The sequence below is a fragment of the Bacillus sp. FSL R5-0512 genome, from assembly GCF_038593295.1.
Taxonomy (GTDB): Bacteria; Bacillota; Bacilli; order Bacillales; family Bacillaceae; genus Bacillus; species Bacillus safensis.
In genome coordinates this window covers 229,357-287,027 of record NZ_CP151982.1, presented here as the reverse complement: position 1 = coordinate 287,027, position 57,671 = coordinate 229,357, and the positions used below count along the sequence as shown (strand labels likewise).

The window sequence follows — 57,671 nt, the reverse complement described above, 5'->3', positions numbered from 1 at the left end:
TTTTTCGATCCCTTAGCGCATCTGTCATTTCTTTTAAAAAGACGGTTTTCCACATTATGAAATCCCCCTAGCGAGCTTCGACATAAAGATATAGTTCAAGTCTTCACTTTGTTCCTGTGCATATAATTCTGGAAGTGTCCCTTTGTACACAAGCTCTCCTTGATGAATCATCATGACACTGTCGCAAAGCTGGCTGACTTCTTCCATGATGTGGCTTGAAAAGAGGATCGTTTTATTTTGCTGCTTGAGCTGATGGATAAAATCTCTGAAAATATTACTCGATGTGATATCTAAGCCTGTTGTCGGCTCATCAAATAAGATAATGTCAGGATCATGAATTAACGTTCTGGCAATCGCCACCTTTTGTTTCATTCCTCTTGAGAATCCTTTCACCTTGCGATCCATATATTGTCTCATTCCAAAACGCTTTGCCAAATCCTCTATTCTTGCTTTGATTGCATGCTGATCTAAGCCATACAATTTACCAAAGTATTCAAGGTTTTCTCGTGCCGTCAAACGATCGTAAAGCCCCGTCTCTCCGCCAAACAAGACACCAATTCGTTTTTTCACTTCTGTTGCTTCTTTCACTGTATCAAAGCCTGCGACAGTGACTGTTCCGTGTGTAGGCTCTAATAATGTGGCTACAGCGCGCAATAATGTCGTTTTTCCTGCACCATTTTCTCCAAGGATGCCAACGACTTCCCCTTCCTTCACGGAGAACGTCATATGTTTCATCGCTTTTACGACCTTTTTCTTATCTTTAAACCAGCAGCTGCAATCGCTGAGAGTAATCATTTGGTTCGCCCCTTTCAACTTTCTAAGTCTATGATAGAAAAAATAACGCTTGCCTGATATAAAAATGTCGCGAAACGTCCTTTTTCTGTCTTGAAATGATCTATTTCAAAAAAACAAATGGTAAAATAGACAAATAATAAGAATAGTCATAGGTGATTTTTATGATAAAAGTAGGTCTCGTCGACGATTACCGAGTAGATTTAGAAAAGCTGCACGCCATTGTAGGCAGGATGGAGGCTGTGGACATTGTCTTTGTCACGCAGTCAGCAGAGGATGCATATGAGAAGGTCAAAAAAGGAGACATTGATCTGTTGTTCGCTGACATTGAAATGCCTGGAATGTCCGGCTATGAACTAGCGGACCTCATTCACTCTCACGCACTGAATGTCGATGTGGTCTTTGTGACAGGAAACAGTGGATATGCGGTCCATGCGTTTGATTTGAATGTACATGATTATATTATGAAGCCCTACCAAGCTGATCGAATTGCCAAATGCTTAGAGCGTTATATGTCCACCAAGCAGGAGAAAAGCATTCATGGACGGCTTCTCATTAAACAGCAGTCAGATATTCATGTGCTGCAGAAAAAGGATGTCATTTTTGTTGAACGAACGGGCCGCTCAACAACTATCGTGACAACGACAGGAGATATTCAGACCTATCAGACATTAAACGAGTTAAAGGGCGATCTGGCTGAAAAGGATTTTATCCGCTCCCACCGATCGTTTATCATCAATATTCATTACATTAAGAATTTCTCGGCGTATGCTAAAAATTCGTATATCGTGTCTTTTGAAGGTACAGATAAAAAAGCCATGATGACCAAGCAGCAATTAGAATTCTTTAAGAAATACTATTTTTAAGGAGAACGAACGTGAACGCTTTCTATCTTGGATTTCGCATTTATGCCCTCATATGGTTAGGTCTTGCGTTTCATGCAGCTGCTGAAGCCTTTCTGCCGTTACCATCCATTGTGTTGTGGCTTCTTACCTTTTGCGCGATGTGTGTTTATACATTTTTCATGTACAAAAGATTTTTGCCTCATACGAGTGGTGATGTGATATTAGGCGCTTTTCTACTCATCACCTGCGCAGGTCTTTTGCTGTTTGTAACGCAACCGAATGGGCTGACCTATCTTTTGGCGCTCATCATGATGGTGACAGTTGATATCCTCTCATTGAAGGTGATGCAGACAGAAAAACAGTTAAATGGACGGCTTCAAGAGCTCATAAAAGCAGAATCAAGAACCAACGAATTACTTCTTGAGATGCGCAGTAAACATCATGAAACAGCCAGACATTTAAATGCCTTTTCCTCGTCGAACGACGAGCGTGAGATCAAAGATTTGATTCAGCAATACGTCAAACATTTCCCATGGATGAAAGGCGAAAATGCTTATTTGGCCTCTACCCTACACTCCTTTTTGGAGCGGGCTGAGAAAGAGGACATTGCACTTTCACTAGACCTTCAAGCACCCTTTTCATCGCTTCCCTTTTCAAAGGCGGATCAGGTTAGTTTTACTGGCAACCTGCTTGATAATGCCCTAGATGCAGCGATTGAAGCGAAGCAAGCCGGAAAAGAGGGCAGCATCTCGGTCACGACCTCTATTCGGAGCGGATTATTTTTAATCCATTGTGAAAACAGCACAAAAGGTATGGAAAAACACGTGCTAGATCATTTATTCAAAACTTTTGGACGTTCGACAAAAGGCGGCGATCATCAAGGCATGGGGACGTATATCATTCAACAGCTTGTTGAAAAGGCAGACGGTACACTTGATTTCACTTACCGTTCTCCAAATTTGCGGCTCGTCATCAAAATCCCTCTCACCATGTCATAAAAAAAAGGTGCATAGCTGCACCTTTTTTTAGTGTTAAGAGAAGATTTTATCAATTTGATTGATTTCCTCTTCTGTTAATTGAACATCGTTTGTTTTTAGGTTTTGCAGCACTTGGTCTGCTCGTTTTGCCCCTGGAATAATAGCATCAATGCCATCCTGCGCTAAGAGCCAAGCGAGTGCGACGTGTGCTGTTTCTGCATTCTTTGATTGGGCAATGGCTTTCAGCTTGTCTACTTTTTCGAGATTTGAAAGGAATGCATCGCCTTGGAAAAGCGGGTCCTTTGCTCGAATATCATCAAATGTCGCATCCTTTGTAAATTTCCCGGTCAACAAGCCTGATGCCAATGGGAAATAAGGAATAAAGGAGATCCCATGCTCGACGCAGTATGGAAGAAGATCCTGCTCTGCCTGACGTTTCAGCAGAGAATACTCCGATTGAAGCACGTCTAAGTAGCCATCTCGGTTAAAGGCTTGAAGCTGTTCAAAATCAAGGTTTGATGCACCGATTGCCCTGATTTTCCCTTCATCCTTCAATTCCTTTAATGTGCCTGCTACTTCTTCGAGCGGCGTGCGTCCGTCCGGGAAATGCATATAGTACAAGTCAATATAATCAGTTTGCAGCCGTTTCAGGCTATTTTCGACCTGCCCTCTTAAGAAATCACGGCTGTTATCAAGTTCAATTTGGCCGTTTACTTCCTTATGAGCCCCTTTTGTCGCAAGGACAAGCTTTTCTCTGCCGCCTCTTTTGGCAATGATCTCACCGATTAATTCCTCTGAACGGCCCAGCCCATAAATAAAAGCAGAATCTAGGAAATTGACACCTTGATCAAGAGCCGTCTCCACAAGCTCCCGTCCAGCATCCTCACTTAGATTCGGGAATAAATTATGCCCGCCTACTGCATTCGTACCAAGCCCTATCGGATTTACCTGCAAATCAGTTCGTCCAAGCGTTACCTTTTTCAAAAGCTCATCTCCCTTATCTACATAATCATCCTTATTTTCCCACGAATCATTTCCAACATTCAAGTATACCGCTCTCTAAAAATCAACCTGCAGGTGGACGCTGCGAAAATAGAAGATGCGTATGATGAAGATAGACTAAAACGAAAAGGAGATCTTCTCATGACCATTCAAATTGTCATCATTATAATTATTCTGCTTTTAAGAACAGGCAAGGAAAAAGAAATCCGCCCCATCAGGCTTCTCATAGGACCACTCATTTTATTAGGCACACTCTCTTATTCCTTTACCCAGCATATTGAAATTACGGCGATGAACCTGCTTGCAATGATTGTCTTTGCACTCACAGGTTTTGCAATCGGGCTATGGAGAGGTAAACTATACAAAGTAACATATGATCAACAGTCGGGGCGTATCACCGCCGCCAGCTCACTCTATGGAACACTTTTTTTCATTGGAATCATCCTTATCCGGATGACAGTAGGTTCAATTGTACAGGATGGCGGTCATTCCCTGATTATTTTCGCAAATGGCCTGACATTCCTTCCAATCGGCAGTATGATCGGATTACGTTTTATTCTTTTAAAAAAATATATGAACATCAAGGCAGCTGCTGCTATTAACTGACAGACAGGAGTTTTTGATATGAACCTTCAGCAGCCACTCAAGCTTTTAGGTCAAATAAGGCGAAAATTCGTATTAGGCCTTGTATTGATCTATATGTATATTCAAATGTATGAGCCCCTTTCAATAGGCGAATTGGTGTTTCGAACCTTCGTCTATTTGGTGTTTCTCCTTTGTCTTTTTCCAAAAAGCAAGCTGTCACCTAAAAAGCAATTTTCTATGCTCTTCTTAATGTGGATTCTGACACATCTCTTGTGGCTGGTGACAGGTCAGATTCAAGACAGTATTGGGCTGACCTTTTTTATGATCGGCTTTATCGCTTTTCGTTTTTCAGAGGCGCATCATCCCTATCTATTTGCTATCATCTTTTTCACTAGTGGAATCAGCTATTATGTAAACGATTTTTCTTGGAACATGGTGATCACTCTCCCGCTATTCCAGCTGCTTGTGTATACACTTGTTTTGATTTCTAGAATGCGGCGGCGTGAACAGGAATTAAAGGAAGAACACTTCGGAGAATTGCAATTGGTTCACAAGGAATTATCAGAAGCCCATGAACAATTGAAAAAGGCGCATATGGAGCTTGAAGAAGCGACCGTTCAATCTCTCCAATTTGCAGTGCTGGAGGAGCGAAGCAGAATTGCACGTGACCTGCATGACAGCATCGGACACCAATTAACCTCGATGATTGTCCAGCTGCAGTCTTTGCCCTACCGTTTAAAGCAGGAAGAACCAGAGCAGATGGAGCAGACGTTTCAGGAGCTGATCAATATTTCCAAAAATTGTCTCACCGAGGTTCGTTCTGTGGTTCATCATATGGCGTCAGATGATGCAGGTCTCGGACTTGCCGGACTTCGCAGCCTCATCAAGCAAGGGGAGATATCGGGTGAGCTTGACATTCACTTTCATACAGAGCAGCTTACGTATAAAAAATGGCCGCTCTCCGTATCTGAACTGCTTTACCGCATTTTACAAGAAGCCATCACCAATACAATTCGCCATGCCAAGGCGACCGCGATGACCATTACACTATATAACCACCAGCATGAGCTGATGATGAACATTGAAGACGATGGATATTTGACCAGCGAAAAAGATCTTTCATTTGGCTTTGGGCTGTCAGGCATGAAAGCACGGTGTGACGCAGCAGGCGGTTCCCTCAAGACGTCCATACGCGACCCGCACGGCTTCTGTATTCATATTCAAATTCCTATCAAGGAGGACTCCAAGGCATGACAAACCCTATTAAAATTGGCATTATTGATGATCAGCCGCTGATCCGCCAAGGATTTCGTTATATTGCAAGCGCTCAAGAGGATATTAACGTCATATGGGAGGCGTCAGACGGTCAGGAGGCAGTTACGCTTTGCTCGACCAACACTCCAGACGTACTGCTGATGGATGTACAAATGCCTGGAATGGATGGCATCACAGCAACAGAGCACATTTTAAAAAAGCATCCAGATGTAAAAGTTGTGATTCTCACGACCTTTGATACGGAAGAATACGTCTTTGACGGAATTCGTGCAGGGGCAGTCGGTTATTTGCTGAAGGATACAATGCCTGAAGAATTAATTGAGGCCATCCGCACCGCCTTTGCTGGTGAATCTGTCTTTCGAACGGCAGCCTCTGAGCACATGATGGCACGAGCTCTTCAGCAGGCAAATGATACACATCACACTCATCTGCTTCACGAATCATTCACAGAACGTGAACGCGATGTATTACAGCAAATGGCCTATGGCTTAAAGAATGAAGACATTGCTGATCAATTATTTATCAGCAAAAGTACGGTAAAAACGCATGTGCACCGTATTTTACAAAAGCTCAATGCACAAGACCGTACACAGGCTGTCGTCTTCGCCATCCGGCACCGCCTCGTGAAATAAAAACTACCTTCACTTCAAGATTTTTATACAAAAAACATTTAAAACCTAAAATAAATCTATAAATCAATACTTATTAACTAGTATATTGTGCTTATTTAATTCCTTATTTTATAGGTGATTGTGTTAAAAATGATCAAAAATAGGGACTAAAACCTATTCCTCATCATGAATGAATTTCGATAGAATGAATAGTGCAAATCGTCATTAGGATATTTTCCCCTTTAACACCCGAATATACCATTCTATCTGTTTCTTTTTTCTTAGTCAGATAGCGGGAATGAAATGACGAAAGAAAAGCAAAGGAGCATCAACTGTGAATCTTAAAAAAATAAGTGCACTCCTCATGATTTCATTCGTGATGATCATCTCTGCAGCCTGCCAGGGCTCAGCCAAATCAACCGACGCTGATCAAAAGTCAACGAAAACAGCAGAGGTAAAAGTTAATAGCTACGAATATACGTTACCAGAAGACTCAACAACTACCCTGAGAGACAATGAATTGGTACTAAAAGTCAATCTGACGATCACAAATAAAGGTGACAAAGCCCTTTCATTATATAACTCTGACTTCTCCCTTTATCAGGACGATGCCAAAGTATCTGATTTAAAATTCTACGGCAGCAAAGACCGTCTTGACCTTGGTTCATTGAACAAAGGCAAGTCACTTTCAGGAGCTCTTTATTTCCTAGTAGACAAAGGGAAAAAATATCAGTTTGTCTATCAGGACAGCATCAAGAAAAACAGTGATTCCATCCAAATCGACCTAGATGGAAACAAAATACTCGATTCAGCAAAAAAGCTGGATAACCCAGCAAAAGCGTTATCCGCTTATACCGATATTATTGTTTTTGATAAAAAGAACGATGAATTCGCAGATTTAACGGGTGACAACCAATCGGATGTCGTCAATAAATACCATGAGATGTTTGTAAAGGACTTCAAAAGAAGTGCAGGAATATACGGAAATGAAGTGAGTGACCGAGATATTCTGTCGATGTACAAACGCATTCAAAACACCATGAAGGATAAAGCGAAAGTAGAAACAAGTGTGAAAACCATCTCTGATGACGAAGCAAAGGTTGTCGCTCAAGTAACAGGCATTGATGCTTCTAACTTAAAAGACAAGCTAGACAAGCAAAGAGACGAGTTTTACAACGGGAAAATCCGTTCTAAAGAAGAATTGTATAAAAAAAGCTTAAACATGTACGCATCTGAATTCGAAAAACTTCCTCCCGTTTCAAGCCCAGCTGAATATGAAGTGAAAATGAAACGTAATGGGGAGGGTCAATGGAAAATTGACCTCAATGATTATAATACAGAGCAGTACATGAGTGGTTTTATTAAAACGAGATAATATAAAAAAGACGCTGGCCTCTGAAGGTGCCGCGTCTTTTTTATATTATACTGTCGCCTCTTGCTCTTCTTTCACCGCTTTTTCGATATCTTTAAAACGGCTCGATACAGTCGACGCACTAATACCATACTTTTTCGCTACTTGTGCTTGAGATAGCGGGGCATCGCTTGCAAGTGAATGAATGTAGTATTCGATTCCGGCAGCAAATGACGCTGCTTTACGGATCACAGGTGATTTCTGATCACAGTAGGCTTTCCAAACCGTTAAAGCACCATCTGTCAGGCTTTGGTCACCGTGCTCCTTCATTCCGTCTTCAATCAGCTTAGCTGTTTCCAGCTGGACGTCACTTGCCCAGTCCATACGATCTGCTGATAGACCTGCATCGCCTTCTGTTTGAGCAGGTGTCTCTGATTCCTCTACTTCTTGCTTCGCAAACATACACTTCAGCACATCAGGAAATGATTCTCTCATAAATGTGCTGCGCGCTCCTCCATTTGCTTCATATGCGTCAACAAGCTGGCGGACCTGAAGAAGAAGAGTATCTGTAAACTCTTTCGCAAACATCGTATATTGAATGAAAAACTCTGCCTTTTCTTCAAATTGAACAGGAAAACCAAGCACGAGACTTCCCTTTTCAGGCAGTACCGTTTGATCAGGTTTTACATCTACTTCAACCTTCTCCGCTGTTATCATATTCTCAAAGTAAAGAGACTCGTCCGTTTTTTCATTTAATAAAAGCAATGATGGCTCCATGTCTGTCCAAGACTGGACCACTTGTCTTGTTTTCGGACGGGTAATATCCTCTGCCTTCTTCGTCAGGAATTCTTGGAAAATGGTCTCTTTCTGATCAGTTAATGGACGGAAGAAGATGCCCCATACACTCAAATGGAAAACTGAGATTTGTTGCGTTTCTTTATCCATATCTGCAAGGAAAGAAAACTCATTAATGAATTGATTGATCGCTCTTTGATGCTTAGAAAAAGCATAATTCATTAAATCCTTTTGGACTTGTACAGCTTCCTTAAACACAAGCTCAGACGTTTGTTCTCCGCCTGATTTTTGACCACAGCAATGTTTATATTTTTTTCCGCTTCCGCAAGGGCAGAGCGCATTTCGTTTAATTTTTCCCAAAATAAAACCTCCGACATTCTAGTCTAACCTCACTATTTTAACAAACGATTGCACAGGAGGGTTTCATTTTCAAGAAAAAAGAAAAATCAGAATGATCAGTTAAATTATAAAAACACCTGAAGATCACGATAGATCATAGGAAAGACAGACTTCCTCTGTTTATTTTCTCCAATCATACCAACAGATTTTCCTCAGCTCATTCCTTCGAATAACTGCTTTGCCTCAAAATAAAAGATTTGTACGAATTTCTTTGTATTGACTCTGCCCGTCGATCCTGCGGGAGAAGATGTCTTCTGCATTTCTTTCATTCTTTGGCTGACATCGGTAAAATCGAAAAACTTCGACGCGTAGTGCTCAAACTTAGGATTTGAGAAATCTGTTAATCCTAGTGAGGCAAAATGATTCAAGGAATGATGAATAGCTCGTCTAATCCGCTGTTCCGCCGCTTTCACTTCCCGCATCACCTCTACATCGGTTGCATCATGAGCCAGTTTTCTTTCTGCTGTTTTGATAAACAGCTGCTTTAGCGGCGGGAAATTGACCTCATGAGAATTGGCGGACTGTGTTTCATGTAAGTAGATGAGTATCTCCAGTAAATCCTTAGAGCCGCTCTCGCCGACAATTCCCAGCTCAGATAAGAGGAATTCCCCAGCTTCTTTCATCGTCCTTCTCTTCGCCTCAGCGCCCGCACCTTGAGAAATCACAGGCTCTAATGGCAGCACGTGGCGAAGAGAAGCTTGTATATCGTAAATCGATTTTTCCAGCTTGATACGCTCCATGACTTTTCGAATCACACTGACGATTTCAATGCGATTGACAGGCTTATGGATATAATATTCAATCCCTAGTTCATAGGCTTCTGCCATCATCTCTTTCGCCTCTACTTGGGAAATCATAATGACCTTGCCTTTGAATTCAGGGTGGATATGGCGGATGGTTTGAATGCCATCTCTAGCAGGCATTAAAAGATCAATCAAAAGGATGTCTACTTTCTTGAGGTTCAGTGAATGTGCCTCTAATCCAACTCCGTCACCCGCTTCATCTACGACCTCTCCCAAATCCTCATCCTCTATGATTTGACCTAAAATCGAGCGTATTGCACGATCATCATCTGCAATGAAGAATCGCATACACTCACCCTCTCTGTATTAAATTTTGTATAGGAAGGACAAGCAGAAATGCTGTACCTTTTGTTTCTTTTGGTTCGATTTGAATATGACCGCCAAGCTCTTGTACCAGCTCTCTCACATAGGATAAGCCAATCCCAGTAGACGGTGTTCCAAATGCATCAAATTTGGAGGTATACCCTGGATCAAACACAATCTCTCTCATTTTTTTAGGAATCCCTGGTCCATCATCTTCAATCCGAATCTCTATTTTATCATGACTTCCTTTCAATTCGAGTGAGATCATCCCGGTATCTTTTATTGCTTCGACTGCATTGGCCATTAAATTATTAATCAGCGATAAGAAAATAAACACATGATAATCATGCAGATGAATGCCCTTTATATCAGATGTAAAGGAGATGTTTTTCCCAAGAGATAGAGCATACTTCTCTTGAATGCGGATCACAATTTGAACGAGCTCTTCCGCCTTCATATAGTCTTGCATATTTTCCTTCGAAATCAGCTTTGAAAGCCCAGCATAAATACGCTGATTATCCTTTTTCACTTCATGAATTTCTCCTGCAAGCTTTAACAGCTCCTGACTCAATTTTTTCCCTGCTTCGTGTTCATGCAGCAGACGGTAAAGCCGGTATGATTCCTGTGTAATATGCTCTGTATGTTTTAACGTTTTCTTTAAATGCACCGTTTCTTCGTATAAATTCGATATGACCATCATCATATGCTCATTTTGTTTCATGATCTGCTTTTCTCTTGATTGCGCCTCATACAGCTTCATCATATTAAAAAAACTGATCACCACAAAGCTGTGAGCAAACGCAATGAGGAACATATCGCTCAGCTTTGATAAGGTCATCGTTGTATCAAACACTAAAAATTGTACAAACAGCTCGACAAAATCAGCAACTAATTCGATCATCAAACCGATGATCCCAATGAAAATAGAGCGCTGTTTAAAGCGTCCTGTACGGACAGCAAAAAACAGGAAAGCATAAGTGAAATAGAAAAAGAAGCTTGGGAATTGCTGATAAAATGAAGAAGCTAGATCAGCATTCTGCTGAATCAAATCTAAGCCTACCCGAAAAAGCACAATAGCTGCGCCTGTTAAAAATCCCGGCAATAGCGGTCTAGATTTTCTTAAGAGTAATAAGCAAAAGAAAAACGCAGGTGCGCCAAAGCTGATGCGAAACGTCTCATTCACAGGATAAAACTTCAGCTCTCCTGCAAGCGGCACAATGACCATCATAAAAATTAAAATGAATGCGTCCTTTTTGACAAGCTGATTTAAACTCAAATGACTGACATCCCTTCCCCTGTTTGCATAGCCACAGTATACAAGGAGTCTCTTTTCTCCACAATGTACAAAAAAATAATTTTCACTGCTCCTTTTATCCTCAAAACCCTTTTTTATGACTATTCTCCGGGGCAGCAAGGTGACCTTTCAGCTATTCAGTGTTTTGAGCATTGACGACAATAATCGACAGACTGATTTTTATTTGTAAGTTTTTCTGTAGATTTACGTCAGATTGTGTAGTTTCCAAGATAAATTGAATGAACAATTTTAGTGAAACTATATGTAAGCGTTTTCTGAATTTTCACTAAAAACCCTTTTTGTTTTTCCGCCGACAATGCCTTCATTTGTACATATATTTAGGTGTAAAGGAGTGGTGCAAGCAGCGCATGACAAGTTCTTTGAAGATGTGTAACATGTTTTCGTGCCTATTTGATCGCATTTTTTGTCATCCGCCAATTCAATAGGGTACTTTTTGATTTTTGATTGGAGGAATCGTATGAAAACAGCAATTTCTAACAATACACAACACGCATGCCAGTCTTCTGTTGATCAATGGGCAGAAGAAATACGTCCGTATTACACAAACGGGCAGAATGCTGGCTACATTCCAGCACTTGGAAAAGTGAATTCCTCTCAACTTGGTATCAGCGTGATAGGCCCAGATGGATCATCTGTACGATATGGTGATTGGGACGTTCCCTTTACCCTGCAAAGTATCTCAAAAGTCATCAGCTTTATAGCTGCCTGTTTAGGAAGAGGCGTACCTTACGTCTTGGATCGGGTAGATGTAGAGCCAACTGGTGATGCATTTAATTCCATCTACCGTCTTGAGATGCACAAACCAGGGAAGCCCTTTAATCCAATGATTAATGCTGGAGCTATTACCGTATCCTCCATCCTTCCCGGAAAGACTTCTACAGAAAAGCTAGCATATATTTTCGATTTAATCGAAAACTTAATAGGTAAGCGTCCTTCTGTTAATGAAGAGGTTTATCAATCAGAATGGGCAACTGCACATCGAAATCGGGCACTTGCTTATTATTTAAAGGAAACCAATTATTTAGAATCGGATGTCGAGGACACGTTAGAAGTGTATTTAAAGCAATGTTCCATCGAGGTCACAACAGAGGACATCGCCTTGATTGGACTGATTATATCAAGTGATGGCTACCATCCCTTTAAACAAGTCCAAGTCATCCCAAAGGATATCGCCAGACTAACAAAGGCATTGATGCTGACATGCGGCATGTATAATGCGTCTGGGAATTTTGCTGCTTTCGTAGGCGTTCCAGCCAAAAGTGGTGTGTCTGGAGGCATTATGGCTTGCGTTCCGCCAAGCGCAAGAAGAGAGTTCCCGTTTCAGACAGGCTGTGGAATTGGCATTTACGGTCCCGCCATTGACGATTGCGGAAATAGTATTACCGGTGTCATGATGCTGAAAAAGCTCGCCAAAGAGTGGGATCTCAGTATTTTTTAAAAAGAACAGTGATGAATTCGAAGAGGTGATGTTATGAACGAAAAAGCTTTGCTATCTTATTTAACACATACAAATGATTTTATTTGGACTTATATTGTGATTGCTCTGTTACTTGGTGTTGGGGTGTACTTCACATATAGAACACGCTTCCTGCAAGTAAGAATGATCAAAGAAATGTTGCGTGTCCTGAAGGAAGGAAGAAAAGAAAAAGAGGGAATATCACCGTTCCAAGCATTTGCCATCAGTATGGCAGCACGTGTAGGGACAGGGAATATCACAGGGATTGCTATCGCTATTGCCATTGGCGGCCCTGGCGCAATTTTTTGGATGTGGATCGTAGCCATTATTGGATCTGCCTCAAGTTTCGTTGAAAGTACACTAGCTCAAGTATATAAAGTAAAAGACAAAACAGGCTTCCGCGGTGGACCTGCTTATTACATGGAAAAAGGGTTAAACAAGCGCTGGATGGGGATTTTATTTGCGATCCTGATTACGATTTCTTTTGGAATCGTCTTTAATGCGGTTCAATCAAATACGATCACTGTCGCTTTTAAAAACTCCTTTGGTTTAGACCGTTTAACCGTCGGTATTGTGATGGCTGTCATTTTTGCAGCGATCATTTTCAAAGGAATCCAAGCGATCGCAAAGGCTTCTGAATACATTGTCGTTGTGCTTGCGGTTGCTTATATCGGAATTGCGTTCTTTGTCATTGTCACAAATATCACGGAACTTCCTGGTGTCATCAGCACGATTGTGAAACACGCCTTCGGTTTTGAACAGTTCGCTGGCGGTACGCTAGGCGGTGCCTTATTACAAGGAATTAAACGCGGTCTTTTCTCGAATGAAGCCGGTATGGGTAGTGCACCTAACGCAGCAGCAACAGCTGTCACCAGCCACCCTGTTAAACAAGGATTAATCCAAGCATTCGGCGTGTTAACAGATACGTTAATTATTTGTACAAGCACTGCCTTCCTTGTTCTGTTTTCTGATGCGTATAAAACAACAAACCTGCAAGGAATTGAATTAACGCAGGCTTCTCTTAGTCAGCACATTGGACCATGGGCCTCTGGCTTCCTTGCCATCATGATTTTCCTATTCGCGTTCAGTACATTGATCGGTAACTATTACTATGGGGAAACGAACATTGAATTCCTTGGAGCGAATAAAATTTGGCTGAACATCTATCGAATTGCTGTTATTGGAATGGTTCTGTTCGGTGCGGTTGCCACTGTTCCTCTCGTTTGGGGTCTAGCCGATCTCTTCATGGGACTCATGGTCATCGTCAACCTCATCGCCATTACCATGCTGTCTAAGGTCGCCTTCGCAGCACTGAAGGACTACACGAGACAGAAAAAAGAAGGCAAAGATCCTGTTTTCTATAAAAATGCCGTTCCAAACAATGAGAAAATTGAATGCTGGGACGACGAACCTGCTACATTGAAAAAGAATCAAATCGGATAAAGAAACAAAGCTCTGGTCAACTGATCAGAGCTTTGTTTCTTTATGTCAAAAATTCAAGTATAAGTTTGTTGACGACCTCTGGTTTCTCATGATTGATCCAATGAGAGGCATCATCGACAAAGATCAGCTGGCCATTTGGACAGATCTTGATCGTTTCCTTCGCCAGCTTTCTGCTTAAAAATTTGTCCTCCATCCCCCAGATCATGCGAACAGGGACGAGAATTCGTTTGGAAATCGGCTTTTCAAAGCCGCCTTTTTTGATGGCTCGATACCAATTCAGCATTGAGGTCAAGGCGCCTGGCTGCGTCCAAGCGAGCTTGTAGCTTGAGACATCTTCCTTCGTGAACAAATGCGGTCTTGCCGTCAGCCCAATGGCTTCATCCAGCTTTTGAAAGTGATTTTCTTGAAGTGCTGCCTCTGGAACATTCGGAAGCTGAAAAAAAGCGATATAGGAGCTTTTCTTCCACTGCGGCGGATAAAAAGGAAGAACCTTCATCATCACCCGCGGATGCGGCATATTGACAATGATTAATTTCTCGACATATTGAGAACGGGTTGAAGCCAAATGCCAAGCAACAGCTCCGCCCCAGTCATGTCCGCCGACAATCGCCTTTTGGTTCGGGCTCAGCGTCTTGATCAAACCCACAATATCATCTCTCAGTTTATCTAATACGTAGGATTCGACTCCTTCTGGCTTGTCACTTAGATGGTAGCCTCTTTGATCAGGAACAACAACACGATAGCCTGCCTCAGCCAAGGGGATGATTTGATTTTTCCAGCCGTACCAAAACTCAGGAAACCCGTGGAGCAGCACAAGCAGCGGGCCATTTTCCGGTCCAGCCATTGCTGTATGAAGTGTTACACCATTTGTTTGGATTGATTGAAACTCAATTTGTTCCATTCCTTTGCCACCCTTCTCCTTGTCCTTTTATTCTTCCAACATAGCATATTTTCCATTTTTCAGAAAATAAAAACACTCACAAAAAAACCTTCACACTCGTGAAGGTACAGATTGTTGACAAAGGGCTAAAATGATCTTGATTTTAGCCCTTTGTCTTCTTTTCAGCGTGATAGAAAACCTTTGCAGTCTAGGAAGGGCGAGTACCGGAGCGGAGCGAATTGGACATTCGTGAGCACCGGAGCGCAGACCTGACACCGAATGCGAGGGTTTGTCTACACGCTGAAACTTCACACTCGTGAAGGTCTTCGTCTATTTCATATAATTCAGCACCCAGATCAACCCATTTTTCCGGTCCTGTACTTGTCCGTGAAGTGCGCCAAAGAAGGTATCCTGTAATTCGACCAGTACATCTCCATCAGCTTCCAGCGCTTCATAGACAGCCTTTAGTTCTTCTTCATTGTCGAACTGCATGATCAATCTGAGATTCTCTGGCTTTGGCGTGCGTCCAAATGTATCTGAAAAATGAAGCAGTGATTCCCCAAGATGCAATTCAGCATGCAGGACACGGTCCTGATGTTCATTTAAGATCTGAATATCCCCACCAAAAATCCCTTGATAATATTGAAGAGATTCTTTCACATCTTCTACAACAATATAAGGACTAACACTTATCATATCCCTCATCCTCCTCTTGTTCCGTCCATCATCTCTTTTATAGCTTATCCCAAATCGTATGAAAAAAGGCACAAATCGTCAACGGATTTGCACCTTTTTCTCATGAAGATTTCGCTAATTCACTGTGTTTGTTTGAATACGCTGCATACATGACGACACCGATTAACAGCCAAACCCCAAAGTAAAGCCATGTCCGGCCTGGTAAGTTGAGCATAAGGAACAAGCAGCAGCCCATTGATATAATCGGCAAAACCGGCACAAAAGGAACCCTGAAGCCCCTCTCAAGCTGCTGATGTGTCTTTCTCAAAATAAGCACAGATAAACTGACCATGGCAAACGTTAATAACGCACCGATATTCGCTAAGTTGGACAGATCCTTCAAATCAATAAAGCCTGAAATAACAGCTGTCATTCCGCCAATCATCCATATGCTAGCAACAGGCGTATCACTTTTGTTTGTTTTTGAAAACACTTTAGGCAAAAGTCCGTCTCGGCCCATCGCATAGGCAATTCGAGTTGCCGCATAATTATTGGCGAAAATCACAGCCATCAATCCAATGACCGCACCAACCGAAATAATACCAGCCACACTATTTTGATGTACACTTTGCAGAACATATGACATAGCCTCTGTGACATTCAGCTGTGTATAGTGCACCATGCCTGTCATGACCAAACAAACGACAATGTAAATGATCGTACAAATAAGTAATGAACCTATGATCCCAATTGGCAGGTTTCGCTGCGGATTTTTCACCTCTTCTGCTGAAGCAGAAATTGCATCAAACCCTAAAAAGGCAAAAAACACAGCAGCAGCACCGGCAATGACACCTTCTGCGCCAAACGGCATAAACGGCTGCCAATTGGATGGCTGTACATAAAAGCCGCCTACTACAATGAAAAGAACAATAATACCGAGTTTCACAAACACCATGATATTATTAAATTTTTTACTTTCCTTCGTTCCTCTAGATAAGATCCACGCAATCAGTAAAGCAATGATAATCGCCGGCAGATTCATATATCCGCCTTGCTCCGGCCCCGCTAAAAATTGATGCGGAATCGAAATTCCAAATCCCTCGAGCAGGCTGTTGAAATAACTCGACCAGCCGCTGGCAACAGCTGAAGCAGTCAGCATATAGACAGATAATAAGGTCCATCCCATTAAATGGCCTACAAGCTCGCCCATGGTCGTATATGAATAAATGTATGCACTGCCGAATACAGGAAGCGCTGAAGCCATTTCTGCATAACAAAGTGCTGCCAAACTGCACACAATGGCTGCAATCGCAAAGGAGAAAATGACAGCCGGTCCTGCATCTTTAGCCGCTGTAATACCAGTTAACACCATAACCCCTGTACCAATCACTGCCCCTATACCAAGAAGCGTGAGATCGAGCCCGCCCAGCGTTTTCTTTACCTTTTGCTGTCTGCTCTGTTCCAACAAATCGTGAATGTGTTTCTTACGAAGAATATGTCGCAAACCCTTTCCCTCCAAAACGTTAGAAAAACAAAAAATCATTCAAATTTCATTATAGCAGAATAGGTACTAAGCATTCACAACCAATTCACGTAAATCTTTCTTCATGATTTTACCAAGCTTGTTTTTTGGCAGCTCACTGATGAAATGAATGGATGGCACTTTGTAATCTGCCAAACGTTCCTGACAATAGTTCACCACATCTTCTTCGCAGAAATCGGCGGATTCGTCTTTTACGATATATGCACTTGGCACTTCACCATACAATTCGTCCGGCACCCCGATGACAGCTGATTCAATCACACCTGGAATTTGTTCAATGACTTCTTCTACTTGATCAGGATAGATATTATCCCCACCGTATAAAATCACATCTTTGTATCTGCCTGTGATAAATAGAAACCCGTCTTTATCTAGATAGCCTGCATCTCCCATATGGAACCAGCCATCTTTGAGCACCTTCGCAGTAGCATCAGGCTGATGATAATAGCCTAAGAAATAAAATGGGCTTCTCATGACGACTTCGCCAATTTCTCCAGCTGGCAGTGTTTCCTCAGTCTCAGGATGAACGATTTTCACTTCTACATCTGGATCCACTTTACCAGCAGAGCCCATTTTATCCTCGCCCATCGCAGGGTGCCACGCACTGACAACCCATGCTTCCGTGCTTCCGTAGCCATGCATCATCTGAATGCCTGCTTCTTTGTAGTCCTTAATCAAACGGACCGGCACCTTCGTACCGCCAGAAATCGCAATTTCAAAGGATGAAAGGTCATACGAACCGCGTTTCATTTCTTCCAGCATGTACGTATAAGCTGATGGGAAAGCCATCATGAACGTTATTCTTTCTTTTTCGATCGTTTCTAAAATGCGCTTCGGTGTTGCATCATGTAAGAAAACTAGCGTATACCCCTCAATGGCAGCGGCGATCAGATGATTAATTGAACTCATATGATAGAGAGGGTGACTCGCCAAGTACCGTTTCCCTTTCAAGTCAAATCCTCGATTCCCGCGTCTTGTTAAAAATTGATAGATTCGTCCATGTCCGACCATACAGCCTTTTGGATTCCCCGTTGTCCCAGAGGTAAATAAGATCATCGCTAAATCCTCTTCTGTTACCTCTTCCGCAAGATCACTGCCATCATTTGAAGCCAATATGTCTTCAAACAGCTGCGTTGTTTTCGCATTTACACCAGATTCCACCATGAGACAGTTGTCTAAAGACACATTCACCGCAGCAATCATGTCACGGAATTCTCGGTCAAAAAATAAAGCCTTTGGCTCTGCTTTTTTCAAAATACCTTCCAGCTCAAAAGAAGTAAGCTGCCAGCTAAGCGGAACTGCGACTGCACCTGCTTTAATGGCTGCCAGCATAATCGTTGAAAAGTGATGATGGTTTTGACAAATAAAGCAAACGCGGTCACCTTTTCGAATTCCTTTTTGATGTAAGTAATGAGCAAGCTGGTCGATGCGTTTTGCATATTCTGCAAATGTATAAGACACCCCTCCGCCAGTTACCGCCTCAATTTGTGAAGAGCGTTCCATTCTGTCGTTGAGTAATGCCTGTAAAGTATTCAATATCTTCATCTCCAAACGTTTGATTTCCAATAGCCAATTTCCAGCGAATTGGGTTGGCAGATTTTATCTCATTCACATTCTAAAATAAAAACAGCTGAAAGTAAAATCATTTCATTTTGGAATTGTTCTTTATATTAATTGATAATATAGGTAATTTTATAGCCGTCTTCCATTTTGGTTTAAATCATGTTGGTTATTATGATAAGATAGACCTAGTAATTGATCGGAAATGCGAATGCAATAGGAAAAGAGGTATGGAGAATGCAACATTTCGAGCTAGAGGCAAGTTTGTTAGACCATGCACTGACAAAGTATTTAAAAGCGACGAAACAAATAGATGAAGAAAATATTCCGAAAAACGTCACGAATGTTAAAGGGTTTATTTTACGTATCATCTACCGCCATCAATCATGTACTGTGAAAAATATTCTGCAGGAAGTTTCATTATCTCCCTCTGCAACAACAACCGCTCTCAATCACTTAGAAGACGAAGGGCTGATCATCCGCTCTCGAAATAATAATGACCGCCGTACTGTGTGGATTGAACTCTCTGAATCGGGTGAACAAATTGCTAAACAAATGATCGACAATCGCCAGCTGCTTGTGAATCAATTGTTCAACCACCTTTCAGAGGAAGATAAAAAAACATTTTTTGAATTAATCGAAAAAATGATGGACGAGCACACATTAAAGGCTTAGGAATATTCCTAAGCCTTTTTTTATGGCTTTAAAACGACCTTTATACAATCATCCTGTTTGTCATTGAAGATGTGGTACGCATGAGCAGCTTCATCTAATGGCAATTTGTGAGTAATAATCGCTCTAGGATCAATTTCACCGCTTGTCACTTTTTGATAGAGCTTTGACATGTATCCTCTCGCCGGGGCTTGGCCCATTTTCAGGGTGACGTTTCTTGCGAAAAAAGCGCCTAATGGAAACATGTTGTACAGGCCGCCGTACACACCCGTCATCTGCACTGTTCCACATTTGCGAACGGCTTTTGTGGCAATTTGAATGGGTCCGATCGTTCCGCCTTGCAGCTTGAGTTTTTGCTCAATTTTTTCAAGCGGCGACTTCTTTCCATCCATTCCCACACAATCAATCACAACATCGGCTCCGCCCTTGGTGAGCTCCTTTAACGTTTCTCCCATGTCGGGATCTTCTGTAAAATCAAAGACCTCCACGCCGCTCATTCGTTTTGCATGCCGCAGGCGGTAATCAATGTAATCGACAGCAATCACACGTTCTGCCCCTTTTTGCCAAGCAAATTGCTGCGCCATTAACCCAACAGGACCACAGCCTAGCACGATGACCGTATCGCCTTTTTTCACACCTGCGTGCTCTACGCTCCAATAGGCGGTTGGCAGGACATCTGATAAGAAGAGCAATTGTTCATCCTCCAGCTCACAATCCTCTGGAATCTTAAACGGGGTGTAGTTGCCAAAAGGTACACGTAAATACTCTGCCTGTCCTCCGGGATAGTTCCCATATTTCTCACTATAGCCAAAAAGCCCACCCGAATCGTAGTGCGGGTTTGAGTTGTCACATTGGCTTTCTAAGTGATGATCGCAATATTGGCATTTACCACATGCAACTGTAAATGGAATGACGACACGGTCTCCCTTTTTTACGGCTGTGACATCCGGGCCAACTTCCTCCACAATCCCCATTGGTTCATGCCCAATTACATAGCCGATTGGAAGCGGGAAATTCCCCTGATACAAATGTAAATCTGATCCACAAATTGCTGTTGATGTAATACGTATGATCACATCTTCCCGATCTTGAATCGACGGTGCATCTACTTTCTTCACTGCAATGCTATTTTTCCCTTGATAAGTAACAGCTCTCACATGCACTTCCTCCTTTAGCTCAAATCATCTTTACATAGCTTCACCTTGAATGAATGGTTCATTCATCAAATGAGCAATTTAAGTGGAGGAGGCAAAAAACAAAAAAAGCCTGTCGATTGTTTCGACAGACTCATGACGTTGTGTAACGCGTTACACACTTATTCCTTTTCGACAAAAAACAAATCATATTGAGTTGAAGTCTCCCGATCGAACATGAAGTTCCCTTCTTGAATAAAATAAGGACATATACTTGGGCTTGGAGATTCCTCAAACTGTTCATACACCTGCTCAATTTCTCCTGGAAGCAGCAAAACCAACATTTTATTTGAATGAGACACAAATTCATAAGAGTGAATCGTATCCGGCGGGATATAGGCAAAGTCACCCGGCATCAAGCAAATATCCTCTCCGTTCAAATGAAGGTTCATCTTCCCTTCAACACAATAGATTGCTTCTGTATGAACTTGATGATAATGCGGCGGGAAATATTTCTCCTTCGCTCCTTCAACCACAAAATGACTGAATCCGCCTCCTGTTGTTTCTACTGTTGCAATCAGCTCATGAATCTGGCCATCAATGATGTATTGCTTCCCTTCACCAGCCTCTAATACATAAGGCTGTACCTCGTGAGGAAGCTGACTATGAAATAAAACGGAGGGCCTCGTTGTATTAGACAGTTCTCTGATTCCATGCATCAGGATGATATCGCTTTCTTTTTCAGCCTGCTGAAAACTGGCTGCATCAAAAGCATGATGAGTCATAGACCATTCATTCTGAAAAAGCCTCTTTCCAATTTGCTGATAGACATCTGTCATTTTTCCGCCCAGCGTATATGAAATAAATCTTGTTTTATGACTATGCATTCTGTAGCCATGAATCGTTTTGGGCGGGATATGAATATAATCAAAGGCTGTGGCCATGTATTTTTTACCGTCCAGCATCACTTCAAGCTTTCCTTCCAGCACAAAAATAGTTTCAAATAAGTGCTCATGACAGTGCAGCGGGAAATAAGCTCCTTTCCCCCCTGTGATTAAGGCAAGCTCAAACAGCTGATTCGTTTGATTTGCTTCTGCCAGCATATGAACAAGCTGATTCTCCAGCCCATACAGCTTTCCGGAACCAGACACGGTATAAAAAGAGGTACCTTCGGATTGCTTCATCGATTGCGGTTGCTCCGACATCCCATCACTCCTCGTGACAAATTGACTATCTATATTATATAGACCAATTGATATAATAGATAGACAATATGCGAGAGATTTTACTCATCTCGCATAAATAAATGTCTAAGGTAACTTTTTACGTGTTCTAAAGGGGTCGTTTGTTTGAGTGCAATGGTCATCGATAAACCCCCGATGACCATTGAGTGAAGGAGAGAAGCCAGCTCATCCGCTTTGTTTTCTTCATACCCGCTGTTCATTAGCTTTTCTTTTACAAGCTCCTGCCAGCGGATCATTTCTTGTTTGCATGCAGCATGAAGCTGCGCGTTTTCAGGCTTGGACTCTGCCGCCAGCAAGACAATTGGAATCCCTCTTTCACTTTCGTTCTCCATAAATCCTCGAATGATCTTTGTCATATAATGATCGATGGCGATATATGGGTCATCCGAATAGGCAAAGCCTTCTTCAATTTGATTAATGACCTTTTGACTAATGTGTTCAACAGATGCAATAGCCAGCTCTTCTTTTCCATTTGGAAAGTAATAATAAAGAGAGCCTTTAGGTGTGCCGCTCTCTCTGATAATTTGATTCAATCCTGTCGCATGGTATCCCTGTTTACGTAAAAGAAGTGCTGCCGTTTGAATGATTTTGTCCTTCGTACTCACGTGTGACATTCTTTTCCCTCCATAGACCAAAGTCGCTGATCATGCGTTATCGATTTAATTGACTAGTTCCTTTCCAAATCGAGGATGTCTCCATTTCCGCCGCAAGCCTGAGCAGCCAGTCCTCTTTTCCTTTAGGTGCTGTCACCTGTACCCCTAAAGGCATGCCCGCGCTAGTCAGATGAACAGGAACACTCATTGATGGCTGACCTGTTAAGTTGGCAAGCTGTGTAAATGGGGTGTAGGTCAAGCTCTTGAGGAACATGTCATAAATAAGATCCTGCTGTGCTTGCATTGAAAGGGATGACACACGTAAAAGTGCGGCTGTTTCCTGATCTGAATGCATAAGCTCACCTACCTTTGGAGCTGAATAGGCAGTAGCTGGTGTCACATAGAGATCGTAGGTTTGATGAAATGATGCCATTTGTGCAGCAGCCCGATCCCACGCATCAAGACTTTCTGTATAAGCAGCAGCGGTCACATTCTTGCCAGCCTCCGCCAGCACCCATGCCACGATGTCCGTTTCCTCCGGCTTTACTGGACGCCCTAACGAACGAGCCAAGGAAGTGAATAACGCAGACATTTCTCCGCTGTTCATCACGTAATATTGCTGCATGAGATGAACCCCATCAATTTCTGGCTTGGCTTCTTCTACTTGATGACCCTGCTCACTCAGCCATTTCACTGTTTGCTGAACCGCCCGCTTCGCCTCCTCACTGACCTTCGTGCCAACTGGAGATTCTACGCTGTAAGCAATTCGCATAGAAGATGTACGTTTCGCCAGATCCTCTTGGTAACTGCCATCGTATAACGGAGTTTGGAAAGCAGCTTCAGGTTGAATGACTTGAAGTAGATCAAGAAGGGCTGCACTGTCCCGTACTGTTTTTGTGAGTGTAAAGTCGATGGAAGCCCCTTGCCACTGCCTTCCTGCGCCTGGGCCTACCGGCGTTCTTCCCCGCGTGGGCTTAAGGCCGAACAAACCGGTAAAGGATGCTGGAATCCGGATGGAACCACCGCCATCACTTGCTCCGCCAGCAGGTACAATGCCGCTTGCAACAGCTGCTGCTGTCCCGCCGCTTGAGCCGCCCGGAGAATAGTCCGTATTCCAAGGATTTCTCGTTGGACCATGTAAAGCAGGCTCTGTCACATTTCTTAAACCGAATTCCGGTGTATTTGTATGTCCGATCATGAGAAAACCAGCCTGCTTCAACCGATCAACAAAGTGCGAATCCGAATTTGCTTTTACATCCTTTAACAGCAAAGCTCCTGCTGTCAGCGGTTCATTTTTAATCCCGTGCGATATATTTTTCAGCACAAACGGAACACCAGCAAATGGCTGATACTCATGTAACTCCTTGATGTCTTTTAAAACTTGTTCTTGTCTCGTCCGTATCACAGCGTTTAGTTCTGGATTGACCTCATTCAATCTATCAAATGCAGCCTGCATAAGCTCCTCGGGCTTTACCTGCTTATTCTGCACAAGTGCTGCCAAGCCAGCCGCATCATACGTCATATACTCTTTTACGTTCATCAGCATGTCCTTCTTTCTCTTATCATGATGTCTCTATTGTCTACTAGAATTCTATGAATTTCAATTTCAGGTTACTTGTAAAAATAACTTTCTGAACAAGACGACAATTCTACTATCCCATCCCTCTGCTTTCTCCGATATAATAGAGAAAAAAAGACCGAGATCATCGGATGAGAGGAGCCACGCATTGAAAAGGAAATTACTTATCGTCATTGCGTTTCTTCTTGCGTTGACAACTGCTTTGCCCTTCCATTCGCAGGCAGCTGCACCGCCAAAAGAAACAGATGTCATCATCGTCTATAAAAATCAAAAAGGAAAACAAACAGCGATTGAGGAAAGTGAGAAAGTGAACGCACAGTACATACATCTTCCCGCTGTCGCTGTGACAGCAGATGAACAAGCGGTCACCTCACTCAAAAAAGACCCAAACATCGCTTACGTCTCAAAAAACGTAAAGGTTAAACTCGCGGCTTCTACTGTGAAGAAAACAGCCGCTGCTACTAATCAGGATGCATTGGTACAAAAATCTTACAATCTGCAAAAACTAAATATCAAGCAAGCAATAAAAGAAGGCGTCACTGGTAAAAATGTAAAAGTAGCCGTTTTAGATACTGGCATTTTCTCACACGAGGATTTAAAGGTATCCGGCGGTAAATCATTCGTGAACTACACATCCTCTTATAAAGATGATGAAGGACATGGCACACATGTCGCCGGCACGATTGGTGCGCTTAATAACGATTATGGAACAGTCGGCGTCGCTTCCGGTGTGAAGCTGTATGCTGTGAAGGTGTTAGATAAAAAGGGAGAAGGCGACCTGTATAGTCTGCTTCGAGGCATCGATTGGGCGATTACCAACAAGATGGACATTATTAATTTAAGTTTAGGCTTTGAAGACAATATCCCCATCTTGCGTTCAGCAGTAGATGAAGCCTCTAAAAAAGGACTGCTCGTGGTTGCTGCAAGCGGAAATGATGGAAAAAAGAATCATATTAGCTACCCTGCCGCTTACAATAGTGTCATTGCCGTATCTGCAACGACTGACAAAGACAAACTTGCGTCTATCTCGAATACAGGGAAAGGGATTGAATTTTCTGCCCCTGGCGAGAACGTCATCAGTACCTATTTGAAAAATGAATATTGGTATGCAACGGGGACATCACAAGCTGCACCGCATGTCACAGGAATGCTGGCACTGTTAAAGCAGCTTCATCCGAAGAAAACAAATGCACAGCTTCGCACTTTATTGCGCAGCTATACAGTGGATCTTGGTGCAAAAGGGAAGGATCCGCAATTCGGCTATGGCCGCGTGCAATATGTGCCGCAATCCACCTTTTTAAAGGCTGCGGCAAGTGCTGTCAAAAAAGCCGAAACATCTAAAAAGCAGGCAGATGTCAATCAAGCCAAAACGAGAATTGGCCGGCTCACTGCAAGCAAGCAAAAAACAGCACTCACAGAACGGGTGAAGAAAGTCCAAGCAGCCATTGATATCCGCTCGGCACGTGCAAAGGTCAAAGCAGCCGAAAAGAACAAAACACAGAGCGCTATTAAAAGTGCTCAAACGGCCATCAAAAAACTAAACAAAGGCAAAGAAAAAACAAGCCTGCAAAACCGGCTTGACAAAGTAAAAAAACAAGTCGCTTATCAAAAGAAAGTGACAGATGCTAAACAAAAGGTCAAAAAAGCGGAAGCCAAACGAACAAAGAAAACAAAAGCAGCGGCTCAAAGCGCTGTCAAACAGCTAAAAGCCTCCAAAACAAAAACCAATTTACAAAAACGATTAAACCGTATTAAGGTTTAACAGAAAAAACGATTCCTTTCAGCGAGGAATCGTTTTTTCTATTTCAACATTGGCTCAAACAAGCTGTGATGATATTTCCCTTCGGCATCTGCCCTCACTTGATCGAGAATGCTTTCTAACGAAGCCGTCACGCCTTCTAATGCCCGCCGTACTGCGCCGTTCTCAAAATCCGTTAAACTCTCCGGCAATTCATCTTCATCCAGCACAAAGACATCACCATTCGGAAGAACGAGAAGATCAATAATGAGGTCTTCAAACATGACCAGCTGGGCGTTGAACTGTGTATCTCCCACCATATTCAAATAAGATCCTAGTTCCTTCCCTTGATCATCTCTCCAGAAATATATGTTATAAGGACGATCCTTCCAATAATAGGCGGTCGTATAGCTCCCTTTTGGAATGGTCAGAAAACCAGCACCTGCCCTCATCGTAAATGGGTCTTCAATCTTGTGAAACAGCACAGCCTGCTGTCCCTGTGCATCTAACAGCTGACAGGTATGTTCCACAACTTTCTGATCGTATTTGATTTTTCTCTCGATGACTTCATCCCAACGATCCGCATGCAGCGAAAACAACATGTCACAACTCCCTCTAAACATCTCGTTTCTTTCCAGTATACACCGATTTTTTCTGAAGAAATAAAGGATTGCCGTATTTACTTATGGAAGACCTATGATGAGGTGAAAGAAATGAACGGAATCACGATTCTTGAAAACTTTACACAGCTTGGACAAATCATCCTCATGATTTGCGGCTATGTCCTTTATTGGCAGCTGGTGAAAACGAAGAGAGAACGAAAGCTGTCTCCTTATGAGCGCATGTTAAAATTCTTTGTCATGTTCGGTTTAATATCCTGGGGGGTATCATATTGGGCGCTGGCACTGTGGGCGTAAATTGAAAAAAGGAAGAGCTGCCCGTGCAGGACTTGCTCTTCCTTTTATTACGCGTGATTTGATGAACCTGCCGGCTGTTCTTTCTTGATCACATATTGATAGCTCTTGACATGTGTCCCATTTTGGTTCACAAATTCTTTATCAAGCGCACGCTCAAAGCCCATTCGTTCATATAAGCGAATGGCGGCCTGCATTTTATCAGATGTATGAAGATACAGGACATTTTCGCCCCATGATTGCGTCAGTTCAATACTTTTACGCAGCAATGACTCTGCAATGCCTTTTCCCCTCACATCGGGATCTACTCCTAAAAACCGGACGATGGCTGATGTAATGCCCATTTCGGGTTTATCATACGCTTGCTCTGATGAGCGGAACATTTGAAGCGTCCCTACGACTTTGCCGCCAAGCTCCGCCACAAGCATCAGCTCCATGTTCGGATTATCTACAGCTGCTGCAAGCGCGGCAGAATAATTTTGCCAGCCTTCCTCTGTAAATTGAGGTTCATACTGTGCATAGGATTTGATCAGCACGTGTGTGATAGCCTCATGATCTTCTTTGACTGCTTGACGAATGATCAGCTCTTGCTGCTTCATGTCAGCACCTCCTGCTCTCTATTAGTGGATATACGTATCATGCAATCACTGCATTCGATCACCTTACTCTTTTCTCTACTCATTCAATGTAAAGAGTCTCATTCGAAAGATCAATCATTTTGCACGAAATCATCTTTGAAAAATTTTCATTGAAAAGGAACGCTTGATTCATTATGCTGTGTTGAGGAAGTATACGAGGAGTGTTGTCATCATATGAGTTCTTTATCTTATCCCCAAGAATCGAAAAAAAATCGATTTCTCCTTGCCGCATTGCTCGGATCTTTAACCGCCCTTGCTCCGCTGGCAATGGATATGTATTTACCTGCTTTACCTAATATCGCCCGTGACTTTGAAGCAAGCACGGCGTTGTCTCAATTCAGTCTGATGGCTTGTCTCATTGGACTGGCGCTTGGCCAGCTGATTGCAGGCCCGATCAGCGATACGATCGGCAGAAGAAAACCGCTGATGATTGGCTTGACCATCTTTATTGCGGCATCCCTTCTTTGTACAGTGGTCACATCGATTTGGACGTTCATTCTTCTTAGATTGATTCAAGGACTTGCTGGATCAGCAGGCATTGTCATTGCACGAGCCATCGTACGAGATCATTATGAAGGATCAGAAATGACGAAATTCTTTGCATTGCTGATGTTAGTCAATGGGGTTGCTCCGGCAGCGGCACCTATCGTGGGCGGACAAATGTTACGGTTCACGACGTGGCAGGGTGTGTTTGTTCTTCTAGGAATCCTCGGAGCGCTAATGCTCCTAAGATCAATGTTTTCATTGAAAGAAAGCTTACCTGCGGAACGCAGACAGACTGGGGGCTTCAAACAGATCCTAGGTGCGATGAAAATTCTAGCGAGCGATCGTCTCTTTGTTGGATATGCCCTATCACAAGGTCTAGTCTTCGCAGCGATGTTTGCCTATATTTCTGGTTCACCGTTTGTGCTTCAAGATATTTTCAACCTTTCTCCACAAGGATTTAGTGCGGCCTTTGCGGTAAATAGTCTTGGGATCATCACGGCTGGACAAGTATTTGCCCGAGTTGCTGCGAAAATTGGTGAAGAGAAAGTCCTTCGCATTGGATTGCTGACAGCTGCATTAGGGGGAGTCACTTTATTTTTCATGATCTCAATTGATGCAGGATTGTACGGTATTCTGATTCCGCTGTTTTTTGTTGTCTCAAGCGTTGGAATTGTCGGCACCTCTGCCCCGTCTCTTGCGATGCAGCATCACGGAGCGCATGCAGGAAGTGCAGCTGCACTGATCGGTGTGGCGCAAATGCTGCTAGGCGCTTGCATGACACCTCTTGTCGGACTAGCCGGAAGCCAAACAGCCTTTCCAATGGGTCTGATCATTATGCTTTGTGATCTAGGCGCACTTTGCTGTTATTTCTTCTTTGTGGCCCGAGCGAAAAAAAGACCCGCATAAGCGGGCTTTTTCATTTATTATGGCTTGCTCCAATTGATGGTGCGGAACACGTTACTCTGGTCATTGTTGTAATATGCATCTAAATCAAAGCCTGATAGTCCAAAACCAATTGTCATGACAATTCCTCCGGCAACGGTGAAGATGATTCCCCATTTGATGCATTGCTTTTTTAAATCATTCACGTTCATACTCTCACGACCTTCTTTTTAAACATTCCCATGAATGCCTTAGTGGTTTGAATAGTCATTTGCACAAATAGCTTTGTCAAATACGCCGTGGCTATGCCGCTTAATAATCCGACACCTAATAGAAGAATACCAACGCCAATCTGCGTCACCACCACATGCAAACCGTCCTGAAAAATAAATGGAGAACCAATGATGCTCCAAAAACCGCCGAGCAGACCAGTAAGCGTCAATGCACCTGTCACGAGTGGAATGCACCAAATCACCATATACACAGAAAGAATCAGCAGGAAGACTGTTGCTAGAATACTGCCCCATAACGGAAAGCCTAAAATGAGAATGGAGAGTCTCGTCGCTTTTTCTCCAAACGTCGGCACCTGAACGGTTTTTATACCTTGTTCCTTCATAATCCCTTCAGCGATCATAGCAGGCTGTCCGACTTGCTGAACCGCTTCCTGTTCACTATAGCCATCTTCCTGATAATCCTCAATCATTTCATCGTAGTATTCGATAAACCGATCACTGTCTTTTTCGCCTAGAAGATGCAGATGCTTCTTTAGGCTGCTCAAAAATTCTTTTTTATTCATTGCCCTGTCCTCCAGAAATAAAGTCGTAAATCGCCATCACCTGATCCCATTCCTCTAAAAACTGCGCCATATGCTCCCGCCCGCTTTCTGTCATGCGGTAGTATTTTCTTAATCGACTGTTATGTTCCTGGGAATAGGTCTCCACATAATTGTTTTGCTCTAAACGTTTTAAAATCGGATATAATGTCGATTCTGAAATCTCAATACAATGGGACATATCTTTAATGATTTGATAACCATAGGAATCGCCTTTCTTTAATACCGCCAGTACACAAAATTCCAGTAATCCTTTTTTTAATTGTGCATTCATGTTTACAACTCCTAACTATTCATACTATACATTACATAGTATTGTGTGACAAGAGGTATAGAGAATAAAAAAAAGACCCTTTTTCGGGTCTTTTCATTTTTATATATTCACAAATCCTTCTCCGAACACATCGCGTACGTCATGGACAACAACGAATGCGTCTCGATCTATTTTCTTAATAATTTTCTTAAGGCGCATGAGCTCCTGCTTTTGAATGACCGCGTAAAGAATTTCCTTCGATTCCTTTGAATAATGACCGCGTCCGTTTAAAATCGTTACGCCTCGATCTAAGGTGTGATTGATTTCTTCCGCAATATCATCTTTGCATGAAGAAATAATCGTCACTGCCTTTTTCGTGTTAAGTCCTTCTATCACGAAGTCCATCACCTTTGTCGCCACGTACAGCATCACAATGGTAAACATTAATTTTTCCGCACCAATAATAAAATAGGAAGCAAATACAACGATCAGATCAAAGAACAAGATGGCATAGCTCACGTTCCAGTCTAAATACTTGTTGGCAATTCTTCCGAGAATGGCAGAACCCGCCGTTGTTCCACCTGCTCTGAGCACAAGACCAATCCCAATTCCGATGATAATTCCTGCAAAAATCGCTCCAATGATCAATTCATGAACATTCACGACCCATGTTGTGGTCAGGTGCAAAAATAGAGAGTTACTTGCGACGGCAACCACAGTATAAATCGTGGTCTTCTTGTCTAAATACTTATAGCCGACAAGCAGTAAGATGGCATTAAACACAAGGTTCGTCAGCCAAGGTGCAATCTCAAACAAATAATAAAAAATAATGGACAGCCCTGTTACGCCGCCTTCACCAAATTCAAGCGGAATGACAAACATGTTCACTGCTGCGGCAAATAAAAAAGAACCAACTAGAATCATCGCTATATCTTTTACACATTTTTTCAATTTCTTCTTTCCTCCTTTTTTAAGCATATAAAAAACCCTCTTTCTGCACGAAAGAAGACAGTCGTTGGACAACATAAAAATCAAAAGACGGCGCCTTTTGATGAAGCTTTCTGAAATCAATCTTTCCATAATATATATCTCTTTTTAGAGGCTGTCAATGACTTGGTTTTCTATTATTTTGACTGCATTTTTATGCATCAAAACTCGCATGTTTTCAGGGTTTTTCCGCCCTACGATGCTTTTTCCTCTCCTTGACAAAAACACTTTAGTCATTTAAACTACTGCCTCATATCATATCCATTATTTCCGATCTAAAAAGGAGGCTGTTTGATTCCGATGAATCCTATTCAAAGCCGTTTACAGGCTCACGCACCTTTGATTTTAGACGGTGCATTAGCAACAGAGCTTGAACGAAAGGGCTGTAACTTAAACGATCGTTTATGGTCAGCCAAAATACTTATTGAACAGCCACAATTGATTCAGCAAGTACACTTGGACTACTTCCAAGCAGGTGCTGACTGCGCAACAACCGCCAGCTACCAAACAACGATTGAAGGTTTTGCTGAAAAAGGCTATACAAAAGAAGAAGCGATTGAACTCATGAAACGCTCTGTCACTCTAGCGAAAGATGCACGCGATCTTTTTTGGCAGGATGAAGCGCGTCGTGAAGGACGGACAAAACCATTTGTCGCTGGATCTGTGGGGCCATTCGGCGCTTATTTATCTGATGGTTCAGAATATAAAGGGAATTATGGACTCTCAGAGCAGGCTCTTATTGATTTTCACAGACCAAGAATTCAGGCATTAGTAGAAGCGGGTGCAGATATTCTTGCATGCGAAACGATTCCTTGTCTGATTGAAGCAACTGCCATTGCAAAGCTGCTGCAGGATGAATTCAGCGGGGTATCTGCTTGGATCACATTCAGCGCAAAGGATGGCCTGCACATTAGTGAGGGTGATTCCATACGAGAATGTGTACAGGCGCTTGAGCCTTATGAACAAATCGCTGCTGTCGGTGTGAACTGTACGCCGCCGCAATTTATCACTTCTCTCATTCAAGAAATGAAAAAGGGAACGAGCAAACCGATTGTGGTATATCCAAACTCAGGTGAAATATATGATCCTGAAGAAAAGGTATGGAACGGAGATACGTCTCATCTTACTTTTGGCGAATGTGCGCATCAATGGTACAAAGACGGCGCGCATATCATCGGCGGCTGCTGCCGGACGACCCCAGAAGATATCAATGACATCTTAAAACGAACCACATCGTAGCATCATGAATCATCACACATACTTCTAAGCAAAAGGGCGGGAAGACATGGAACAAGCAAAAGATCAGTCACAACAATATCAACGAAAAATGACGAGCCGGCACCTGTTCATGCTTTCTCTAGGCGGCGTCATTGGAACAGGGCTCTTTTTAAGCTCGGGGTATACCATCAATCAGGCCGGACCTGCGGGAACCATTCTTGCCTATCTTGTGGGAGCTTTAATTGTCTACCTCGTGATGCTTTGTTTAGGTGAGCTGTCTGTCGCAATGCCGGTCACAGGGGCTTTTCATACGTATGCAACAAAATACATTGGACCTGGTACAGGCTATACGGTTGCTTGGCTATACTGGCTGACATGGACAGTGGCACTCGGTTCGGAATTTACAGCCGCAGGACTATTAATGCAGCGCTGGTTTCCAGACACTTCAGTTTGGATGTGGAGTGGTGTTTTTGCTCTTCTCATCTTTTTACTGAATGCATTTACAGTTAAGTTTTTTGCAGAATCAGAGTTTTGGTTTTCCAGTATTAAAGTGATGGCTATTATTCTCTTTATTATTCTTGGCGGAGCTGCCATGTTTGGTTTGATCCCATTAAAGGGCGGTGAGGCCGCTCCGTTCTTTTCTAATTTCACTGGCGAAGGCGGACTTTTCCCAAACGGCTTTTTACCAATTTTAATGACGATGCTTGCGGTCAACTTTGCTTTTTCAGGTACGGAGTTGATTGGGATTGCTGCGGGTGAAAGCGTCAATCCTGACGAGACCATTCCAAGAGCAATTCGCACAACCGTCCTGCGTCTCGTCCTGTTTTTCGTTGGAACGATTGTTGTGTTGGCTGGCTTGATTCCAGTAGAAGAAGCCGGGGTGATCAAAAGCCCATTTGTCGTGGTATTTGATCGTATCGGGATTCCTTATGCCGCAGATTTCATGAATTTTGTCATCCTGACCGCGATCTTATCTGCCGCAAACTCAGGATTATACGCATCATCTCGTATGCTTTGGTCGCTTTCTGAGGAACGGACACTTCCTAAAAAACTGGCGAAGCTGACGTCAAAAGGCATTCCTTTGAATGCACTCATTTTAAGTATGATCGGTGGGATTCTTTCTTTGCTATCGAGCGTGATCGCACCAGAAACGGTATACCTTGTCCTAGTGTCAATCTCTGGACTGGCCGTTGTGGTTGTATGGATGGGGATTGCTGCCTCACAATTTATGTTTCGGAAAAGATTTTTACAGGAAGGCGGACAGCTTCATGATTTATCCTTTCGAACACCGCTCTATCCAGTAGTTCCGATTGCAGCCTTCCTCCTATGTCTTGCATCTGTCATTGGCATTGCCTTTGATCCAAATCAGCGGATTGCCCTCATCTGCGGCATTCCTTTCATTGCGCTCTGCTATGCTGCCTATTACGTGACAGCTTGGATTCAGAAAAAGCGAGAAAAACCTGGTGTATAAACATCAGGGTTTTTTCATCTGACAAAAAAGGATATCGCTAGTAAAAGAAGCACACTTTGGTATATGATAGGAATCTATGATTTCAGGATGAACCAAGGGAGTTGTCGTGAATATGGAAATGACCATTACAAGAGCATTAAGTGAACTGAAAATGTTAGATAAAAGAATCAATCGAACCGTTGATGAAGCCGTACTCGGTGGATTGATGATCGGCAAACATATACAGCACGGATTTCAGAATCAAGAAGAGATTGAAAAAAAGGCGAAGGCTGATGATCAATCGATTCGAGCTTTAATCAAACGCCGGAATGCCATCAAATCAGCCATCGTTGTATCAAATGCAACCACAATGATTGATGTGGCGGGTGTCCGTATGACGGTGGCAGAAGCGATTGAACGAAAGACGTCGATAGACTACGATATTCGTTATTTACGGAAAATGAAACAGGTGTACAAAGAGTTGGTCGACAAAGCTGAACAAACGAATGAAGATGTGAAAATGAGACTTGATCAGCATTTAGAAACCTTGTTTGGGAAAGATGGAAAGACACAAGCGGCTGCCAACCAAGAGATCGTGAAGTCTTTTCTAGCTGAAAATGAGGCGGTGATCATCGATCCGCTTCGCCTTCGAGTGAAAATTGAACAGCTTTCGAAAGAAATTGAAGATTTCCAAATGGAAGTTGATTTTTCCTTGTCTGAAAGCAATACACTAACGAAAATACAGATTGATTAATTGATTTTGTTAGTGAGCCGAAAATCGATAGGACTAAACACCTCCGAGGGAAAGGTCATTCCCTCCTCATCTGATGATCATCTTAGGATGATCCTTGATAAAAGCTCAAAGCTGAACGTTCAAGGATCAAAGTTCAAGTGTGAAAGTTCTTATCTATCAAAGCTCAAGTTGAAAAGTTAAACGCTCGATCGAATCTGGGAATAACGGCTGATGAGTGTTTGTTTATCGACTCATTCGGTTGCCGCCCAGCAGGTTTGCTAACAAAAAGAAAAGGATGTCACCTGATGACATCCTTTTTTCTATGAGATTAATAACGTGATGTATATGCCAAATGGTACACACTTGTGACATTTGAAGATAGTTTGATGTCGTTTGACGTAAACGTCACTGGAACGATATCGTAGTAATGTGTTGACCAGCCTGCATTATTGTATGATTGGTAGCCTGCACCTGCAGGAACTTGAAACGTTAGTGAAAACTGTCCATTCTCGTCTGTTGTGCCTGTCGCTGTTTGAGCATATGATTTGATGGCTGCTTCAAAATAAAGCTTGATCGGCTGATTAGGCATGAGGTTCCCGCTTGCATCTTTGAGTATCCCTTTAAACGTAGCTGGATAATAAGAACCCACGCGATATTTACTGCCATAGCCGTAATTCACTATTCCACTATCGGCTGCTGTGACACTTGTTACTTGAACGGATGCTGGTACTGCCCCTGTTTCTTCAGCATGTGCAAAGCTTGGGAATACGAGAAGCAATGATAGAACGAAAGCAAACATGATTTTTTTCATCGATAAATCCTCCTTTTTTTTCCTACTATTTTACTATCGACATTAATTGGTATTTTTCCAGTTAAAAACAAAAAAACTTCCCTTTTTTTAGAAAGGGAAGTCCTTTTTTTATTTTTTCACAACCACTTTTACCGCTTTGCTTTCTCTTTTTCTCACATCTGATGCGGTCACATACAAAACTGTTTTGGCTTTTTGTGGCTTGATTTGGGCAGTAAATGCGCCCTTGCTATTGGTTTTGACTGTTTTGATGACTTTCTTTGATTTGTTTTTCACTTTAATGGTCAAGCCTGCACCCGCAGTCCCTTTGACCGCTTTACTTTTAATGGTTACTTTGCTCACTTTCGGCTTAGCTGGTGCTTTGCCTTTTTTCACGACGGTTTTGAGCGTCGTAGCGGCCTTTCCTTTTGACATTTTAATGTGAAGGACCTTGTTTTTGTTCTGATGCTTAATCTTCACACTAAAGGTTCCTTTTTTGCCTGCTGTGCCTTTTCCAAGCAGCGTTTTGCCTCTATACACAGAAATAGCAGCACCGGCTTTTGCTTTACCTGTCACCTTTTGATGCTGATCTTCCACTTTGTTCACTGATGCATTCAATTCGACAGCACTTAATGCAGCAAATGCATTCAGTCTGCCATGTCCTGTCATCCAATCAATTCCTGGGATTTTCGGATCGACAATTGGCTCCTCGTTTTCATCATAGAAAACGTCGTCTTTTCCATCGATTGATTTAAATGAGATGTCATCTGCTGTACTTTGCAAAAGATTTCTCACTTGATTTGGCTTTAAGGATGGATTTTTAGAAAGCAGTAACCCTGCTGCTGCTGCCACATATGGTGTCGCCATTGATGTCCCGCTAAGGTATGAGACATTCCCATCAGGCATGAGGCTCGGAATATCCGACCCTGGTGCTGACATGCTCAGTCCTTTGCCATAGCTTGAAAACTCAGCGGCAATATCCATACGGTTGCTTGCGCCAACCGCCATTGCGTATTTTGACGTCGCAGGGTAGCCCATTTCTGGTACGCCATCATTTCCACTTGCCACGACCACTAGTACATTTCTTTGTGCAGCATAATTCATTGCATATTCAATCACTCTGCTGTAATAGCCGCCAAGGCTCATGTTGATCACCTTTGCGCCTTTGTCCACTGCATGTTTGATACCAAGTGCAATATGCTCTGTATCGCCAAAGCCATAGGCATCCAGCACCTTCACCGGAATGATGCCCGTATGTTGGTTAAGGCCTGCCATTGAGTAATGATTATCGGATTTTGCGGCAATGATGCCTGCCACATGCGTACCGTGTCCATTGTCGTCAATCGCATCTTTGTTTCGTCCAATGAGATTCGCACCTAAGTCTGTACGAACAGTCCCGTTTAAATCTGTCAAACGGCTGTCTACACCTGTATCCACAACAGCAATTAATGTTTGCTTCATTTTGCTTGTGCCAATCAGTGTATTCATTTGTTCAAATTTGACGTCAGCGCCTTTTTTCCCGCTGTTTTGCGCACTGTTTTTCAGCGGCCACTGATAACCATACTGCGCGTCGCTGCTTAGCGCACGATAGGTTTGAACAGGCTCTGCAAATTCAACATTCGGCATGCTGGAGAGCTTTCTTGCCGTGCTTTTGATGACCGCTTTGCCTGCTTTTAGTGTCTTTCCAGCTGATTCTTGCCCTGCTGGCACATCATAGACATACATTCCTTTGAATAAAGGACTAACTGACTGAGATGTCACACGGTATTCTTGGATGCCGTAGCTTTTCATTTTCTTTTTCGCAGATTGAAGTGTTTGGCCATCCTTTAATTTAAAAATGATCTTATTCGTTTTAACTTTCTCTTCTTTTACAAGCTTTTGTTTCTCTAATACATAACCAACTGACTTTCCTTCAAGCTGATCGATACCCATTTTTTGACTGACGGCTTCTAATTCCTTTTTTAAATATGCCGGACTTGCTTCTTTGAGCATATCAAAAAGGGACCCGATCGCCTGTTGTTCTTTTTCTGTTACGATATGACCGCTAAATGCACCATTTTTCTCTACGTCACTTAGCAGTGTTTTTAATGTGAGCAGATGGTTGTATACCTTTTGCTGCTCTTTTTGATGTTTGATGAGCTTTGATTTGAGAAACGGCTTTGTCTTTTGGAACAGACGTGAAAGCTTTTGACCTTCTGCCGTTTCATTGAATCGTTTATCTTCAATTGTACGAATCGATTGAAGAATTTCACGCCCGTATTTTTTCTCAATAATGATGATTTCAGGCTCATCTTCTTCAGGAAAAACAGGTTCAGAAGGCGGAAGGTTAGCTCCTTTATATCCGATTGTATATGCCGCATCCTCTTCCTCATCACGGCTATCTTCCTCCGAACCTAAGTAGAGCACTTTGACATAATAGGGTCCTGACCATGCATGCGGGAAGTTGATCTCTGTCTCTCCGCTTGCTGTGTCCACGCGATATCTTGAATATGTGTCATCCTTCATCGCTCTGTCCTTGCTTGGATAGACCGATACGGACAGCACTTGTTTACTTTTCACAGAAATTTGCATGTGTGTATGTTTTGCCACCTCTTGTGCAGATGGCGTGATTTGATACCACGACTCTTCCTTTTCGTTCTGTAATGTACCTGAGATGACTTCACCATTTTTTAACCCAATGGCTTCATTGACACTTGTTCCATGAGTGGCAGCTGCTGCCTCGTATCCAGGTAATGCTGCCATACATAGAATGATGGCCATGAGTACGATCACACAGGATTTGACCTGCTTTTTGAACATGAAAAGACCCCCTTATCTTTTATGATACCTTGGAAGAATATCACAGAAATACATTTAGTAGAATCTGTTTTTTACATAATTAAACTCGTTTTAAGCTAGGATTTGAGATATTCAGTCAGCAAGACGGATAGCTTCATAAACTTTTTGCCATTTCAAACGGAAAATGATGCTATTTAACCATGCTGAAAAGTACATTACAATCAACTTGTAAGCGCTTAACAAACAAGAGAGAAGGGATCAGCTTGTTCCAAAAAGATCATGTTTTCACACAAGTAAACGGACGATCAAAGAATGAGATTTTACAATACATTTCCGAGAAAGCTGAAGACCTTCAGATTACAAACGATCAGGCGGGGCTATTAGCAGATTTGTTGACACGCGAAGACGAAGTCTCAACAGGACTTCAGCAAGGCTTCGCCATTCCACATACAAAAAGCTCCGCTGTACAAACGGCTTCACTTCTTTTTTTAGAACTTGAACAACCCATTGAATGGGGAAGCTTCGACGATTTGCCCACAAGCTATTTATTTACACTGCTCGTTCCACTAGAAGAAGCTAATGTCACACATCTGAAATTACTGTCAGGTATTGCGACCAGTCTAATGGAACCTGCTTTTATCGAGAAGATTCAACCAGGTCAAACAGCTGATTACTATTACGACGTCATTGAACAACAATTGAAAGAGGGGATTACACAATGAAAATTGTCGGTGTCACTTCATGTCCAGCAGGGTTAGCTCATACTCCAATGGCAGCCAAAGCGTTAGAAAATGCAGGTAAACAGCTCGGACACGAGATCAAAATCGAACAGCAGGGGATTATGGGACAGGTGAACGGCATTACAGCAGAGGAAGCGCAGAAGGCAGACCTCTGCATCATTGCCTCAAATCAGCATATCAACGATGCGGAACGCTTCTCAGGCATTCCCACTGTACGTGTCGAAATCGGACGTGCCTTAAAAAATGCCGAACAAATTATCACCAAAGCTGTAGCACTTGTAGAAAAGAAAAAGTCTGAATCTCAATAAACATGAGCAATGCCATATAGAAAGGAGCAAAGCAAAATGAAAGCAAAATTAAAAGTCATTGAAGGCCATCTCATGACCGGTATTTCTTATATTCTTCCTGTAATCATCGGCGCCTCACTTATCGTTGGTTTAGCAAAACTGGTCGGATTAGGGTTTGGCGTTTCAGATTTAAACCCCTATAAGGAAGCTGGCGGCATACTGCACGGCGCCTATTTAATGGAGCAGGTCGGCTGGACAGGTATTGGCTTAATGAACGTCCTGCTTGCTGGATTTATCGCCTATTCCATAGCGGATAAATCAGGCCTTGCAGCCGGTTTTATCGGCGGTGCCCTCGCCAGCTCAACTAATGCTGGATTTATTGGTGCCGTCATTGCAGGCTTCTTCGCAGGATATGTTGCTCTTTTTGTGAAAAGAAAAATTCAAATTCAAGGCTCTGCAGCCGGGCTCGTCCCTCTGCTCATCCTGCCGCTCATTACCGTTGGCTTAACCGGGCTTCTTATGTCAGTTCTGCTGGGCGGACCATTAGGTGCTTTGAACACGGCATTAATTGAATGGATCAAAGGTATGGTCGCTGATGGAACAAGCACACTCGCGCTCGCTCTCATTTTAGGGGCGATGATTGGATTCGATCTTGGCGGACCGGTGAATAAATCAGCGTGGATGGCTGGTAACGCCCTCTTCCTATCAGGTGTCTACCTCCCTGCCATTCTCGTCAATATTGCGATTGTCATTCCACCGCTTGGATACGGGCTTGCGACATTGATTCGAAAACGCAACTTCTCCCCAACCTTTAGAGAAGCCGGACGAGGCGGCCTTGTCATGGGGATTATCGGTATTACGGAAGGGGCGATCCCTTTTACCCTCGTCAATCCTTTGAAATTGATTCCGCTCAATGTTGTCGCATGTGCTGCTGGAAGCGGGGTCGCTGCATTATTAGGAGTTCATGACATCATGCCGCCAATTGGCGGGCTATACGGCTTCTTCTCAGTCGGAAACTGGTGGGCTTATTTAATCGGAGCCCTTACTGGCGCACTCGTCATCGGTATTGGCGCCAACCTGCTTGTGAATTTCTCTGAGAAAAAAGAGCCAAAAACGCCGGAACATGATCAGAAGCAGAAAGAAGAAGACGATTTTGACCTTGTGCTAGAAGGATAATTTGAACGAAGAAAGGTGTCGTTGATCAATGACTGTCAATGTACATGTGATTCCACATACTCACTGGGACCGGGAATGGTATTTCACCACCTCCCGCTCCCGTATTTACTTAATGAAAAGCGTAATGGACATCTTAGATACCCTTGAAACAGATGAAAGGTTCCATTACTTCATGCTCGATGCCCAAGCTTCCTTATTAGATGATTATTTGAAATGGCGTCCAGAGGATGAGAATCGAATCAAAAAGCTTGTCACAGCGAAACGTCTCATCATCGGCCCATGGTATACCCAAACCGACCAGCTCGTCATTTCAGGTGAATCGATTGTGCGGAACCTGCAATATGGGATTGAACGCTGTCAGCAGTTCGGCCACGTGATGAAAGTCGGATATGTCCCTGATTCCTTCGGTCAATCCGCACAAATGCCTCAAATTTATCGCGGCTTCGGCATTGTCGATACGGCATTTTGGCGCGGCGTTTCTGACCATATGACGAATCATACTGAATTCAATTGGCGCGGTGCTGACGGCAGTGAAGTCTTTGCTGTGAATCTGCCATTTGGCTACTACTACGGTGGAAATATCCCTGAGAAAGATGAGGATTTACAAGCCTTTTTAACTGAAAAAATTGGTGCGCTCCAAGCAAAGGCAACCACAAAGAATGTCTATTTCCCGAACGGTTTTGACCAAGCACCGATTCGCAAAAACCTGCCTGACTTATTAGAAAAAGCCAATGAACTTGACGAGCATCACTATCAAATCAGCAATTTAGAAGATTATATTGCAGCAGTGAAAAAAGAACGGACATCTTTCGAGACATTACACGGAGAGCTCATTCATGCGAAGCATATGCGGATTCATAAATCTATCTTTTCAACACGAGCGGATTTAAAAATCTTAAACAATCAAATTGAAAACTATCTCGTGAATGTGATGGAGCCCATCCTCACGATCAGCTATTCGCTTGGACACGACTATCCGCATGATACGGTTCGCGATATTTGGTACCTCATGTTTGAAAATGCAGCGCATGACAGCATTGGCGGCTGTAATAGTGACACGACAAACCAAGATGTCTTCTTCCGCTACAAGCAGGCAAAGGAAATCGCTGAGAATCTTGTGGACTTGCACATGCGTCTCATCACGATTCGACTGCAAACAGAGCAAGAAATCACTTTCACGTTGTTCAATACACTGCCTTCAAAGCGTTCTGAAGTCATTGAAGTTGAAACCTTTATCACGGAACGTCCATTTACACTAAAGGATGCAAATGGACGAACGCTTCAGTACACAGTGAAAAGCAAAACCGATGTCACAGATTATGTGCTGGCACAGCAAATTTCTCTTAACCCAAGTAAAGAAGTGTACATGCCAAAGCAAGTATGGAAAGCCGTTCTACTGATTGAAGCCATCGACTTACCGTCAGTTGGTTATACACAGGTCAGCATGGTCTTCGATGAATCAAGCGAATCTGCATGGGAACAAACTGAAGGACGCGTGATTGAAAATACGTATTACCGCATTGCGGCAAATGACAACGGATCACTGGACATCACAGATAAACAAACTGGCCGGACATTCTCTGAGCAAATGATCTTTGAAGACAACGGAGACGATGGGGATTCTTACAACTATTCACCACCTCGTGAGGACTTGTATGTGTCATCCAAGGATCTTTCATCAGCAGACATCTCAGTGTCTAAAAGCGGCTTGCAGCAAGAACTGACCATCCAGCTTCAGCTCACTGTCCCTTATGACCTAGAGGAGCGCTCTCAGCAATCGGCTACGACTTCACTTCCGATCACAGCAAAGGTAGCATTAAACAAAGACGATGCTGTCATCCGTTTTCATGTGGATGTCGACAACCATGCGTTAGATCATCGCCTGCGTGTTCTTTTTGATACAGGCATCGCATCAAACGTATCACTGAGCGATCAACAGTTTGGTACAATCGAACGCCCAACAGAGCTGACGCAAGAGCTTGAATGGTGGAACAATGAACATTGGGAAGAAAAACCGATCACCATTGAACCGATGCAATCCTTTGCTGCACTTCGTGATGAAGCATATGGTGCCGCTCTGTTGACCGACTGCGTGAGAGAATATCAGATCACAGGAGAAGGCTATACAACGATTGCATATACGCTCTTCCGCTGTTTCGGAAAGATGGGGAAAGAAAATCTTCTTTACCGTCCGGGACGCGCATCTGGTGAAAAAATTGTGGAGACACCTGACGCTCAGCTGCAAGGTGCACTGTCATTCTCATTTGGTATGCACTATAGCAAGGATGCAGTCAGCGAGGGACACTTAGCGCAGCTTGCCAAACGGTACACCACCCCTGTTCAATGCTACGAGCGGGCAGACTTTTTAAACGGTCGTTTAATTTTCTCTTTCCGAGATGAAAAAGAAGACTTACAATCTACTTATAGCCTGCTTGACATCGAGACAGACGGAGCCGTTCTAAGCGCTCTGAAAAAAGAAGAGCATGGAACAGGCATTGTCATCCGTCTCTTCAATCCATATTTAACGCGACAAACAGCCGCTTCAATCAATAGTTCATCTCTACAACACGGAGAAACAGCGAATTTAGGAGAAACACCTGAAGGACATATACTCAAAGCACAACATGGATCATTACACATTGAACCGCTTACACCTTGTCAGGTACAAACCTACATTGTAAAGAAAAAATGAACATGTAGGGGCGGGATCCAATGGATTCCGCCCCTCTTTAATGGAGGGCATTGATCATGCGAATTGGAGGCATTGAAGCAGGCGGAACGAAATTTGTCTGCGGCTACGGAACAACAGACGGAACGATTGAACACATGACTTCCTTTGCAACAGGGAATCCAGATGAAACATGCCGGCAAGTGATCGATTACTTTACAAAGCATCGTGTCGATGCCATTGGAATTGGGGCATTCGGACCTGTCGATGTGAAAGAGCAAAGCCCAAGCTATGGGACGATTTTAGACACACCAAAAACAGCCTGGCGTCAATTCCCTTTCCTCTCTACCTTAAAACAAGCCCTCGGGCTCCCGATGAAGCTTGATACCGATGTAAACTGTGCAGCACTCGGAGAAGCCCGTTTTTCAACTGAAGCAGAAAAGCCTGCCTCCTTGGTCTATATTACTGTTGGGACTGGAATAGGCGGCGGTGCCTATATTGAACATCGCCTGATTCACGGATTGCTGCATCCAGAAATGGGGCATATCACCGTTCAGCGGCATCCTCATGACACTTACGGAGGCTGCTGCCCTATACATCATGACTGTTTAGAGGGACTGGCATCTGGACCTGCCATAGAAGGACGCTATCATACACTGGCACCAATGCTGCCAGAGGATCATCCTGCTTGGTCACTTCATGCTTACTATCTCGGGCAAATGACTGCTAACCTGCTGCTCACCCTTTCACCAGAACGCATCATTCTAGGTGGAGGCGTGATGAAACAGCCGGCTATGCTGCCGCTTATTCTTGATGAAACAGACAAGCGGCTTCGCGGCTATTTGCAGCTGCCAAAGCCTTTACAAGAAATTATCACAAAACCATCCTTTGATGGATTATCTGGTTTAATGGGCGCCATCGCTCTTGGAACTGATGCCTTGCAGGCGCAAGGAGCCGCGCAATGATGATGACGGCAGATCCTCGAACCTATCAGCTGATTCAGCGGCTTTTTGAAACGAAGGGGTTCGTGAAGCTGGAGGAGCTCACTTCCTCTTTTCGCTTATCTGACCGCTCTATCCGCAATTTAATCAAGGAAGCAAATGAGTATTTAAAGGAAGCAGGAGCCATGATTAAAACGATCCGAGGAAAGGGATATACTCTTTTAACGAGTGATCAAGACGCTTTCTTACTTTGGCTTCATCAGCAAAAGCTTCCTGCCCGCTCTCTTGTCCCCGTCATGCCAGAAGAGCGTGTACGATTTATGATGAGAAAGCTGCTGCTTCAATCAGATTACTTAAAAATTGACCAGCTGGCTGAAGAACTGTTTATCAGCCGCATGACGGTCAGCAGTGATTTAAAAAAAGGACGAGAGATGTTAGCCCGTTACGGCATGACCCTTGTGTCAAAGCCTGGATTTGGCTTAAAGATTGAAGGAGATGAGCTGCAAAAAAGAACGTGCTATGCAGACTTACTTCTTGAAGAAGAGCCTGCTCTCTCTCATATCACCGAGCGAGAGCAGCTCCATTTTCCTGATATATCTCTTGAAACCATTCGATCTATTGTGTTGACGAACCTGCATCAAGAGTCATTGCTCATTAAAGACATTGCCTTAAAAAATTTAGTCATTCACTTAGCCATTGCGATTCAGCAAACACGAAAAAACCAGCGGATATCCGCCAGTACCGTCCGCACACACAGATCACCCGTTTTGATGAGAATTGCACAAAAAATCATACAGCAGGTGAGTGACACTTTTTATGTGACCTTATCAGAGGATGAAACAGATTACTTAGTCATGCATCTATTGGCGAACCAAACGTGGAAAGAAGCCGCCCAGCATCAGACGACAGTGGAAGTTCAGCAGGCGGTTACAGTCTTTCTACAGCACATTGAAAAAACAAGCGGTCATCGTTTTGCTGATGACAGCATCCTGCAGCAAGACTTGATGCTTCATATGAAGCCGTTATTAAATCGCATCCAATATGGCGTATCATTACAAAATCCGCTTTTGCATGAGATCAAAACGTCCTATCCTTACCCGTTTGATTTGGCTGTCAGCGGACTAAATGCCTTACAGCTGGTGCGGACGCCAAATGAAGATGAAGCGGCATATGTTGCCCTGCATATCGCTGCTTCAATTGAAAGAAGTCAGCTCGACACCTCGCAAAAAAAGAAAGCTATTATCGTATGCGGGTCTGGACTAGGGACGGCCAGACTGCTTGAAATTAAATTGAAGGCAGCCTTTCAGCGCGAGCTTGACATCGTTGAACTCTATTCCTATCAGGATTATCTCATGAGCACCTCTTTGCCGTGTGACGTCATCATCACAACCGTTCCACTCACATCAAAGGGGAAACCAGTCATTCAGGTCAGCGCCTTTTTTGAACATCATGATATACAGCGTGTGAATGAAGTCATTCATTTATTAAATGGGCACGGGGCACCCTCAAAAGAGCTGATGGCGTTTTTTCAAGAGCGATTGACTTTCATGAATGCTGATCTAAGCAGCAAGGATGAGGTATTAGATATATTATGCAACCGTTTAGAGGCGCATCAGCTAGTATCGTCTTCTTTTCGGCCCTCGGTGTTTGAGCGTGAGCAAATGTCGTCTACCTATCTTGGCAGCGGTATTGCAATGCCGCATCCGCTTATCACAAATGAAGGCACCTCCTCTGTAGCCATCGCACACTTAAAACAGCCAATTGACTGGCAGGGAGACCAAGTTTCACTTGTCTTTTTATTAGCGATTCATAAGGATGACGCTGCCTGTATGAACCAATTCTTTGAACAGGCCGTCGATTTACTAGACAATCCAGACCGCATTCACTCCCTCAAGCAAGCCAACACATTTGATGAGCTGATGGATGCGTTGTTCCAATAATAAACAAAAGGCCGCCCAGTTCATGAGGCGGCCTTTGTGTTATTGAGATAAACGTCATCAATCGTAGATGACATTTTTTCCTTCTTCACTTAATTTTTTTAAGGAGCTCAGCATATGATTGATTTCTTCATCGGAATGTCTTTCCCATGAACCTAATTCTGCGACTATTTTCAATGGAGATTTCGATCGATAAGAACGTGTTGGGTTGCCGGGAAATCTTTTGTCAGTCACATTTGGATCATTTTCAAAATCGCCTAACGGTTCTACAATATAAATTCTTTCTTTCGCATCAGACCTAGCTAATTCAGCACCCCATTTGGCCGCGTTTAGTGTTCCGGTGAAATAGATATGGTTCGATTTTTTATCCTGATAATTGGATAAATAAAGCGGTTCAAGCAGATCTCCAATCTTCAATTCCGCTTTTGTCCCATGAAAAAACGGCCCAGGATCTAACACCTTTTGCTTGTCATTCATACAGCCACACCCCTTATCGTTTTTGACTTGCGTATAACAGTATACGGCCTGATCTGGGCGAGAAACAGTCTATAAATTTAATTAAATTCGGGGTATAATGATAGTAGAGAGTTAGATGTGATTTGTAAACTCCAGCAAGTTGAAAAAACAGCAAGAATACATACAAAGCAGTCTTCTTGAAAGAGATAAAATGCTGTTAGAGGCCATAAAGAAGATCTGATAAGGATTAAAGATGATGAGGATAAAGTAGCCAATGAAACGTTTGAGGTCTTGGCATGCTGGCATCAATAATTATATAATTAACTAAATTTTACTTTGGAGGTGCTTTTTGTATGTCTATTCAAGTGAATGATGATGATATTTTAGAGATGTGTAATATATATGCTCAAGAAACTCATCACATGGAAGCATTGATTTTGGGGAATCGAAAAGGTTTGTTGGAATTAAGAAATGCAATTGATAAGGCTTTAGAAACTGGTAGTTCTGTTGCACATTTATATCCATCTGATTTTGAGGGTTATGAAACTTGTATTGCTTTAGTGGATGATGAAAAGCAGTTTAAGAAATTGATTACTCCTTATGTAGAGGAATACACACAAGATGATGATGCGATTGATCCAATTGATATTATTAAAGAGTACGATTCCAAAAAAGAAAAACCCTTATAATAGGGTTTTTCTTTTTTTCTAGTGGAGTATAGTTTCACCTTTTTTAGCTTTGTGTTTGCTTGGTATTGATGCTCTAAGTGCATGGTGTATGTGGATGTTTGGAGCTACGTGAAAATGCCAGTACCATTTGGTTGAACCCGGTTTTAATGGGACTTTTCCATTATCAACTGCAAATACTCGTGTTTTCTTTTTACCCTTTTTATGGAATACCTTAACAAGGCTTGTTACTTTTCCATATTTATTTGTGTAATTCCAACCAATTTCATAGTTTTTACCAAAACCTTTTATTCTGTTTTTCAAATACTTTACGGCAACTTTTGCGCCTTTTGATCTAATAGCCCATAAAGCAACTCGCCCAACAGTCATTGCGATAGGTATGAAGAATACTGGTAGTGCATGTGTTGTGATTTCACTCTGACTACTTTTGGAGTCAAGTTGTTTCATTCGGTTTTCAAAAGCTAAAAATTCTTCATTGTTGAAATATTGTTCTATCATTTTATCTTGTTCTGACTCTGACATGTTTTCGAATTCTTTTTCTGTAAATGGAAGGTTTTCTATGTATTCTCCCATTTTCATTTCAAGTTCGTCTAATTCTTTGGTAGCTTGTTCATTTTGTAGAACTGTCGGTGTTACTAACGCTTCTAATTCTTGTGAATTGATAAAGTGTGTTTCTGCTGATGCTACTGATGAAAATGGAGTCCATATTGATATGACAAGAGCTAGGGTAATTAGGATTAAAAGTGGTTTTTTGAACATCTTATTTAGATTTCCTCCTTTTGTATCAAATTCCAAAATTAAGGTTATCAAAATAAAATAATTGTATCAATGGATTTAAGATAGATTTAAGAAAATTCCTTTTTTTGGTTGCGGTGTCCGCAACCATTTTTTTATTTTTTAGAACTTCGTTTTGATGAAAATTTCTGTGGTAGACAAATGACACAAGTCGAAATGCATATGTTCCTAAACAATGGGGCAACATATTCCCACCACAATCTAAAGAAGCCCAAACTAAAAATATCGTAACTACAATAGCAAAAAAACTTGCTGTTCAGGCTCTTCGCAAGTCAGGCACATATCTAGAAAAATCCTTATCGAAAGTAATAGGCAAGAAATATGCAAAGAAAGCGAAATCAGGTTTTTACAAAGTAGCAGATTATATCGAAAAAGTTCAAAATGTACATAAAAAAGAATAGCCGCAATTTTTATACAAACTGGCTAAACAGCGAAATGGATTGTGATATTCTTCGGATTATAAAAGAAAACAGTTTATTAGGCTGTTAAAATCTAGCTATCATTTTAGAACAACTCGAACAATATGATCTTGCCAATAAAGTGAACAGAAAAAAAGCCAACCACCCGCATAAGGTGATTGGCTTTTTCATCATTTACTTCCCGATGTTGTCTCCATTTTGCTGAATCAAGGTTTCATACCAATAAGAGCTCTTTTTGCGAATTCTTTTGAGGTCTTTTAGGTCAAATTCGTCGCGATTGACATAGATGAACCCGTAGCGCTTGGAGCATCCTTGGTGTGTGCTGATTAAGTCGATGGCTGACCACGGGCAGTATCCGAATACCTCGACGCCGTCTGTGATCGCCCATTTGATTTGCTCGATATGTTTTTCTAAATAATCAATTCGATAATCATCCTGAATTGATCCATCTTCTTCTAACTTGTCGAAAGCACCCAATCCGTTTTCCGTGATAATAAGCGGCAGCTGATAGCGGTCATAAATCTCGCGCATCGTTGAACGGAAGCCGACAGGGTCAATCTCCCAGCCAAACGCATTTTTGCTTAAGAATGGGTTGTTGCCGCCTTTGTAGACGCCATCTTCACCGGATTTCAAATGCTGATCTCCGCCGCGTGCAAATTCGTCGTTGCCATCTCCTTTACTCGCTTCAACCGTTTGAGAAGTGTAGTAGTTAAAGGCAATGAAGTCTGGCTTCGCGCTTTTCAATATATCCATATCTCCCTCTTCGATGACAGGAAGAATGTCTTTTTCTTTCATGTACGCCCAAGCAAGGTTGTTATAACGGCCGAACACCGCCATATCAAGATAAAGCCAGTTTCGGATCGCATTGTAATTTGCCGCAGCAAGCACATCTTCAGGCTTTGGAGAAGCCGGATAAATGAGCGCGATGTTTGGCGCTGGTCCAATTTTCGCTTCAGGCAGCATTTGATGACAAAGCGTCATGGCTTTTGCCTGTGCAACGAGCATATGATGATTCTGCTGATACAGTTCTTTTTTCGGATTTTCTAAATTTGGATCAAGTGTACCGAGCGCTGATCCATGTAAGATCATCATGTTTTGTTCATTAATGGTCAGCCAATAGTTTACCTTCTGACCATACTCCTTGAATAGCACCTCTGCATAGCGTTCAAACGCATCCACTGTCCCGCGGTTAGACCACCCGCCCTTTACTTGAAGCGCATGAGGCAGATCAAAATGATACATTGTCACGATTGGTTCAATGTCATAGCGGCGCAATTCATCGATGAGAGAATGATAGAATTCAATCCCCTTTTGATTGATCTCCCCATCTCCATCTGGAATGATCCGTGTCCACGCAATGGAAAAGCGATAAGCCTTCAAGCCCATTTCCGCAAACATCTTCACATCCTCTTTATAACGGTGATAGTGATCGCTTGCGACTTTAAAATCCGTTGTCCCTTCAGGATAACTTGCTCTCATGTCAATGACAGAAGGCCCCTTGCCATCCTCATTCCACGCACCTTCTACCTGATAGGCGGAAGTAGATCCGCCCCAGAAAAAGTCTTTTGGAAATGATGCTAGTGTTGAATATCTCATGATTTCTTCCTCCTTTTGATTAAACTAGATGTAAAAATGATTGCCCTGGTGTGATTTGTTTCTCTTCTGTTTCAATGATATCGCTAAACTCACCTGAATTGGTAATAATCACTGGTGTTGTGACGGACAAGCCGGCTGCTTGGATGGCTTCTATGTCAAACTCAGCAAGCAGTTCGCCTTCTGTGATGGTTTGCCCCTGAACAACCTTCGGGGTAAAATGCTTTCCACCTAATTGTACGGTATCCAGTCCAATGTGAATGAGTACTTCTGCTCCGCTTTCAGAGGTTAGACCATACGCATGGCCTGTTGGGAAAACCGTTGTCACAACTCCTGATACTGGTGCAAACAGCTTGCCTTCTGATGGAATGATGGCTGCGCCCTTTCCTAGTGCACCAGATGAGAATGCCTTATCCTGCACTTCCTCCAGCTTGATGACCTCGCCCTTTAAAGGACTTTTCACATGAGCGGCTTTGACCCCATGTTCGTTTTCAATTACCGGTGCAGAAGCGGCCGGCGTTTCATCTTCATCTACTGGATCTTTAAATCCAATCAAATAAGTTAAGATGATAGAAAGGACAAACGAGACCGAAATTCCGATGATGAACCCTGTAAATCCTTGACCGTAGAAAATCGGCAGTGTCAGTAAACTTGGAAGGCCTGACGCAATTGCAATACTTTGTGAATAACCGATAATCGCACCGCCGACCCCAGCAGAGATAACGGCTGCAATAAATGGTTTTTTCAAACGAAGCGTGACCCCGTATACAGCTGGCTCTGTGATCCCAAACACAGCAGAAACTGCTGTCGATCCAGCCAGTGATTTCAGTTTTTTATTCTTTGTTTTCAGCATAACACCGATTGAAGCACCGGCTTGTGAGAATACAGCTGGCGCAGTGGCCGGCTTGATATGATCTTTCCCATGGACTGCGATATTATTTAAAATCACTGGCACAAGTCCCCAGTGGATACCGAAGATGACAAGAATCTGCCAAGCCATCGCAATTAAAGCACCTGCAAGTGTAGGACTAAAGGAGAAGACTTTCAGCAAAACAGCTGCAATGCCATTTCCTGCATACACACCAAATGGTCCAAATACGATGAGTGTCAGCGGAACAACCGTGACAAGCAAAATGAGTGGAGTAATAAAGTTTTTGACACTTTCATGAATGACTTTATTAAAGAAACGTTCGATATATCCCATGACAAACACTGCCAAAATGATTGGGATGACCGTAGATGTATAAGACATTAAGACGACTGGAATCCCGAAGAATGTCACATCTCCGCCGCCTTTTGACAATTCTTGAATGGTTGGGTAAATCAATGCACCTGCTATCGTCACAGCGACAAACGGATTCGCTTTAAACTTCCTAGCAGAAGTGAATGCGAGCAATAATGGCAGGAAGTAGAACAAGCTGTCAGATGCAGCAAATAAAATTTGATACGACGTATCTTCAGGAGATAACCATTTCGCATTGATACAGATGCCTAAGAGACCTTTTAAAATACCTGCACCCGCCATGACACCGAGAAGTGGTGTGAAAATCCCCGATACAATGTCGACGAATTTCCCGAAAAGGCTTGTGCTCTCTTCACCTGATTTTGCAGATGAAGCAGAGGAATCCTCTAATAGATTCGTAAACTCTCCAATTTCTCGATATACCTCTGGTACGGTATTGCCAATGACCACTTGAAATTGGCCGCCGCTTTCCATAACGGTAACGACGCCATTTAATTTTTCAATGGCCGCTTTATCTGCTTTTGATCTGTCATTTAAGGTGAAACGAAGCCTTGTGGCGCAATGCACCAATGAATGGACGTTTTTCTCTGTACCAATGTGTTTAATAATGTCTTCTGCTAATTGACGATAACTCATGCAAAAACCCCCTTTTTTTCAAAAAAATACGTTTTTGGGCAAAATAAAAACCTAAACGGGCACCAAAAATAGTCGCAGCTTGCTGTTGCGCTTTTTCAGTGAACGTTTAGGTTTTGCCTGCCGAACAGTCACAATCCTCTAAGACGATCATTGTGAAACCGTATTCTTTTATGTTTATGAGCAAATAGTACCACTCACCTTTTCTCATGTCAACGCTTTCTTTTAAAATCTATCTTTATTTTTCTCGTTTGATCAGTCGATTCAAATGAATTGATAGATACAGCATCTCCTCTGATGTAATATCCCGGTGATAGGTTTGATAGACATATTCTGCGATTTTCTTTGCGCAATCGTAAGCTTTCGGATATTTCACTTTGATGAGCTGATATAAGTCCTGATCTTCGCTGACAAGGAGTGTTTCATTGATCAGACGCTGGACGAAAAAGCGCAAATGCGTGAGAAAACGGTAAAAGTTAAGCGAGTCCTCATCAAATTCCATGTTGAGGTGATATTTCACAATGGTGAGAATGGCATTAACTTCCTTTGTGATATTGACCGTCGTATTCATATCCTCATTGAGCTCTGCGTTAATGATATGCATGGCAATAAAACCTGCTTCATCCTCAGGCAGTTCAATATGAAGACGCTCTTCAATCATCTCAAGACAGTCCTTTGCCACAAGAAATTCATCTTTGTATAAGCGTTTAATCTCCCAAATAAGCGAATTCTCAATCAGATGATTTTTCTTCAGCCGTTCGATGGCGTAATGAATATGGTCTGCCAGCGATACATGCAGACTTTCGTTTAATCTTCGGTTCAGCTTTGTATGTGCATATTGGATCATTTCCTCGGTCACCTTGACCACATCATACGGAACCTCTTGAAGCAGCATTTTCATCCGCTCGTGAACGGAATGATCCTCCAAGCGGAAGACTTTATCAATCAACGATTCGTCCACCGGGTCCCCGGGACGTCGCTGGAAAGCGATGCCTCTGCCCATGACGACGATTTCTTTTCCATGTTCATCTATGACACTAATGACATTATTGTTTAGAACCTTTTGAATCTGCATTTCCAAACACCTCCGTCTATGACCAACAACTTTACTCAAAATATGCTCTCATCTTAACACAATTGTCAAATCACTTGGTGCTTTTATCTGACTTTTGCAATAGATTTCACCATGATTCTACCCTTTCATAGATGGTCTGTTCCTTCAATTGCCTGCATACAATACTCCTGAGGAGGTGACCTTCTGTGAAATCTTTTTTCTGGTCTGCATCATTTTTATTCTTGCTCATGTTTACCCTCATCATTCTAGGCATCGTGTTCTGGCTGAGTGGACAAGGCTTAGGCCAGCTTTGGAGATATGTGCTCATTTCACTTGTCACAGCGGCCGTTTTGCGCGGCGTCACCACTTGGCTGAAACGGCATGTGATGCACCTTTCCTCCAAATAAAAACGGCTGCCCCGAGTGTTCAGGCAGCCGTTTCTTTATTCTTTGGTTGCTGCAGCTTCCTTCTGAGAAGCACGCAGCTCATCATTGATTTTTTTCGCATCCTCTAAAAACTCTGTTTCATATCCACTTTTGAGTGCCCACATATAAAATAGCAGAGCTACCACCGTAATCAGTGCCATGTCCCAGCCATAATGAATGATGTTATAACCGCCGAATTTATCACTGCCAAGACAGGAAATCGTCATCATCACAAGCAGGTACACAACCATCCAAGCACCCGCCTTAAAGTTGCGGCCGAAGCCTTTCCACTTCGCTTTTGCTTGATAGTAAAAATAGATAGGAAGACCAATGAGAATAATGAACAGCACCTGACCTGTTAACGGCCATCTTGCCCAATACAGTGTCAATGAGGCAAAGACAAAACCGAGAGGAGCAATGATGCTGAGTCCTTTTATTCGAAGCGGTCGATATAAATCTGTCCCTGTCTTTCTCAGCGTCATGACGGTCACTGGTCCAGTCAGATACGAAATGAGTGTAGCGACCGAGATAATTTCAGCAAGTACACCCCAGCCTCTAAATAAAAACAGAAAGATAAACGATACGGCTAAGTTAAAAAACATTGCTGGACGAGGCACGCCGTAAATAGGGTGCAGACGGCCAAGCACACTTGGCATGTATTTGTTTTTTTCCATTCCATAAATCATACGAGACGTCGTTGCGGTATACGTAATTCCCGTACCAGAAGGCGACACAAACGCATCCGCATATAAAATCAGAACAAGCCAGTTAATACCAAGCGCAATGGCAAGGTCCGCAAATGGCGAGTTGAAATTCAAATGACCCCATCCATTCACGATCATAGATGGATCAACAGCACCGATAAAGGCGACTTGTAAAAGGACATAAATCACAGTTGCAATGAAAATCGATCCGACAATGGCAATTGGAATCGACCGGCCTGGATTTTTTGCCTCACCGGCCATGTTAATCGGGCTTTGGAAGCCATTGAAGGCAAACACAATCCCAGATGTCGCAACAGCTGTCAGCACACTCGCCCAGCCGTTAGGGGCAATACTTGTTCCAGAAGTAAAATTCTCACTATGAAAACCTACGAATAAGAGCGCACCAATTGTTAATCCTGGAATGACAATTTTAAACACGGTAATGAATGTATTTGCTTTTGAAAATAACCCAACTGTCCAATAATTAAGCAGAAAGTAAATCACAAGCAGCACACTGGCAACCATAAGACCTTCTGTCGTCAATACCCCTTTTGTAACCAAATGAGATGTCCACTTTGCCCACTCCCAAGGCCATGAGCTCATGTACTGGACGGAAGCAACCGCCTCCACTGGTATCACGGAGACAATGGCGATCCAGTTCGCCCAAGCTGCAATAAACCCAATAAAAGATCCGTGTGAATATTGCGTATATTTCACCATTCCGCCTGCCTCTGGAAACATCGAACCGAGTTCACTATAAGACAAAGCGATAAATAAAATCACAACCATCCCAATCAACCAGGATAAAATAGCAGCAGGACCGGCGATTTGAGCCGCACGCCAAGCACCGAAGAGCCATCCTGAACCAATGATTGAGCCAAGACCTACCATCATTAAAGCGAAAGTTCCCATCCTACGATGCAAATGATTCATGTTCATAACACCTTTCGATTAAAATACAGAGCATGTGTCAAGCAAGCGTCTTTCTTTCAAAGCAGCTCACTTTTCATTTTACTGGCAAATATTTCTTCTAATAAACATTTACCCTTGTTCATTTTTTTCGCCTGTTATATTATCTCTCAATTCTTCATTTTCTGAAATAGTCGAACATGCTTATTTCAAAAGAAAGCGCTTTTTCACCTGTTCAATCTATTAGACTGAATAACTACCTTTACCCTTATTTTGAAAAAAACAAAACAAAAAAGATAGAGGAAATGACTTCCTCTCCCTTCTAACCCACGCCATGTAAAGAAAAAAAGGATAAAGGGGGGTTCCCTCTATCCTTGTGAAATCGCTTGTTCTTTTTCAATAACAGCTAGTCTTTCTTGAACTTCTTCTTCAGATAAATTGTGCTGTTTCACATACAGGTTCCGTTCGCTTGTGCGGCATTCATGACTGCAGCTGCGCATATACTTATGCTCACTCTCTTCAGTGGCAATCATCTTACGGTTACATGCAGGGTTCGCACAGTTCACATAACGCTCGCAAGGCTCACCAGTGAAGAAATCTTTTCCGACAACCACATGCTCTGTTTGATTCACTGGTACTGTTAAGCGATTATCAAACACATAGCATTGACCGTCCCATAGCTTCCCTTGTACTTCTGGGTCTTTTCCGTAAGTGACAATTCCGCCGTCAAGCTGAGAGACATCTTCAAAGCCTTCACGCTTTAACCAGCCTGAAAACTTCTCACAGCGTACGCCGCCTGTGCAATAAGTCAGGATTTTTTTGCCTTCAAGAATCTCTTTATTGTCACGAATCCACTCAGGTAATTCACGGAATGTCTCAATATCAGGACGAACTGCCCCTCTGAAGTGACCAACATCAAACTCGTAATCATTACGCGCATCAATCACAACAGTATCAGGTGATTGCATTTGCTCGTAAAATTCAACCGGGCTAAGATGTTTCCCCGTTAATTCCAACGGATTCACATCATCCTCAAGGCTGAGGTTCACTAGTTCATTCCGATGACGGACGTGCATTTTTTTAAACGCATGACCATCCGCTTCGTCAATTTTGATCGGCATAGACGCAAAGCGCGGATCTTCTTTTAACGCTTGCATGTACTTGTCCGTTTGCTCAATAGTTCCAGAAACCGTTCCGTTCAAGCCTTCTGCTGATACGAGGATACGGCCTAACAAACCAAGCTCCTTACAGAATGCTAAATGCTCTGCTGTAAACGTCTCTGGGTCCTCAATGGGGACATATTGATAGTAAAGTAAAACGCGATATTGTTTTTCCATCTATATAAACACCTCTTAAATTTAATCAAAACATACCATTCTTTATCATACAGGAAATACATACCTAAAGGCAATGTCGGCGGCTTAATTCCATAAAACGGAAGGGCCTTTCTTCTCATATATTTGACTATTTGACAGAACTTTCTGTAAAATGAGATGATTTATGAACAATATGATGTGTAAAGGAGCAATGATCCATGATCCAGCCAGAAGATATTGTCAGAAGCGGCCCTAACCAATTTATTTCTCAAAAGGGAATCTATCATGAACTTGAATCCCTTGTTTCTCCTTTTCAGTCACCTGCTGTAGTGACAGGATATGATTCATACCAAGCTTTTTCACAATACACAAAGCTGCTGTCCGAGTGGCCTTTCATTCAGCACAAAGGATACAGTTCGCCTAATGCGGTCACACAGATCGCAGAAGAGCTTAACGGGTCAGATGTGATCATCGGCATCGGGGGCGGAACGATTTTAGATACCGCAAAATCAGTTGCAGACGTTCTTCAAATCGAAGTCATGATGGTGCCAACGATTCCCGGCACATGTGCTGCGTCTACACCTCTCAGCGTCATTTATGATGACAAAGGAAATTTCATGAGAGTTGATTATCATAAACGATCCAGCTACCTCACCTTAATTGATCATACTTTTTTGCTTTCCTCTCCTCTTTCCTACTTTCAAAGCGGAATTGGTGATACGCTGGCAAAATGGTATGAAGCAGAAGCGATTATTCGTAACACAAAAGGCGCCTTGCCGCTCATGGTACATGCAGCACTAAAGCAGGCGGTATATGTTCGAGACATTCTTCTTTCTCATAGTGAAGAAGCTGTCAACAGCTTAAAAACAGGGCAGCTTTCACAAGCATTCGCAGATGTGACAGATACGATTATTACGTTAGCAGGAACAGTCGGCGGCTATGGGGGACGCTATGGAAGAATGGCAGGAGCCCATGCCGTTCATAATGGATTGACATTTATTGAAGAAACGCATCATGTGTTACATGGACAAAAAGTAGCTTATGGCATCCTCGTCCAGCTTGCCGCAGAAAACCGAATGTCCGAGGTTGAGGAATTACTTGAACTCTACCAAACTCTCGGATTACCTAGAAATATGCGCGATCTTGGTATGACAACTCAACTGGAAGAAGCGGCACTTACGGTAGCAAACCATGCGGCACGTAAAGATGAAACCTTTTGTTTAATTGGGGACTATTCTAAAGAACAGATTGTTGACGCCATTCAAATCATTGAGACCTATCACCCCCAAAAATCTGTCTAAAGATGAGGGAAATAAAAAAGCACAGGCATCGCACCTGTGCTTTTCCTTCGATTAAAAATCAAAGTTATCTGGATCTGGACCTGTGCGCTCATCTTCATTGAGCTGATCAATGACACCCATCTCACGTGCGGACAGCTCGAAATCGAAGACTTGTGTGTTTTCGATGATTCGGCTCTTCGTCACAGATTTTGGAATGGTGATAATGCCATGCTGCAAGTCCCAGCGAAGAATCACTTGCGCTACTGACTTGTCATGTTTTTTCGCGATATCCTGGAGAACAGGATGGTTTAGAAGCTTCCCGCTGCCTAATGGCGACCACGCCTCTACATGAATTCCTTTCGATTTGCAGTAGTCTCGTAAAGGCTCCTGCGTCAGCTTCGGATGCAGCTCGATTTGATTCACCATTGGCACAACTTCTGCCTCTTCCAATAAATCCTCTAAATGATGCTGATGGAAATTACACACTCCGATCGCTCGAACGCGTCCATCCTTATATAGTTTCTCTAGCGCTTTCCATGTTTCTTTATATTTGCCTTCAACTGGCCAATGAATTAAATAAAGATCTAATACATCTAATCCCAGCTTGTTCATACTTGTTTCAAAGGCTTCGAGTGTTGATTCATAGCCTTGATCATTATTCCAGACCTTTGTCGTAATGAATAGATCATCGCGCGAGATACCTGATTGCTGAATGGCTTTGCCTACCCCTTCTTCATTTTGATAGGCGGCTGCTGTATCAATGCTGCGGTAGCCCGCTTCAAGAGCGTCTTTGACGGCATTTACAGCCTCATCCCCATCTTTTACCTGCCATACACCAAAGCCTAGCTTCGGCATTTTCACTCCGTTTGCTAATGTGACTGT

General features: G+C 42.8%; 54 protein-coding genes (2 of these 54 only partly in view). 24 read left to right on the top strand and 30 right to left on the bottom strand.

The features are described from left to right. Both NSQ25_RS01575 and NSQ25_RS01570 read right to left on the bottom strand, forming a co-directional pair. Positions 1-55, bottom strand: partial view of an ABC transporter permease gene (locus NSQ25_RS01575; protein ID WP_326136085.1) — the start only. It extends 1,121 nt beyond the left edge of the window; 55 of the gene's 1,176 nt are visible here — the first part of the coding sequence; it begins with the start codon at positions 53-55; the stop codon falls past the left edge of the window. Next, positions 55-795, bottom strand: coding sequence for an ATP-binding cassette domain-containing protein (locus NSQ25_RS01570; RefSeq protein ID WP_251232535.1), 741 nt, complete (start codon positions 793-795; stop codon positions 55-57). Before NSQ25_RS01570 ends, NSQ25_RS01575 begins: the two co-directional genes overlap by 1 nt. Positions 796-956: 161 nt before the next feature. On the opposite strand from NSQ25_RS01570, the gene NSQ25_RS01565 reads away from it, so the two are divergent. Beyond that, positions 957-1,658, top strand: a complete 702-nt coding sequence (locus NSQ25_RS01565) for a LytTR family DNA-binding domain-containing protein (RefSeq protein WP_025092773.1) — start codon at positions 957-959, stop codon at positions 1,656-1,658. 11 nt (positions 1,659-1,669) lie between these two features. Then, the gene (locus NSQ25_RS01560) at positions 1,670-2,635 is read left to right on the top strand and encodes a GHKL domain-containing protein (RefSeq protein ID WP_326136086.1); all 966 of its coding nucleotides are present in this window, start codon (positions 1,670-1,672) and stop codon (positions 2,633-2,635) included. Positions 2,636-2,668: 33 nt separating this feature from the next. Here the strand turns inward: NSQ25_RS01560 and NSQ25_RS01555 are convergent, their stop codons facing one another. Then, positions 2,669-3,598, bottom strand: a complete 930-nt coding sequence (locus tag NSQ25_RS01555) for an aldo/keto reductase (RefSeq protein ID WP_034283198.1) — start codon at positions 3,596-3,598, stop codon at positions 2,669-2,671. A 159-nt stretch (positions 3,599-3,757) separates the two neighbouring features. On the opposite strand from NSQ25_RS01555, the gene NSQ25_RS01550 reads away from it, so the two are divergent. The 4 genes from NSQ25_RS01550 (at position 3,758) to NSQ25_RS01535 (ending at position 7,462) form a co-directional block, all read left to right on the top strand. Beyond that, positions 3,758-4,222: a DUF1453 domain-containing protein gene (locus tag NSQ25_RS01550; protein ID WP_326136087.1), complete on the top strand. Its 465-nt coding sequence runs from the start codon at positions 3,758-3,760 to the stop codon at positions 4,220-4,222. 18 nt (positions 4,223-4,240) lie between these two features. After that, positions 4,241-5,455 (top strand): sensor histidine kinase, encoded by a 1,215-nt coding sequence (locus NSQ25_RS01545; protein WP_326136088.1) that lies wholly within the window; start codon positions 4,241-4,243, stop codon positions 5,453-5,455. Further along, positions 5,452-6,108, top strand: coding sequence for a response regulator transcription factor (locus NSQ25_RS01540; RefSeq protein WP_176967356.1), 657 nt, complete (start codon positions 5,452-5,454; stop codon positions 6,106-6,108). The genes NSQ25_RS01545 and NSQ25_RS01540 overlap by 4 nt, the downstream gene beginning before the upstream one ends. A gap of 313 nt (positions 6,109-6,421) precedes the next feature. Beyond that, entirely contained in the window at positions 6,422-7,462 is a 1,041-nt protein-coding gene (locus NSQ25_RS01535) for a DUF4352 domain-containing protein (RefSeq protein WP_326136089.1), read from the top strand. 45 nt (positions 7,463-7,507) lie between these two features. Here NSQ25_RS01535 and NSQ25_RS01530 read toward each other — a convergent pair whose 3' ends face one another. The 3 genes from NSQ25_RS01530 to NSQ25_RS01520 all read right to left on the bottom strand — a co-directional run bounded on the left by NSQ25_RS01530 (position 7,508) and on the right by NSQ25_RS01520 (position 11,014). Further along, a complete protein-coding gene (locus NSQ25_RS01530) occupies positions 7,508-8,593 on the bottom strand; it encodes an SEC-C metal-binding domain-containing protein (RefSeq protein WP_034283189.1) in 1,086 nt (361 codons plus the stop codon). Between the two features lie 191 nt (positions 8,594-8,784). Then, on the bottom strand, positions 8,785-9,723 hold the full coding sequence (locus NSQ25_RS01525) for a response regulator (protein WP_034283187.1): 939 nt from the start codon (positions 9,721-9,723) through the stop codon (positions 8,785-8,787). Between the two features lie 4 nt (positions 9,724-9,727). Next, positions 9,728-11,014 carry a sensor histidine kinase gene (locus NSQ25_RS01520; protein WP_034283184.1) on the bottom strand — a complete coding sequence of 429 codons (1,287 nt, stop codon included), beginning with the start codon at positions 11,012-11,014 and terminating at the stop codon, positions 9,728-9,730. 496 nt (positions 11,015-11,510) lie between these two features. On the opposite strand from NSQ25_RS01520, the gene NSQ25_RS01515 reads away from it, so the two are divergent. Together NSQ25_RS01515 and NSQ25_RS01510 are read left to right on the top strand one after the other, a co-directional pair. Further along, positions 11,511-12,491, top strand: coding sequence for a glutaminase (locus NSQ25_RS01515; protein ID WP_267587813.1), 981 nt, complete (start codon positions 11,511-11,513; stop codon positions 12,489-12,491). A 33-nt stretch (positions 12,492-12,524) separates the two neighbouring features. Further along, positions 12,525-13,952: an alanine/glycine:cation symporter family protein gene (locus NSQ25_RS01510; protein ID WP_070326641.1), complete on the top strand. Its 1,428-nt coding sequence runs from the start codon at positions 12,525-12,527 to the stop codon at positions 13,950-13,952. Positions 13,953-13,992: 40 nt separating this feature from the next. Here the strand turns inward: NSQ25_RS01510 and NSQ25_RS01505 are convergent, their stop codons facing one another. The 4 genes from NSQ25_RS01505 to NSQ25_RS01490 all read right to left on the bottom strand — a co-directional run bounded on the left by NSQ25_RS01505 (position 13,993) and on the right by NSQ25_RS01490 (position 18,586). Beyond that, positions 13,993-14,853, bottom strand: a complete 861-nt coding sequence (locus NSQ25_RS01505) for an alpha/beta hydrolase (RefSeq protein WP_034283180.1) — start codon at positions 14,851-14,853, stop codon at positions 13,993-13,995. 309 nt (positions 14,854-15,162) lie between these two features. Continuing rightward, a complete protein-coding gene (locus NSQ25_RS01500; RefSeq protein ID WP_025092526.1) occupies positions 15,163-15,528 on the bottom strand; it encodes a VOC family protein in 366 nt (121 codons plus the stop codon). A 100-nt stretch (positions 15,529-15,628) separates the two neighbouring features. Then, positions 15,629-17,011, bottom strand: a complete 1,383-nt coding sequence (locus NSQ25_RS01495; RefSeq protein WP_034283178.1) for an amino acid permease — start codon at positions 17,009-17,011, stop codon at positions 15,629-15,631. A 66-nt stretch (positions 17,012-17,077) separates the two neighbouring features. Then, positions 17,078-18,586, bottom strand: coding sequence for an AMP-binding protein (locus tag NSQ25_RS01490; protein ID WP_065215381.1), 1,509 nt, complete (start codon positions 18,584-18,586; stop codon positions 17,078-17,080). A gap of 261 nt (positions 18,587-18,847) precedes the next feature. On the opposite strand from NSQ25_RS01490, the gene NSQ25_RS01485 reads away from it, so the two are divergent. Further along, the gene (locus NSQ25_RS01485) at positions 18,848-19,285 is read left to right on the top strand and encodes a MarR family transcriptional regulator (RefSeq protein ID WP_012008812.1); all 438 of its coding nucleotides are present in this window, start codon (positions 18,848-18,850) and stop codon (positions 19,283-19,285) included. A gap of 20 nt (positions 19,286-19,305) precedes the next feature. Here NSQ25_RS01485 and NSQ25_RS01480 read toward each other — a convergent pair whose 3' ends face one another. From NSQ25_RS01480 to NSQ25_RS01465, 4 genes are all read right to left on the bottom strand, one after another. Beyond that, positions 19,306-20,439 (bottom strand): zinc-dependent alcohol dehydrogenase, encoded by a 1,134-nt coding sequence (locus tag NSQ25_RS01480; protein ID WP_024424382.1) that lies wholly within the window; start codon positions 20,437-20,439, stop codon positions 19,306-19,308. Positions 20,440-20,597: 158 nt separating this feature from the next. Then, entirely contained in the window at positions 20,598-21,620 is a 1,023-nt protein-coding gene (locus tag NSQ25_RS01475) for a quercetin 2,3-dioxygenase (protein WP_081123937.1), read from the bottom strand. Positions 21,621-21,700: 80 nt separating this feature from the next. Next, on the bottom strand, positions 21,701-22,273 hold the full coding sequence (locus tag NSQ25_RS01470; RefSeq protein ID WP_326136090.1) for a TetR/AcrR family transcriptional regulator: 573 nt from the start codon (positions 22,271-22,273) through the stop codon (positions 21,701-21,703). Positions 22,274-22,310: 37 nt separating this feature from the next. Continuing rightward, the gene (locus tag NSQ25_RS01465) at positions 22,311-23,792 is read right to left on the bottom strand and encodes an amidase (RefSeq protein WP_326136091.1); all 1,482 of its coding nucleotides are present in this window, start codon (positions 23,790-23,792) and stop codon (positions 22,311-22,313) included. A 187-nt stretch (positions 23,793-23,979) separates the two neighbouring features. Between NSQ25_RS01465 and NSQ25_RS01460 the strand changes: the two genes are divergently transcribed. Further along, positions 23,980-25,593, top strand: coding sequence for a S8 family serine peptidase (locus NSQ25_RS01460; RefSeq protein WP_326136092.1), 1,614 nt, complete (start codon positions 23,980-23,982; stop codon positions 25,591-25,593). A 38-nt stretch (positions 25,594-25,631) separates the two neighbouring features. On the opposite strand, the gene NSQ25_RS01455 is transcribed toward NSQ25_RS01460, so the two are convergent. Next, entirely contained in the window at positions 25,632-26,171 is a 540-nt protein-coding gene (locus NSQ25_RS01455) for a DUF402 domain-containing protein (protein ID WP_326136093.1), read from the bottom strand. Positions 26,172-26,282: 111 nt separating this feature from the next. On the opposite strand from NSQ25_RS01455, the gene NSQ25_RS01450 reads away from it, so the two are divergent. Further along, the gene (locus NSQ25_RS01450; RefSeq protein WP_041116516.1) at positions 26,283-26,486 is read left to right on the top strand and encodes a hypothetical protein; all 204 of its coding nucleotides are present in this window, start codon (positions 26,283-26,285) and stop codon (positions 26,484-26,486) included. A 47-nt stretch (positions 26,487-26,533) separates the two neighbouring features. On the opposite strand, the gene NSQ25_RS01445 is transcribed toward NSQ25_RS01450, so the two are convergent. Next, positions 26,534-27,082, bottom strand: coding sequence for a GNAT family N-acetyltransferase (locus NSQ25_RS01445; RefSeq protein WP_061110434.1), 549 nt, complete (start codon positions 27,080-27,082; stop codon positions 26,534-26,536). A 213-nt stretch (positions 27,083-27,295) separates the two neighbouring features. Between NSQ25_RS01445 and NSQ25_RS01440 the strand changes: the two genes are divergently transcribed. Beyond that, entirely contained in the window at positions 27,296-28,513 is a 1,218-nt protein-coding gene (locus NSQ25_RS01440; protein ID WP_326136094.1) for a multidrug effflux MFS transporter, read from the top strand. A 17-nt stretch (positions 28,514-28,530) separates the two neighbouring features. On the opposite strand, the gene NSQ25_RS01435 is transcribed toward NSQ25_RS01440, so the two are convergent. The 4 genes from NSQ25_RS01435 to NSQ25_RS01420 form a co-directional block, all read right to left on the bottom strand. Further along, positions 28,531-28,701 (bottom strand): hypothetical protein, encoded by a 171-nt coding sequence (locus tag NSQ25_RS01435; RefSeq protein ID WP_169737558.1) that lies wholly within the window; start codon positions 28,699-28,701, stop codon positions 28,531-28,533. Then, positions 28,698-29,285: a DUF1700 domain-containing protein gene (locus tag NSQ25_RS01430; protein WP_326136095.1), complete on the bottom strand. Its 588-nt coding sequence runs from the start codon at positions 29,283-29,285 to the stop codon at positions 28,698-28,700. Before NSQ25_RS01430 ends, NSQ25_RS01435 begins: the two co-directional genes overlap by 4 nt. Then, entirely contained in the window at positions 29,278-29,595 is a 318-nt protein-coding gene (locus NSQ25_RS01425) for a PadR family transcriptional regulator (protein WP_024424392.1), read from the bottom strand. Before NSQ25_RS01425 ends, NSQ25_RS01430 begins: the two co-directional genes overlap by 8 nt. 99 nt (positions 29,596-29,694) lie before the next feature. Further along, a complete protein-coding gene (locus tag NSQ25_RS01420) occupies positions 29,695-30,525 on the bottom strand; it encodes a YitT family protein (protein WP_034283328.1) in 831 nt (276 codons plus the stop codon). Positions 30,526-30,861: 336 nt separating this feature from the next. Between NSQ25_RS01420 and mmuM the strand changes: the two genes are divergently transcribed. From mmuM to NSQ25_RS01405, 3 genes are all read left to right on the top strand, one after another. After that, a complete protein-coding gene (gene mmuM, locus NSQ25_RS01415; protein ID WP_326136096.1) occupies positions 30,862-31,800 on the top strand; it encodes a homocysteine S-methyltransferase in 939 nt (312 codons plus the stop codon). A 46-nt stretch (positions 31,801-31,846) separates the two neighbouring features. Next, complete coding sequence (gene mmuP / locus NSQ25_RS01410; protein ID WP_024427433.1) at positions 31,847-33,250, top strand: S-methylmethionine permease; 1,404 nt, start codon at positions 31,847-31,849, stop codon at positions 33,248-33,250. A gap of 112 nt (positions 33,251-33,362) precedes the next feature. Continuing rightward, a complete protein-coding gene (locus NSQ25_RS01405; RefSeq protein ID WP_024427434.1) occupies positions 33,363-33,983 on the top strand; it encodes a hypothetical protein in 621 nt (206 codons plus the stop codon). Positions 33,984-34,290: 307 nt separating this feature from the next. On the opposite strand, the gene NSQ25_RS01400 is transcribed toward NSQ25_RS01405, so the two are convergent. After that, complete coding sequence (locus NSQ25_RS01400) at positions 34,291-34,773, bottom strand: Ig-like domain-containing protein (RefSeq protein ID WP_120208473.1); 483 nt, start codon at positions 34,771-34,773, stop codon at positions 34,291-34,293. 108 nt (positions 34,774-34,881) lie between these two features. Beyond that, entirely contained in the window at positions 34,882-37,548 is a 2,667-nt protein-coding gene (locus tag NSQ25_RS01395) for a S8 family serine peptidase (protein WP_326136097.1), read from the bottom strand. A 242-nt stretch (positions 37,549-37,790) separates the two neighbouring features. Between NSQ25_RS01395 and NSQ25_RS01390 the strand changes: the two genes are divergently transcribed. The 6 genes from NSQ25_RS01390 to NSQ25_RS01365 are packed head-to-tail and all read left to right on the top strand — an operon-like array spanning position 37,791 to position 45,279. Next, positions 37,791-38,249, top strand: a complete 459-nt coding sequence (locus NSQ25_RS01390) for a PTS sugar transporter subunit IIA (protein ID WP_041116505.1) — start codon at positions 37,791-37,793, stop codon at positions 38,247-38,249. Continuing rightward, entirely contained in the window at positions 38,246-38,575 is a 330-nt protein-coding gene (locus NSQ25_RS01385; RefSeq protein WP_326136098.1) for a fructose PTS transporter subunit IIB, read from the top strand. Before NSQ25_RS01390 ends, NSQ25_RS01385 begins: the two co-directional genes overlap by 4 nt. Before the next feature lie 36 nt (positions 38,576-38,611). After that, positions 38,612-39,730 carry a PTS fructose transporter subunit IIC gene (locus tag NSQ25_RS01380; RefSeq protein WP_046313686.1) on the top strand — a complete coding sequence of 373 codons (1,119 nt, stop codon included), beginning with the start codon at positions 38,612-38,614 and terminating at the stop codon, positions 39,728-39,730. Positions 39,731-39,758: 28 nt separating this feature from the next. Continuing rightward, a complete protein-coding gene (gene mngB, locus NSQ25_RS01375; protein ID WP_326136099.1) occupies positions 39,759-42,422 on the top strand; it encodes a mannosylglycerate hydrolase in 2,664 nt (887 codons plus the stop codon). Positions 42,423-42,478: 56 nt separating this feature from the next. Then, the gene (locus NSQ25_RS01370; protein WP_217008860.1) at positions 42,479-43,363 is read left to right on the top strand and encodes an ROK family protein; all 885 of its coding nucleotides are present in this window, start codon (positions 42,479-42,481) and stop codon (positions 43,361-43,363) included. Further along, positions 43,360-45,279, top strand: a complete 1,920-nt coding sequence (locus NSQ25_RS01365; protein ID WP_326136100.1) for a PTS sugar transporter subunit IIA — start codon at positions 43,360-43,362, stop codon at positions 45,277-45,279. Before NSQ25_RS01370 ends, NSQ25_RS01365 begins: the two co-directional genes overlap by 4 nt. Before the next feature lie 57 nt (positions 45,280-45,336). Here NSQ25_RS01365 and arr read toward each other — a convergent pair whose 3' ends face one another. Continuing rightward, entirely contained in the window at positions 45,337-45,753 is a 417-nt protein-coding gene (arr, locus tag NSQ25_RS01360; protein ID WP_034283133.1) for an NAD(+)--rifampin ADP-ribosyltransferase, read from the bottom strand. A 332-nt stretch (positions 45,754-46,085) separates the two neighbouring features. Here arr and NSQ25_RS01355 point away from each other — a divergent pair, with 332 nt between their 5' ends. Beyond that, a complete protein-coding gene (locus tag NSQ25_RS01355; protein ID WP_081123926.1) occupies positions 46,086-46,421 on the top strand; it encodes a hypothetical protein in 336 nt (111 codons plus the stop codon). Between the two features lie 18 nt (positions 46,422-46,439). On the opposite strand, the gene NSQ25_RS01350 is transcribed toward NSQ25_RS01355, so the two are convergent. From NSQ25_RS01350 to NSQ25_RS01335, 4 genes are all read right to left on the bottom strand, one after another. Further along, the gene (locus NSQ25_RS01350; protein WP_144496772.1) at positions 46,440-47,177 is read right to left on the bottom strand and encodes a hypothetical protein; all 738 of its coding nucleotides are present in this window, start codon (positions 47,175-47,177) and stop codon (positions 46,440-46,442) included. A 629-nt stretch (positions 47,178-47,806) separates the two neighbouring features. Beyond that, positions 47,807-49,228: a glycoside hydrolase family 1 protein gene (locus NSQ25_RS01345; RefSeq protein ID WP_044333462.1), complete on the bottom strand. Its 1,422-nt coding sequence runs from the start codon at positions 49,226-49,228 to the stop codon at positions 47,807-47,809. Positions 49,229-49,247: 19 nt separating this feature from the next. Further along, positions 49,248-51,104 carry a beta-glucoside-specific PTS transporter subunit IIABC gene (locus NSQ25_RS01340; RefSeq protein WP_120208487.1) on the bottom strand — a complete coding sequence of 619 codons (1,857 nt, stop codon included), beginning with the start codon at positions 51,102-51,104 and terminating at the stop codon, positions 49,248-49,250. A gap of 235 nt (positions 51,105-51,339) precedes the next feature. Continuing rightward, positions 51,340-52,176: a PRD domain-containing protein gene (locus NSQ25_RS01335; RefSeq protein ID WP_065215396.1), complete on the bottom strand. Its 837-nt coding sequence runs from the start codon at positions 52,174-52,176 to the stop codon at positions 51,340-51,342. A gap of 185 nt (positions 52,177-52,361) precedes the next feature. Here NSQ25_RS01335 and NSQ25_RS01330 point away from each other — a divergent pair, with 185 nt between their 5' ends. After that, the gene (locus NSQ25_RS01330; RefSeq protein ID WP_034283125.1) at positions 52,362-52,562 is read left to right on the top strand and encodes a hypothetical protein; all 201 of its coding nucleotides are present in this window, start codon (positions 52,362-52,364) and stop codon (positions 52,560-52,562) included. Between the two features lie 35 nt (positions 52,563-52,597). Here NSQ25_RS01330 and NSQ25_RS01325 read toward each other — a convergent pair whose 3' ends face one another. Beyond that, positions 52,598-54,217: an APC family permease gene (locus tag NSQ25_RS01325; protein WP_034283122.1), complete on the bottom strand. Its 1,620-nt coding sequence runs from the start codon at positions 54,215-54,217 to the stop codon at positions 52,598-52,600. Positions 54,218-54,561: 344 nt separating this feature from the next. After that, on the bottom strand, positions 54,562-55,530 hold the full coding sequence (locus NSQ25_RS01320; RefSeq protein WP_039176148.1) for a rhodanese-related sulfurtransferase: 969 nt from the start codon (positions 55,528-55,530) through the stop codon (positions 54,562-54,564). A gap of 197 nt (positions 55,531-55,727) precedes the next feature. On the opposite strand from NSQ25_RS01320, the gene NSQ25_RS01315 reads away from it, so the two are divergent. Continuing rightward, positions 55,728-56,810, top strand: coding sequence for an iron-containing alcohol dehydrogenase family protein (locus NSQ25_RS01315; protein ID WP_326136101.1), 1,083 nt, complete (start codon positions 55,728-55,730; stop codon positions 56,808-56,810). 51 nt (positions 56,811-56,861) lie between these two features. On the opposite strand, the gene NSQ25_RS01310 is transcribed toward NSQ25_RS01315, so the two are convergent. Beyond that, positions 56,862-57,671: the 3' portion of an aldo/keto reductase gene (locus NSQ25_RS01310; protein ID WP_034283114.1), read on the bottom strand. It continues 18 nt past the right edge of the window; 810 of the gene's 828 nt are visible here — the last part of the coding sequence; its start codon lies off the right edge, out of view — the gene reads right to left on this strand; it ends in the stop codon at positions 56,862-56,864.

Bases quoted from the DNA above. Each gene is read 5' to 3' on its own strand.
- NSQ25_RS01445 (WP_061110434.1), bottom strand. From the start codon at position 27,082: ATGAAGCAGCAAGAGCTGATCATTCGTCAAGCAGTCAAAGAAGATCAT.
- NSQ25_RS01365 (WP_326136100.1), top strand. From the start codon at position 43,360: ATGATGATGACGGCAGATCCTCGAACCTATCAGCTGATTCAGCGGCTT.
- NSQ25_RS01385 (WP_326136098.1), top strand. From the start codon at position 38,246: ATGAAAATTGTCGGTGTCACTTCATGTCCAGCAGGGTTAGCTCATACT.
- NSQ25_RS01345 (WP_044333462.1), bottom strand. From the start codon at position 49,228: ATGAGATATTCAACACTAGCATCATTTCCAAAAGACTTTTTCTGGGGC.
- NSQ25_RS01500 (WP_025092526.1), bottom strand. From the start codon at position 15,528: ATGATAAGTGTTAGTCCTTATATTGTTGTAGAAGATGTGAAAGAATCT.
- NSQ25_RS01525 (WP_034283187.1), bottom strand. From the start codon at position 9,723: ATGCGATTCTTCATTGCAGATGATGATCGTGCAATACGCTCGATTTTA.
- NSQ25_RS01335 (WP_065215396.1), bottom strand. From the start codon at position 52,176: ATGCAGATTCAAAAGGTTCTAAACAATAATGTCATTAGTGTCATAGAT.
- NSQ25_RS01405 (WP_024427434.1), top strand. From the start codon at position 33,363: ATGGAAATGACCATTACAAGAGCATTAAGTGAACTGAAAATGTTAGAT.
- NSQ25_RS01425 (WP_024424392.1), bottom strand. From the start codon at position 29,595: ATGAATGCACAATTAAAAAAAGGATTACTGGAATTTTGTGTACTGGCG.
- NSQ25_RS01340 (WP_120208487.1), bottom strand. From the start codon at position 51,104: ATGAGTTATCGTCAATTAGCAGAAGACATTATTAAACACATTGGTACA.
- NSQ25_RS01455 (WP_326136093.1), bottom strand. From the start codon at position 26,171: ATGTTGTTTTCGCTGCATGCGGATCGTTGGGATGAAGTCATCGAGAGA.
- NSQ25_RS01430 (WP_326136095.1), bottom strand. From the start codon at position 29,285: ATGAATAAAAAAGAATTTTTGAGCAGCCTAAAGAAGCATCTGCATCTT.
- mmuM (WP_326136096.1), top strand. From the start codon at position 30,862: ATGAATCCTATTCAAAGCCGTTTACAGGCTCACGCACCTTTGATTTTA.
- NSQ25_RS01395 (WP_326136097.1), bottom strand. From the start codon at position 37,548: ATGTTCAAAAAGCAGGTCAAATCCTGTGTGATCGTACTCATGGCCATC.
- NSQ25_RS01550 (WP_326136087.1), top strand. From the start codon at position 3,758: ATGACCATTCAAATTGTCATCATTATAATTATTCTGCTTTTAAGAACA.
- NSQ25_RS01540 (WP_176967356.1), top strand. From the start codon at position 5,452: ATGACAAACCCTATTAAAATTGGCATTATTGATGATCAGCCGCTGATC.
- NSQ25_RS01380 (WP_046313686.1), top strand. From the start codon at position 38,612: ATGAAAGCAAAATTAAAAGTCATTGAAGGCCATCTCATGACCGGTATT.
- NSQ25_RS01510 (WP_070326641.1), top strand. From the start codon at position 12,525: ATGAACGAAAAAGCTTTGCTATCTTATTTAACACATACAAATGATTTT.
- NSQ25_RS01570 (WP_251232535.1), bottom strand. From the start codon at position 795: ATGATTACTCTCAGCGATTGCAGCTGCTGGTTTAAAGATAAGAAAAAG.
- NSQ25_RS01325 (WP_034283122.1), bottom strand. From the start codon at position 54,217: ATGAATCATTTGCATCGTAGGATGGGAACTTTCGCTTTAATGATGGTA.
- NSQ25_RS01450 (WP_041116516.1), top strand. From the start codon at position 26,283: ATGAACGGAATCACGATTCTTGAAAACTTTACACAGCTTGGACAAATC.
- NSQ25_RS01515 (WP_267587813.1), top strand. From the start codon at position 11,511: ATGAAAACAGCAATTTCTAACAATACACAACACGCATGCCAGTCTTCT.
- NSQ25_RS01505 (WP_034283180.1), bottom strand. From the start codon at position 14,853: ATGGAACAAATTGAGTTTCAATCAATCCAAACAAATGGTGTAACACTT.
- NSQ25_RS01465 (WP_326136091.1), bottom strand. From the start codon at position 23,792: ATGAACGTAAAAGAGTATATGACGTATGATGCGGCTGGCTTGGCAGCA.
- mngB (WP_326136099.1), top strand. From the start codon at position 39,759: ATGACTGTCAATGTACATGTGATTCCACATACTCACTGGGACCGGGAA.
- NSQ25_RS01355 (WP_081123926.1), top strand. From the start codon at position 46,086: ATGTCTATTCAAGTGAATGATGATGATATTTTAGAGATGTGTAATATA.
- NSQ25_RS01315 (WP_326136101.1), top strand. From the start codon at position 55,728: ATGATCCAGCCAGAAGATATTGTCAGAAGCGGCCCTAACCAATTTATT.
- NSQ25_RS01400 (WP_120208473.1), bottom strand. From the start codon at position 34,773: ATGAAAAAAATCATGTTTGCTTTCGTTCTATCATTGCTTCTCGTATTC.
- NSQ25_RS01565 (WP_025092773.1), top strand. From the start codon at position 957: ATGATAAAAGTAGGTCTCGTCGACGATTACCGAGTAGATTTAGAAAAG.
- mmuP (WP_024427433.1), top strand. From the start codon at position 31,847: ATGGAACAAGCAAAAGATCAGTCACAACAATATCAACGAAAAATGACG.
- NSQ25_RS01545 (WP_326136088.1), top strand. From the start codon at position 4,241: ATGAACCTTCAGCAGCCACTCAAGCTTTTAGGTCAAATAAGGCGAAAA.
- NSQ25_RS01485 (WP_012008812.1), top strand. From the start codon at position 18,848: ATGCAACATTTCGAGCTAGAGGCAAGTTTGTTAGACCATGCACTGACA.
- NSQ25_RS01470 (WP_326136090.1), bottom strand. From the start codon at position 22,273: ATGTCACACGTGAGTACGAAGGACAAAATCATTCAAACGGCAGCACTT.
- NSQ25_RS01440 (WP_326136094.1), top strand. From the start codon at position 27,296: ATGAGTTCTTTATCTTATCCCCAAGAATCGAAAAAAAATCGATTTCTC.
- arr (WP_034283133.1), bottom strand. From the start codon at position 45,753: ATGAATGACAAGCAAAAGGTGTTAGATCCTGGGCCGTTTTTTCATGGG.
- NSQ25_RS01320 (WP_039176148.1), bottom strand. From the start codon at position 55,530: ATGGAAAAACAATATCGCGTTTTACTTTACTATCAATATGTCCCCATT.
- NSQ25_RS01370 (WP_217008860.1), top strand. From the start codon at position 42,479: ATGCGAATTGGAGGCATTGAAGCAGGCGGAACGAAATTTGTCTGCGGC.
- NSQ25_RS01350 (WP_144496772.1), bottom strand. From the start codon at position 47,177: ATGTTCAAAAAACCACTTTTAATCCTAATTACCCTAGCTCTTGTCATA.
- NSQ25_RS01435 (WP_169737558.1), bottom strand. From the start codon at position 28,701: ATGAACGTGAATGATTTAAAAAAGCAATGCATCAAATGGGGAATCATC.
- NSQ25_RS01475 (WP_081123937.1), bottom strand. From the start codon at position 21,620: ATGTCGGAGCAACCGCAATCGATGAAGCAATCCGAAGGTACCTCTTTT.